The organism is Flavobacterium gossypii (genome assembly GCF_014138495.1).
GTDB classification, from domain to species: domain Bacteria; phylum Bacteroidota; class Bacteroidia; order Flavobacteriales; family Flavobacteriaceae; genus Flavobacterium; species Flavobacterium endophyticum.
The window spans coordinates 2,061,655-2,119,325 of sequence record NZ_JACJIS010000001.1 but is presented as its reverse complement, the minus strand read 5'-3'; the positions used below and the strand labels follow the sequence as shown (position 1 = coordinate 2,119,325).

The 57,671-nt window shown below is 37.1% G+C and carries 48 protein-coding genes and 1 tRNA gene (2 of these 49 only partly in view); 29 read left to right on the top strand and 20 right to left on the bottom strand.

What is annotated here, in order from left to right; genetic code table 11:
* A protein-coding gene (locus tag GGR22_RS09570) for a chondroitinase-B domain-containing protein (RefSeq protein ID WP_182493430.1) crosses the window boundary here: on the top strand, window positions 1–39 show its final stretch. Its footprint begins 1,743 nt before the window's first position; 39 of the gene's 1,782 nt are visible here — the last part of the coding sequence; its start codon lies off the left edge, out of view; it ends in the stop codon at window positions 37–39.
* A 41-nt stretch (window positions 40–80) separates the two neighbouring features.
* Here the strand turns inward: GGR22_RS09570 and GGR22_RS09565 are convergent, their stop codons facing one another.
* The gene (locus GGR22_RS09565) at window positions 81–1,265 is read right to left on the bottom strand and encodes an MFS transporter (protein ID WP_182493429.1); all 1,185 of its coding nucleotides are present in this window, start codon (window positions 1,263–1,265) and stop codon (window positions 81–83) included.
* 208 nt (window positions 1,266–1,473) lie between these two features.
* Here GGR22_RS09565 and GGR22_RS09560 point away from each other — a divergent pair, with 208 nt between their 5' ends.
* The 7 genes from GGR22_RS09560 to GGR22_RS09530 all read left to right on the top strand — a co-directional run bounded on the left by GGR22_RS09560 (window position 1,474) and on the right by GGR22_RS09530 (window position 6,815).
* A complete protein-coding gene (locus GGR22_RS09560) occupies window positions 1,474–2,220 on the top strand; it encodes an electron transfer flavoprotein subunit beta/FixA family protein (protein WP_182493428.1) in 747 nt (248 codons plus the stop codon).
* Window positions 2,221–2,325: 105 nt separating this feature from the next.
* On the top strand, window positions 2,326–3,294 hold the full coding sequence (locus GGR22_RS09555; protein WP_182493427.1) for an electron transfer flavoprotein subunit alpha/FixB family protein: 969 nt from the start codon (window positions 2,326–2,328) through the stop codon (window positions 3,292–3,294).
* Window positions 3,295–3,448: 154 nt separating this feature from the next.
* Window positions 3,449–4,075, top strand: a complete 627-nt coding sequence (locus GGR22_RS09550; RefSeq protein WP_121376097.1) for a bifunctional nuclease family protein — start codon at window positions 3,449–3,451, stop codon at window positions 4,073–4,075.
* A gap of 48 nt (window positions 4,076–4,123) precedes the next feature.
* Complete coding sequence (locus tag GGR22_RS09545) at window positions 4,124–4,948, top strand: thymidylate synthase (protein WP_121376096.1); 825 nt, start codon at window positions 4,124–4,126, stop codon at window positions 4,946–4,948.
* 19 nt (window positions 4,949–4,967) lie between these two features.
* Entirely contained in the window at window positions 4,968–5,906 is a 939-nt protein-coding gene (locus GGR22_RS09540) for an energy transducer TonB (RefSeq protein ID WP_182493426.1), read from the top strand.
* A 73-nt stretch (window positions 5,907–5,979) separates the two neighbouring features.
* Window positions 5,980–6,318 (top strand): 2TM domain-containing protein, encoded by a 339-nt coding sequence (locus GGR22_RS09535; RefSeq protein WP_121376094.1) that lies wholly within the window; start codon window positions 5,980–5,982, stop codon window positions 6,316–6,318.
* Window positions 6,319–6,332: 14 nt separating this feature from the next.
* Window positions 6,333–6,815, top strand: a complete 483-nt coding sequence (locus GGR22_RS09530) for a dihydrofolate reductase (RefSeq protein ID WP_121376093.1) — start codon at window positions 6,333–6,335, stop codon at window positions 6,813–6,815.
* 70 nt (window positions 6,816–6,885) lie between these two features.
* Here the strand turns inward: GGR22_RS09530 and GGR22_RS09525 are convergent, their stop codons facing one another.
* Window positions 6,886–7,203, bottom strand: a complete 318-nt coding sequence (locus GGR22_RS09525) for a hypothetical protein (RefSeq protein WP_220477633.1) — start codon at window positions 7,201–7,203, stop codon at window positions 6,886–6,888.
* 199 nt (window positions 7,204–7,402) lie between these two features.
* Here GGR22_RS09525 and ubiE point away from each other — a divergent pair, with 199 nt between their 5' ends.
* Entirely contained in the window at window positions 7,403–8,134 is a 732-nt protein-coding gene (gene ubiE, locus GGR22_RS09520) for a bifunctional demethylmenaquinone methyltransferase/2-methoxy-6-polyprenyl-1,4-benzoquinol methylase UbiE (RefSeq protein WP_182493425.1), read from the top strand.
* Window positions 8,135–8,136: 2 nt separating this feature from the next.
* Window positions 8,137–8,841 (top strand): type IX secretion/gliding motility protein PorT/SprT, encoded by a 705-nt coding sequence (porT, locus tag GGR22_RS09515; protein ID WP_121376091.1) that lies wholly within the window; start codon window positions 8,137–8,139, stop codon window positions 8,839–8,841.
* 4 nt (window positions 8,842–8,845) lie between these two features.
* Here porT and GGR22_RS09510 read toward each other — a convergent pair whose 3' ends face one another.
* Entirely contained in the window at window positions 8,846–9,571 is a 726-nt protein-coding gene (locus GGR22_RS09510) for a TrmH family RNA methyltransferase (RefSeq protein ID WP_182493424.1), read from the bottom strand.
* 36 nt (window positions 9,572–9,607) lie between these two features.
* Between GGR22_RS09510 and tamL the strand changes: the two genes are divergently transcribed.
* The 3 genes from tamL (at window position 9,608) to accD (ending at window position 14,215) form a co-directional block, all read left to right on the top strand.
* A complete protein-coding gene (gene tamL, locus GGR22_RS09505; RefSeq protein WP_182493423.1) occupies window positions 9,608–12,172 on the top strand; it encodes a translocation and assembly module lipoprotein TamL in 2,565 nt (854 codons plus the stop codon).
* Between the two features lie 49 nt (window positions 12,173–12,221).
* On the top strand, window positions 12,222–13,289 hold the full coding sequence (gene fbaA, locus GGR22_RS09500) for a class II fructose-bisphosphate aldolase (RefSeq protein WP_121376089.1): 1,068 nt from the start codon (window positions 12,222–12,224) through the stop codon (window positions 13,287–13,289).
* 71 nt (window positions 13,290–13,360) lie between these two features.
* Window positions 13,361–14,215, top strand: coding sequence for an acetyl-CoA carboxylase, carboxyltransferase subunit beta (gene accD / locus GGR22_RS09495; protein WP_121376088.1), 855 nt, complete (start codon window positions 13,361–13,363; stop codon window positions 14,213–14,215).
* Window positions 14,216–14,270: 55 nt separating this feature from the next.
* On the opposite strand, the gene GGR22_RS09490 is transcribed toward accD, so the two are convergent.
* Window positions 14,271–15,521, bottom strand: a complete 1,251-nt coding sequence (locus tag GGR22_RS09490) for an ABC transporter permease (protein WP_182493422.1) — start codon at window positions 15,519–15,521, stop codon at window positions 14,271–14,273.
* A 274-nt stretch (window positions 15,522–15,795) separates the two neighbouring features.
* Between GGR22_RS09490 and purH the strand changes: the two genes are divergently transcribed.
* From purH to rodA, 6 genes are read left to right on the top strand one after another with little or no spacing between them, the layout of a single operon-like run.
* On the top strand, window positions 15,796–17,322 hold the full coding sequence (gene purH, locus GGR22_RS09485; RefSeq protein ID WP_182493421.1) for a bifunctional phosphoribosylaminoimidazolecarboxamide formyltransferase/IMP cyclohydrolase: 1,527 nt from the start codon (window positions 15,796–15,798) through the stop codon (window positions 17,320–17,322).
* Window positions 17,323–17,379: 57 nt separating this feature from the next.
* Window positions 17,380–18,408 carry a rod shape-determining protein gene (locus GGR22_RS09480; protein WP_056072239.1) on the top strand — a complete coding sequence of 343 codons (1,029 nt, stop codon included), beginning with the start codon at window positions 17,380–17,382 and terminating at the stop codon, window positions 18,406–18,408.
* A gap of 11 nt (window positions 18,409–18,419) precedes the next feature.
* A complete protein-coding gene (gene mreC, locus GGR22_RS09475) occupies window positions 18,420–19,250 on the top strand; it encodes a rod shape-determining protein MreC (protein WP_121376085.1) in 831 nt (276 codons plus the stop codon).
* Complete coding sequence (locus tag GGR22_RS09470) at window positions 19,243–19,752, top strand: rod shape-determining protein MreD (RefSeq protein WP_182493420.1); 510 nt, start codon at window positions 19,243–19,245, stop codon at window positions 19,750–19,752. Before mreC ends, GGR22_RS09470 begins: the two co-directional genes overlap by 8 nt.
* Window positions 19,749–21,605: a penicillin-binding protein 2 gene (gene mrdA, locus GGR22_RS09465; RefSeq protein ID WP_121376083.1), complete on the top strand. Its 1,857-nt coding sequence runs from the start codon at window positions 19,749–19,751 to the stop codon at window positions 21,603–21,605. The genes GGR22_RS09470 and mrdA overlap by 4 nt, the downstream gene beginning before the upstream one ends.
* 4 nt (window positions 21,606–21,609) lie before the next feature.
* Window positions 21,610–22,863, top strand: coding sequence for a rod shape-determining protein RodA (gene rodA, locus GGR22_RS09460; protein ID WP_121376082.1), 1,254 nt, complete (start codon window positions 21,610–21,612; stop codon window positions 22,861–22,863).
* Window positions 22,864–22,867: 4 nt separating this feature from the next.
* Here rodA and GGR22_RS09455 read toward each other — a convergent pair whose 3' ends face one another.
* The gene (locus tag GGR22_RS09455; RefSeq protein ID WP_182493419.1) at window positions 22,868–23,704 is read right to left on the bottom strand and encodes a DNA/RNA non-specific endonuclease; all 837 of its coding nucleotides are present in this window, start codon (window positions 23,702–23,704) and stop codon (window positions 22,868–22,870) included.
* Between the two features lie 98 nt (window positions 23,705–23,802).
* Between GGR22_RS09455 and GGR22_RS09450 the strand changes: the two genes are divergently transcribed.
* The gene (locus GGR22_RS09450) at window positions 23,803–24,324 is read left to right on the top strand and encodes a hypothetical protein (protein ID WP_182493418.1); all 522 of its coding nucleotides are present in this window, start codon (window positions 23,803–23,805) and stop codon (window positions 24,322–24,324) included.
* Between the two features lie 35 nt (window positions 24,325–24,359).
* On the opposite strand, the gene GGR22_RS09445 is transcribed toward GGR22_RS09450, so the two are convergent.
* The 5 genes from GGR22_RS09445 to GGR22_RS09425 form a co-directional block, all read right to left on the bottom strand.
* A complete protein-coding gene (locus tag GGR22_RS09445; protein WP_182493417.1) occupies window positions 24,360–26,396 on the bottom strand; it encodes an OmpA family protein in 2,037 nt (678 codons plus the stop codon).
* A 10-nt stretch (window positions 26,397–26,406) separates the two neighbouring features.
* Complete coding sequence (locus tag GGR22_RS09440; RefSeq protein ID WP_182493416.1) at window positions 26,407–27,342, bottom strand: PorP/SprF family type IX secretion system membrane protein; 936 nt, start codon at window positions 27,340–27,342, stop codon at window positions 26,407–26,409.
* A 25-nt stretch (window positions 27,343–27,367) separates the two neighbouring features.
* The gene (locus tag GGR22_RS09435) at window positions 27,368–30,007 is read right to left on the bottom strand and encodes a gliding motility-associated C-terminal domain-containing protein (RefSeq protein WP_182493415.1); all 2,640 of its coding nucleotides are present in this window, start codon (window positions 30,005–30,007) and stop codon (window positions 27,368–27,370) included.
* Window positions 30,008–30,097: 90 nt separating this feature from the next.
* Window positions 30,098–31,204 carry an ABC transporter permease gene (locus tag GGR22_RS09430; protein WP_182493414.1) on the bottom strand — a complete coding sequence of 369 codons (1,107 nt, stop codon included), beginning with the start codon at window positions 31,202–31,204 and terminating at the stop codon, window positions 30,098–30,100.
* Window positions 31,205–31,223: 19 nt separating this feature from the next.
* Entirely contained in the window at window positions 31,224–33,464 is a 2,241-nt protein-coding gene (locus GGR22_RS09425) for a carboxy terminal-processing peptidase (RefSeq protein ID WP_121376076.1), read from the bottom strand.
* Between the two features lie 273 nt (window positions 33,465–33,737).
* Here GGR22_RS09425 and surE point away from each other — a divergent pair, with 273 nt between their 5' ends.
* From surE to GGR22_RS09405, 4 genes are all read left to right on the top strand, one after another.
* Window positions 33,738–34,520 carry a 5'/3'-nucleotidase SurE gene (surE, locus tag GGR22_RS09420; RefSeq protein ID WP_182493413.1) on the top strand — a complete coding sequence of 261 codons (783 nt, stop codon included), beginning with the start codon at window positions 33,738–33,740 and terminating at the stop codon, window positions 34,518–34,520.
* A gap of 28 nt (window positions 34,521–34,548) precedes the next feature.
* The gene (gene lpxB, locus GGR22_RS09415) at window positions 34,549–35,664 is read left to right on the top strand and encodes a lipid-A-disaccharide synthase (protein ID WP_121376074.1); all 1,116 of its coding nucleotides are present in this window, start codon (window positions 34,549–34,551) and stop codon (window positions 35,662–35,664) included.
* Between the two features lie 293 nt (window positions 35,665–35,957).
* Window positions 35,958–36,623, top strand: coding sequence for a C40 family peptidase (locus GGR22_RS09410; protein WP_182493412.1), 666 nt, complete (start codon window positions 35,958–35,960; stop codon window positions 36,621–36,623).
* A 36-nt stretch (window positions 36,624–36,659) separates the two neighbouring features.
* Window positions 36,660–38,690 (top strand): ComEC/Rec2 family competence protein, encoded by a 2,031-nt coding sequence (locus tag GGR22_RS09405; RefSeq protein WP_182493411.1) that lies wholly within the window; start codon window positions 36,660–36,662, stop codon window positions 38,688–38,690.
* Between the two features lie 2 nt (window positions 38,691–38,692).
* Here the strand turns inward: GGR22_RS09405 and GGR22_RS09400 are convergent, their stop codons facing one another.
* The 5 genes from GGR22_RS09400 to GGR22_RS09380 are packed head-to-tail and all read right to left on the bottom strand — an operon-like array spanning window position 38,693 to window position 46,783.
* Window positions 38,693–39,154, bottom strand: coding sequence for a thioredoxin family protein (locus tag GGR22_RS09400; RefSeq protein ID WP_121376071.1), 462 nt, complete (start codon window positions 39,152–39,154; stop codon window positions 38,693–38,695).
* Window positions 39,155–39,195: 41 nt separating this feature from the next.
* Window positions 39,196–40,911 carry a peptide MFS transporter gene (locus GGR22_RS09395; protein WP_182493410.1) on the bottom strand — a complete coding sequence of 572 codons (1,716 nt, stop codon included), beginning with the start codon at window positions 40,909–40,911 and terminating at the stop codon, window positions 39,196–39,198.
* 22 nt (window positions 40,912–40,933) lie between these two features.
* Complete coding sequence (locus GGR22_RS09390; RefSeq protein ID WP_182493409.1) at window positions 40,934–43,078, bottom strand: peptide MFS transporter; 2,145 nt, start codon at window positions 43,076–43,078, stop codon at window positions 40,934–40,936.
* A 24-nt stretch (window positions 43,079–43,102) separates the two neighbouring features.
* Window positions 43,103–44,614, bottom strand: coding sequence for a peptide MFS transporter (locus GGR22_RS09385; protein WP_245982503.1), 1,512 nt, complete (start codon window positions 44,612–44,614; stop codon window positions 43,103–43,105).
* A complete protein-coding gene (locus tag GGR22_RS09380; RefSeq protein WP_182493537.1) occupies window positions 44,615–46,783 on the bottom strand; it encodes a S9 family peptidase in 2,169 nt (722 codons plus the stop codon).
* 213 nt (window positions 46,784–46,996) lie between these two features.
* On the opposite strand from GGR22_RS09380, the gene GGR22_RS09375 reads away from it, so the two are divergent.
* The 3 genes from GGR22_RS09375 to GGR22_RS09365 all read left to right on the top strand — a co-directional run bounded on the left by GGR22_RS09375 (window position 46,997) and on the right by GGR22_RS09365 (window position 50,292).
* Window positions 46,997–47,950 carry a YARHG domain-containing protein gene (locus GGR22_RS09375; RefSeq protein WP_182493408.1) on the top strand — a complete coding sequence of 318 codons (954 nt, stop codon included), beginning with the start codon at window positions 46,997–46,999 and terminating at the stop codon, window positions 47,948–47,950.
* A gap of 97 nt (window positions 47,951–48,047) precedes the next feature.
* Window positions 48,048–49,373: a hydroxymethylglutaryl-CoA reductase, degradative gene (locus tag GGR22_RS09370; protein WP_182493407.1), complete on the top strand. Its 1,326-nt coding sequence runs from the start codon at window positions 48,048–48,050 to the stop codon at window positions 49,371–49,373.
* A gap of 4 nt (window positions 49,374–49,377) precedes the next feature.
* Entirely contained in the window at window positions 49,378–50,292 is a 915-nt protein-coding gene (locus GGR22_RS09365) for a GYDIA family GHMP kinase (RefSeq protein WP_182493406.1), read from the top strand.
* 49 nt (window positions 50,293–50,341) lie between these two features.
* On the opposite strand, the gene GGR22_RS09360 is transcribed toward GGR22_RS09365, so the two are convergent.
* The 5 genes from GGR22_RS09360 to GGR22_RS09340 form a co-directional block, all read right to left on the bottom strand.
* Window positions 50,342–52,435 (bottom strand): peptidylprolyl isomerase, encoded by a 2,094-nt coding sequence (locus GGR22_RS09360; protein WP_182493405.1) that lies wholly within the window; start codon window positions 52,433–52,435, stop codon window positions 50,342–50,344.
* A 367-nt stretch (window positions 52,436–52,802) separates the two neighbouring features.
* Window positions 52,803–53,360 carry an LPS export ABC transporter periplasmic protein LptC gene (gene lptC / locus GGR22_RS09355; protein ID WP_121376063.1) on the bottom strand — a complete coding sequence of 186 codons (558 nt, stop codon included), beginning with the start codon at window positions 53,358–53,360 and terminating at the stop codon, window positions 52,803–52,805.
* A 1-nt stretch (window position 53,361) separates the two neighbouring features.
* Window positions 53,362–54,753: a hypothetical protein gene (locus GGR22_RS09350; protein WP_182493404.1), complete on the bottom strand. Its 1,392-nt coding sequence runs from the start codon at window positions 54,751–54,753 to the stop codon at window positions 53,362–53,364.
* Entirely contained in the window at window positions 54,746–55,987 is a 1,242-nt protein-coding gene (locus GGR22_RS09345; RefSeq protein WP_121376061.1) for a hypothetical protein, read from the bottom strand. Before GGR22_RS09345 ends, GGR22_RS09350 begins: the two co-directional genes overlap by 8 nt.
* Window positions 55,980–56,714: a type III pantothenate kinase gene (locus tag GGR22_RS09340; RefSeq protein ID WP_182493403.1), complete on the bottom strand. Its 735-nt coding sequence runs from the start codon at window positions 56,712–56,714 to the stop codon at window positions 55,980–55,982. Before GGR22_RS09340 ends, GGR22_RS09345 begins: the two co-directional genes overlap by 8 nt.
* A gap of 99 nt (window positions 56,715–56,813) precedes the next feature.
* Between GGR22_RS09340 and GGR22_RS09335 the strand changes: the two genes are divergently transcribed.
* Window positions 56,814–56,886: transfer RNA gene (locus tag GGR22_RS09335), tRNA-Phe, on the top strand.
* Window positions 56,887–57,241: 355 nt separating this feature from the next.
* A protein-coding gene (locus GGR22_RS09330; protein WP_182493402.1) for a sensor histidine kinase crosses the window boundary here: on the top strand, window positions 57,242–57,671 show its start. The gene runs 1,202 nt beyond the window's last position; only the first 430 of its 1,632 coding nucleotides appear in the window; its start codon is at window positions 57,242–57,244; its stop codon lies off the right edge, out of view.

Genomic DNA, 57,671 nt, shown 5'->3' with positions numbered 1-57,671 from the left:
GCAAATAAATCAGGAATTTATAAAATCATGAAACAGTAATATTGGTTAACCAAATTATAATATCGAAAGCAAAAGCCACACTACACTGTGGCTTTATTTTTTCTAATGAAAAACCAAACATAAGCCAGAGCCAAGAAAGTCGTTCCGGCACTCAAATACATTATCATCGGAATTTTAGCAATTACATCTTGGTATATCCAGCCTGCAAATAAAGCTCCAAGGCCAATCCCAGCTTCAAGAGCAATATACATCGTAGCCATAGCCTTACCTCGATGCTCAGGATAGCTCATATCGACCGTCCATGCATTTAAAGCAGGCGAAACAATTCCCGTTGCGATTCCATACAAAGCCGCTCCCGTCAGAAGGCCAGCGATAGAATCAGAAAAAGCGACAACAATCAAGGAAATAATTAAGATTCCCAGCCCTATACTCATCGGTTTCAGGCGTCCGTACTTGTCTGAAGCTTTTCCGGCACCAAAACGAATCAGCAACGACGTAATCGTGAAAACCATAAAAAACATCCCTTTGTTGGCAATTCCCAGAAACTGACTCCAATCCGGAATCAGCGTCAAGATTACCCCATAAGCCATATAAGACAGGAAAGTAACGACTGCCGCTGGCAATACTTCTTTAGCAATGATATCTTTTCGTGAAATCTTCAAAACATGAAGGCTAAAACGGTGTTTGTGCTGCAAGGTCTCCTTCATGTTCATTAAAATAATGATAGACAAAAGCGCAAAGGCAGAAGATGCGTAAAACAACATGTCCATTGAAAAGTGCAATTTGATCGTACTTCCGATAGCCGGACCGATAGCCATTCCCGTACTAAAGCAAAGCCCATGGATGCCCAAAGCTTCGCCCCAGCGCTCTCGCGGAATGATATCGGCAACATAAGCCGCAGTTGCCGTGGGTTTAAAACCCGTAGAAAATCCGTGAACCAATCTCAAGAATAAAAATCCTGAAACAGTTCCCAATACCGGATAAAGAATACCACAGACAAAACACACGATAGAACCCACCGCCATTACCGGAACTCTTCCCAAAGTATCTGTCAGCCTTCCGCTGAACGGACGAGAAATTCCTGCAGTTAATGTAAAAAGCGCAATAATCAATCCTTTGTATTCCGCACCGCCCATACTGCTCAAGTATTCTGGCAATTCTGGAATCAGCATATTAAAACTTGCAGAAAACAACAAGGAGCTTAAGCATACTAATCCGAAATGAACATTATATATAGGATTAGGCTTTTGGGCAGAGGTATTCATTGGGAACTTTTAAAAGCGCAAAGATACCAAACTTAAACGCAGTTACTATCGATATAACTTTTCAATTTTCTCACAATATTCTCAAATCCACAACGAAAACGAAAAAGTTCTAAAGATATTATCAAAATATTATGCATGCATAGTTTTTTATTTCAATTATAATGTTTAATTTCGGAGCCTAAATATCAACACTATAATTTTATATAAAATGAAAATATTAGTTTGCATCAGTCACGTTCCTGATACTACTTCAAAAATCAACTTTACGAATGGCGATTCAGAATTTGACACAAACGGAGTACAATTTGTAATCAATCCTAACGATGAATTCGGCTTGACAAGAGCAATCTGGTTCCAAGAGCAGCAAGGCGCTAATGTTACTGTAGTCAACGTTGGAGGCCCAGAAACAGAAGCAACTTTAAGAAAAGCATTAGCAATCGGAGCTAACGAAGCTATCCGTGTGAATGCGAATCCAACTGACGGTTTCTTTGTTGCCAAACAATTAGCAGAAGTAATCAAAAGTGGCAACTATGATTTGGTAATTGCTGGAAAAGAATCTCTAGATTATAACGGAGGAATGGTTCCAGGAATGATTGCGGGATTGACAAACTCAAATTTCGTAAACTCATGCATCAACTTGACTGTTGACGGAAACAACGTAAAAGCAGTTCGTGAAATCGATGGAGGAAAAGAAACTGTTGCTACGACATTGCCATTAATCATTGGTGGACAAAAAGGCTTGGTAGAAGAAAAAGACTTGCGTATTCCAAACATGAGAGGAATCATGACAGCAAGAACAAAAGCCTTGACCATTCTTGAGCCGGTTGCAGCTGATTCTAACACAAAAGCGGTAAAATTTGAAAAACCAGCTCCAAAATCAGCGGTAAAACTAATCAGCCCAGACAACTTAGACGAGCTTATCAACCTATTGCATAACGAAGCAAAAGTTATATAATTTGAGATTTTAGATTTCAGATTTTAGTTGTAAAAACAGTAAAATTAAAAAATAACGATTTAAGATTTGCTTTCATAAATCATAAATCACAAATCATAAAGTATCATGTCAATATTAATATACGCAGAATCTGCAGAAGGAAAATTCAAGAAAGTTGCTTTCGAATTGGCTTCATACGGTAAAAAAGTAGCAGAATCTTTAGGAACAACTGTTACAGCCGTTACAATCAATGCTGGCGATGTTTCTGAACTATCAAAATACGGAGTAGACAAAGTCTTAAAAGTAAATGATGATAAATTATCAAAATTTACTGCTAAAGCTTATGCTGATGTGATCAAGCAAGCTGCCCAAAAAGAAAACACAAAAGTAATCCTGCTTTCTTCAACAACAGACAGCCTTTATTTGGCTCCGCTTGTTGCCGTTTCGCTTAATGCAGGTTATGCTTCAAACGTAGTAGGATTGCCGGTGAGTACTTCTCCTTTCCAAGTAAAAAGAAATGCTTTTTCAAATAAAGCATTCAATATTACAGAAATCAACACAGAAGTAAAAGTCTTAGGATTGGCTAAAAACTCATATGGCGTATTTGAAAGTGCTTCTTCATTGACTCAAGAAGATTTCTCGCCATCAATTGGTGACGCTGACTTCGGAGTAAAAGTAGAAAACGTTGAAAAAGTAACTGGAAAAGTAACTATTGCCGATGCAGAAGTTGTAGTTTCTGGAGGAAGAGGCCTAAAAGGACCTGAAAACTGGGGAATGCTGGAAGATCTTGCTGCTGTTTTAGGAGCTGCTACCGCTTGTTCAAAACCAGTTTCAGATTTAGGATGGAGACCTCATAGCGAGCACGTTGGACAAACAGGAAAACCTGTAGCTACAAACCTTTATATTGCTATTGGTATTTCTGGTGCTATCCAGCATATCGCGGGAATCAACTCTTCAAAAGTAAAAGTTGTTATCAATCAAGATCCAGATGCGCCGTTCTTTAAAGTAGCCGATTATGGCGTTGTTGGAGATGCATTTGAAATCGTTCCAAAACTGACAGAAAAATTAAAAGAATTCAAGGCGAATAATTCGTAAATAATTTTTTAAATTGTGCCCATATTAGGGCTATCTAAATTTAGATAGGAATATCCGAGTTTAGATAGCCCTTTTTCATTTTTTTAAAGCTTTTTACAATCACTAAAAGCCATTCATTTTAGAAAACAACAAAAAACAAACATAGACCTTAATAATGAGTTTAGTAAAACTAACCATAAAAGGAATTTCATACAGCCAAACACAGAATGGCGCCTATGCGCTGATTTTAAATGAAGTGGACGGAGAGCGAAAACTACCGATTGTTATTGGTGCTTTTGAGGCTCAATCAATTGCTATTGCCTTAGAAAAAGAAATAAAACCGCCAAGGCCGCTGACTCATGACTTATTCAAAAATTTCGCTGAAAGATTTGATATTGTCGTCAAGCAGGTAATCATCCACAAGCTCGTCGACGGCGTTTTTTATTCCAGTATTATTTGCGAAAGAGATAAAATTGAGGAAATCATCGATGCCCGAACTTCAGACGCCATAGCTTTGGCACTGCGTTTCAGCGCTCCGATTTTCACTTACAAAAACATTTTGGACAAAGCTGGAATTTTCTTGAAAACGAATCCGCAAGAAACCGAAAACCAAAGCCAAGAATTAGACGATGTGCTTTCAAACCCCGAAACCTTTGGAATGGAAGAATCGAACGAAGCGGGAGAAGCATACACCAAATTCAGCTTATCAGAACTTCACGAACAGCTAGAAACAGCCGTCCAGAATGAAGATTATGAAAAAGCCGCGAAAATTCGAGACGAAATTAGCAAAAGAGAATCTTAAATAATTTCGCAAAGAACCCAGTAAAACTCAAGCCTAAAGTCAGAAAAGATGCAACAATATTTAGACCTAGTAAAACACGTTCTTGAAACAGGAACGCAAAAAGGAGACAGAACCGGAACTGGAACAAAAAGTGTTTTTGGCTACCAGATGCGTTTTGATTTAGCCGAAGGCTTTCCTATGGTTACTACCAAAAAATTGCATCTCAAGTCTATTGTCCACGAATTATTGTGGTTTTTAAAAGGCGAAACCAATATTGCTTACCTAAAAGAAAACGGAGTAAAAATCTGGGATGATTGGGCAAACGAAGATGGAGAGCTAGGACCTGTTTACGGGCACCAATGGCGAAACTGGAACAGCGAAGAAATCGACCAAATTACTGAGTTGATTGAAATCTTAAAAACAAATCCGAATAGCAGGAGAATGCTAGTTTCAGCATGGAACCCTTCTGTTTTGCCAGATACTTCAAAATCTTTCGCAGAAAATGTAGCCAACGGAAAAGTTGCGCTTCCGCCGTGCCATGCTTTTTTCCAATTTTATGTAGCCGACGGAAAATTATCCTGCCAATTATACCAAAGAAGCGCTGATATCTTTTTGGGCGTTCCGTTCAACATTGCTTCTTACGCACTGTTGACCTTGATGATTGCACAAGTGTGTGATTTGAAACCAGGAGACTTCATCCATACTTTTGGTGATGCGCACATTTACAACAATCACATCGAACAATTAGAGTTACAGCTTTCCCGCGACCCGAAACCGCTTCCAAAAATGATTCTAAATCCGGAAGTCAAAAATATTTTCGACTTTAAATTCGAAGATTTTACTTTGGAAGGTTATGAACCGCACCCACACATCAAAGGCGCAGTTGCTGTTTAAAATTAATTCCTATTTTTTCATGAAATCGACTCTACTTTCAGCATTATTTCTAATGATGCCTGTTTTTCTATTGGCCCAAAACGGAAACGATAAAAAGATATTTTTAGATTCTTTGGAACGTTCAACGGACAAAGAAGATTATAAATATTTTAAAATCGTAAAAAATTACAATATCCCGAGCGAGACCTATGATGTAAAAAATTATTACCGCTCCGGAAAATTATACGGCGAAGGAAAAACTGTCGATAGTCTTGGCTTTAACAAAATAGGCAAATTCACCACCTATTATGAAAACGGCAACAAGAAAAGCGAAGGAAGCTATAATAAATCAACTCCAACCGGCCCTCACAAAACTTGGCATGAAAACGGAAAATTGGAAATGGATGGCGAATATTTTGAAACCGAAAAATCAGTCGGCAATTTAAGAATCAACCAATTTTATGATGCCAAGGGAAAACAGACCGTCAAAGATGGAAATGGAACTTATGAAGACGAATCTTACGGAGCAAAATTTAGCGGCGCAATAAAAAATGGCCTGAAAGAAGGCGATTGGAAAGGTAGCAACCCAGAAGCTAAAACTTCATTTGTAGAAATTTATGAAGGTGGAAACTTTGTTTCTGGCGAAACTACTGACGCAGACCATAAAAAATATCCGTACACAAAAATCATAGAAACTCCCCAACCTTATAAAGGAATACAAGATTTCTATAAGTTTGTCTCTAAAAATTATAATCCCGGAAGAATAAACGGTACGCTTAAAGGCAAGATAATGCTAAGTTTTGTAATTGAAAAAGACGGTTCCGTTGCCGACATAAAGGTGGTGAAAAGTCTAGACGAAAAATTAGACCGCGAAGGAATTCGCGTTGTAAAAGCGTATAAAGATTGGAAACCAGGGAAAGTTCGAGGAATATTTGCCCGAGTTTCTTTCGCTCTTCCGATTGCGCTCAGCTTTGAATAATAAAACATTCTTTCCACACCCTATTTTTTAATTTTAAAAATAAATCCTATCTTTAAAATCAAATTTCTATTGTATGGAAAATAACCAACACGAACTCTACGAATATGCCCGCGGCAGGATGAAGCAGAAAAAGCGCTTGTATTTTCACTTTGTCTTATTTTTTGTCGGAAGCATTTTTTTCGTCATCATTCACAGAGTTTTAGACCTTGATATCTATCCTGGCTCGAATTGGGATGTATGGGCCATACTCATTTGGGCATTTATTTTTATTCTTCACTTTATCCGCGTGTTTATTACCGACAGCTTCATGAATAAAAACTGGGAAAGAGCCCAAATTGACAAGCTTGTCGCCAAACAAGAACGAAAAATACAGCAATTGCAGTCTAAAGTGGACAATAATACCCAATCTTAAAATACGCAATCCTAATGATTACTATAATTGCTGCTGCCGCAGAGAATAATGCTTTAGGCAAAGACAACAACCTACTTTGGCATTTGCCAGACGATTTCAAAAGATTTAAAGAAATTACTTCAGGACATTATATCATCATGGGAAGAAAAACGTTTGAAAGCTTCCCGAAACCATTACCCAACCGTACACATGTCATCATAACCCGTCAAAAAGGATACAATCCTGCCGGATGCATTGTGGTCGACAGTATGGAAAACGCCATCGAAGCCTGCCCTAAAGAGGAAGATGTGTTTATCATTGGAGGCGGCGAGATTTACAACTTGGGAATGCCTTTCACAGATATTATCGAACTTACGAGAGTCCACGAATCTTTTGAGGCCGATGCTTTTTTCCCAGAAATAGATAGAAATGAATGGGAACTGATTTCGGAAGAATACCATCCTACCGATGAAAAACATTTAGTTGATTTCAGCTACCAGACTTACGCCAGAAAATAGCAAAAAAAACATCCTGAAAAAAATTTCAGGATGTCTAGTTAAACTTTCAATAGGTTCTCTAGAAAATAGCTTATTCTATAGACAGTATCTGATAACTTAAAATAAATATTAGTGCCGCCATCAAAACTCCAGAGATGAAGATAATGACATTGGCAAATTTTCGAGAATACATCTCAAAAAAGCCTTTAATACCAAATACCACAAAGGTACTAAAAACGAAAAAAACTAAAATTTCCAAAAACAAATTTAACCCTAAGAACGTTTGTGGCACCCCAATTTCAGCGTCATTCCTAAAAACTCCGCCGTTGATACTGTTCACAAGAAAAAATGAGATAGCTAGTGCCAGTAGTATCCATTTCAGTTCCGCTATTAATAGTCTTGAAAACATGCTATTGAATTTAATTGTTTAACATAGTGTAAAATTGCACAATATATAAATGCGGCACAATCGCCTAATTCTGGTAAATTTTTATCTAACCTAATTTAGTGACCTTTTGTTCATTTGTTTTTGCAATACCCTAAACGCATATCGAACGATGTTTTTGTAATCGCATAAGAATAGTTTATCTTTGCGCAAACTATTGAAAATGTCAGAGAATATCACTCCCTATAAAGATTCATCGTTAGGAAAAAAAGAACAGGTTGAACAAATGTTTGACACGATTTCTGGAAAATATGATGGATTGAACCGCGTCATCTCTTTTGGTATTGATATCAAATGGCGTAAAAAAGTATTGAAAATCGTAGCTGCAAAAAAGCCAGATACAATTCTAGATATTGCCACAGGAACTGGAGATTTGGCCATTTTACTTTCTCAGACCAATGCTACAAAAATTATCGGCCTTGATATTTCGGCCGGAATGCTGGAGGTAGGGAGAAAAAAAATCGCAGCAAAAAACCTTTCTGGCAAAATCGAAATGATTCAGGCAGATTCAGAAAACATGCCTTTTGAAGACAATTCCTTCGATGCTATCACCGTTGCTTTCGGAGTGCGAAATTTTGAGCATCTCGAAAAAGGACTTTCAGAAATCCTGCGTGTCTTGAAACCAGACGGAGTTTTTGTTATTTTAGAAACTTCAAATCCGACAAAATCACCTTATAAGCAGTTCTATAATTTCTACACAAAAAACATTCTCCCATTAATAGGAAAGCTATTCTCTAAAGACAATGCCGCCTATGGCTATCTATCAGAATCAGCCTCAGTTTTTCCTTATGGAGAAGCCTTGAACAATATTTTGAGAAAAATTGGGTTTATAGAAGTTGCAGATCAGCCACAAACTTTTGGAGTTGCAACAATTTATTCTGCATCTAAGAAATAAGTATGAAAAAAATATTTGCCATTCTTCTTCTATCCCTATCACTGAATAGCCAAGCGCAGTTCGGCACCAACCTATTCAGCAAGGATCCGATTATCAATTTGGAAAACTGGGATAAGCAGCGCGTCCACTGGGGATATTTCCTTGGATTTAACGCTTATGATTTCAAATTTGACTATAAAGAGCCTGGAAAAGACATCCAAGTAAAAGGAACTACCGGTTTCAATGTAGGGCTTATTGGAAACTTAAGACTGCATGAACATATCGACCTACGATTTGAACCAGGACTATATTATACTCAGAGGGATTTGCTTTTCCCTGGCTTTGCCAATGAAAGCGATGCCTTGAGACAAGTAAAATCAACGTATATCCATTTCCCCTTGCTAGTGAAATTTTCTGCTTTACGAACAGGAAATGTCCGTCCTTTCTTAGTTGGCGGTGTTTCAACTTCTCTAAACTTAGGAAGTAATTCGAAATCTAAAGAGGATAACGTGAACAACCGATTCCGAATGAAGCAATGGACAAATAACTACGAATTAGGATTTGGTGTGGACTTATACTTAGAGTACTTTAAGTTTTCTCCTTCTATTAGAGGTGTTTTCGGACTAAATGACGAGTTAATCCGTGACAACGACCCAAACAGTCCTTGGACAAGCAACATCGAAGCGATGAGAACCAGAGGCGTTTTCGTGAATTTTACTTTCCAATAAAAGTTTAATTCCTTTTAAATTCACTTAAGATAATTGCGGTTGCTGTAGCCACATTCAAGCTTTCTGTCTGCTGTAAATCGCCAAATCTTGGAATCGTAAGTCTATTTTTAACCGCTTTCTCAATCTGAGGCGAAATTCCGTTGGCTTCATTGCCCATGATGATGATCCCTTCTTTTGGAAGTGTGGATTTATAAATATTCTCACCGTCCATAAAAGTACCAAAAACAGGCAGCTGGGTTTCGTTTATGAATTTTTCAAGGTTTACATAATTCACATTCACTCGTGCGATAGAACCCATAGTAGCTTGAACCACTTTAGGATTATAAATATCTGCCGTCTCTTCCGAACAAACCAATTCTGTAATGCCAAACCAATCACACAATCGTATTATCGTCCCTAAATTCCCAGGATCTCGGATGTCATCCAAAGCTACAATCAATCCAGATGGATTTATACTTTTGGATTCCGGTTGCTTGAAAACGGCAAGGCAATCATTCGGAGTGGTCAGGGCGCTTATTTTTTTTAACTCAGTTTCCGAAATAGTGAGTATCTTTTTAGGGCCAATGCCAGGGAAAACAGCAGCAGTAGAAAACAAATATTCCAGAGAAAAATTAGAATGGATCAATTCTTGAATCACTTTTTTCCCTTCGGCAAAAAATAATTTATGTTCCTTCCTGAATTTTTTTTGCTGTAAGCTCGTTATTAGTTTTATTTGGTTTTTACTAACCATAAAAAATGTATTTTTGAATTAAATATGCCGCGACACTTGAAAAAGATAAGTACAAAAATATCACTATTATTTCTAATAGGAATTATATTGACTGCCTGCAACACTGTAAAAAGAGTTCCAGAAGGAAAAAGGCTTTTAAAAAAGAATGAAATCATCGTAAACGATGGGATAACAAAAGATGAGGCCATCGGCAATCTTCTGTATCAAAAGCCCAATAGTACCATCTTGGGATATAATTTGCGATTGAATTTATATAATCTTGCAAAGCAAAATCCAGATTCTTCTTTCAAGGCAAAAATGGCAGCCAATCCAAAAAAATATGAAAGGCTGTCTAAATTACTTTCTAAAAAGCAGGTAGAACGTCTGGGAAAATCTTTTTTCTACTCGGGTATCCACAATTTCCTTAAAAGAACCGGAGAGCCTCCTGTTATCATCGACGAAGCAAGAGCAAAAAAATCGACGGCAAGATTACGTGCCTATTATTTCAACAATGGATTTTTTAACGTAAAAACTTCATATAAGATCGATACGCTTCCTAATAAAAAAGGACAGATACAATATACCGTAATTACAGGAAAGCCTTATATCATCGACTCGTTATCAAGACAGATTGCAACACCAGCATTGGATTCTTTGTATGAAAAAAACAAAAACAAGTCTTTAATCATTCCAGGAGAACAATTCCGATCTGTAAATTTCGAAGCAGAACGTGAGCGAATTACAACCAACTTCAGAAATAACGGAGCCTATTATTTTCAGCCAACAAACATTAATTTTATCTGTGATTCGATTGACACTAACCATAAGACGAATGTCAATTTAAAGATAACAGACAGAAGCGTCAGAGTTGGAGATACGACAGTTGTAAAACCTTTCAAGCTCTATAAAATAAGCGAAGTAAATATTTTTACCGACAGCCCTTCAAGCAGCAACAAGGTGAAAGTAGCAGATAGCGCTACCTATAATAATTTCAACATTTACAGCAAAGACAAACTTCGCTACCGTCCAAAAGCTTTGACCGATGCTATTTTTATTTCTAAAGGAAGCAATTATGCTGATTTCAGGAGAACAGCAACATCAAGATCTTTGAACAACCTTCGAGTTTTCAACTATCCGAATATCCAGTTTGTGGAAGATTCCACAGACGTCAACGAGTCATCCTTGATTGCCAACATCTACTTGACTCCGAGAAAGAAATTTAGCTTTGGCGCTTCTGCCGATGTCACCCACTCTAACATCCAAAATTTTGGTATTTCGGGAAGCATGACAGGAACCTTTCGAAATCTTTTCCGTGGTGCTGAAACCTTGGAACTTTCTCTTAGGGGAAATATTGGTTCTTCAACAGATTTGGGAATCGCCAATCCCAATAACGTATTTTTCAATTTATCAGAATATGGTGCTGATATAAAGCTGAATGTACCTCGCTTTTTTTCGCCATTCAATACCGACAAAATCATTGCTAAGAATATGATTCCGAACACGATTTTCAGCGTCGGATTTGCAAAACAGCAGAATATCGGTCTGGACAAAGAAAATCTGACCGCCTCTATGTATTACACCTGGACTCCGAAAAGAAATACGACTTCACGTTTTGACTTATTCAATATCCAATATGTAAAAAACATCAACAAGGCGAATTATTTCAATGTATACCGTTCGTCCTATGGAAGGTTAAATCAATTGGCAAATGATTATTCAGGCCAGGTTGACCCTGACTATTTCAGCAACGGAAACTTAATTATTGAGTCGGGAACAAATGGCTTCCTCCAAGATGTAATCGGCCCTAATCCTACAATTACAACAACACCAGAAGATTTAAGAGTTATTGAAAGTATTTCTGAAAGAAAAGAAAGGCTGACAGAAAACAACCTGATTTTTGCTTCCAGCTATACTTTTACAAAAAATACAAAAACGGATCTTCTAGACAATAATTTTTGGATTTTCAAGACAAAAATCGAATCTGCTGGTAACTTTTTGGGACTGCTTTCGGATCTCGCAAACCAGCCAAAAAATTCACTTGGCAACAAAACTATTCTCGAAATTGAATATTCCCAATACATTAAAGGAGAACTCGATTTCATAAAACATTGGGATTTATCGAGCAACAGAGTCTTGGCCATGAGAGCTTTTATGGGTATCGCCATACCTTATGGTAATTCAGACAATATTCCTTTTTCGCGAAGTTATTTTGCAGGTGGTTCTAACGACAATAGAGCTTGGCAATCCTACGGATTAGGTCCAGGAAGCAGCGGCAGCATCAATGATTTTAACGAAGCCAACTTAAAACTTTTATACAGCGTCGAGCTTCGATTTAAGATGTTAGGCAAATTAAACGGTGCCATTTTTGGAGATGTAGGCAACATCTGGAACGTCCTAGACAATGTCAAAGATCCTAAATCAACCTTTACGGGAATACGCTCTCTAGAAAACATTGCTGTAGGTTCTGGATTTGGATTCCGATATGATTTTAACTTCTTCGTGATTCGTCTGGACATAGGCTTTAAGACCTATGATCCTGCTAAAGAAGTCGGAGATCGATGGTTCAAAGATTACAATTTAGGACACTCCGTATTAAATATTGGAATTAATTACCCATTCTAATTTCAGAAATTATTATTTTTGTAGTCTTTAACTATAAACAAAAAACACAATGGCTCATAATATAAAACCAGGCGTTGCAACGGGCGATCAAGTTCAGGAAATTTTTAACTATGCAAAAGAAAAAGGATTTGCATTGCCAGCAGTAAACGTAACCGGGTCAAGCACAATCAATGGCGTTCTAGAAACGGCGGCAAAATTAAAAGCTCCAGTTATCATTCAGTTCTCAAACGGCGGTGCTATCTATAACGCTGGAAAAGGTTTATCTAACGAAAATGAGAAAGCGGCAATTGCAGGAGCTATCGCTGGCGCAAAACACATACATACTTTAGCAGAAGCTTATGGAGCGACTGTTATCCTTCATACCGACCATTGTGCAAAAAAATTATTACCTTGGATTGACGGACTTCTAGATGCTTCTGAAAAACATTTCGCAGAAACCGGGAAATCTCTTTTCAGCTCGCACATGATCGACTTATCTGAAGAGCCGATCGAAGAAAACATCGAGATCTGCAAAGAATACTTAAAAAGAATGAGCAAAATTGGAATGACTCTCGAAATCGAGCTTGGAATTACAGGCGGAGAAGAAGACGGGGTAGACAATTCTGATGTTGACAGCTCAAAATTATACACACAGCCAGAAGAAGTCGCTTTTGCGTATGAAGAACTTCTAAAAATCAGCCCGCGTTTTACAATTGCTGCGGCTTTCGGAAACGTACACGGCGTATACAAGCCAGGAAACGTTAAGCTTACGCCGAAAATCCTTAAAAATTCCCAAGACTTTGTACAAAACAAATTCAATACCGGACACAATCCTGTTGATTTCGTTTTCCACGGAGGTTCTGGATCGACGTTAGAAGAAATTAGAGAAGCAATCGGATACGGAGTCATTAAAATGAATATCGATACCGACTTGCAATTTGCTTTCACAGAAGGAATCAGAGATTATATCGTTAAAAACATCGATTACCTTAAAACACAAATCGGAAACCCAGAAGGCCCTGAAGCGCCGAACAAAAAATACTATGATCCAAGAAAATGGATGCGTGAAGGAGAGGTTACTTTCAACACAAGATTAGAGCAGGCTTTCAAAGACCTGAACAACGTAAATACATTATAAATTCAAAATTGCAAATTACGAATTGCGTTACCGCCTAATTCATAATTTATAATTCATAATTAAAAAATATTATGGCTTGGTTTAAAAGAACAGAAAAAGGAATCACAACCGCTACAGAAGACAAAAAAGATGTTCCAAAAGGACTTTGGTATAAGTCTCCGACAGGAAAAATCGTTGATGCAGATGAGCTAGCAAGAAATTTATACGTGAGCCCAGAAGATGGTTTCCACGTTAGAATCGGAAGCAAGGAATACTTTGAAATCTTGTTCGACAATAACGAATTCAAGGAATTGGATGCCAAGATGACTTCAAAAGATCCGCTTCACTTCGTGGATACTAAAAAATATTCTGATCGATTAAAAGATGCAATGGACAAGACCAAATTGAAAGATGCGGTAAGGACAGCTGTAGGAAAATCAAAAGGAAAAGATTTGGTAGTATGCTGTATGGATTTTGCCTTCATTGGAGGTTCTATGGGTGCTGTTGTTGGAGAAAAAATCGCAAGAGGAATCGACCATTCTATCAAAAATAACATTCCTTTCGTCATGATTTCAAAATCAGGAGGAGCAAGGATGATGGAAGCTGCTTATTCATTAATGCAGTTGGCAAAAACTTCGGCTAAATTAGCACAATTGGCTGAAGCTAAAATTCCATATATCTCCTTATGTACCGATCCAACGACAGGTGGAACAACGGCTTCATACGCTATGTTAGGCGACGTGAATATTTCTGAACCAGGAGCATTAATTGGATTCGCAGGACCTCGCGTTGTTAAAGACACCACTGGAAAAGATTTACCAGAAGGTTTCCAAACCGCAGAGTTCGTCTTAGAACATGGATTTTTGGATTTTATCACTCCAAGGAAAGAATTAAAAAACAAAATTAATTTATATCTGGATCTGATCTTAAACAATCCCATCCGATAAAAAATAAAAAATCCCGATGCTTATCGGGATTTTTTTATATCAAAATATTTCATTCTTACATTCCTGTTCGAATCGCTTCAACAGGATCCAATCGAGAAGCAGAAATAGCCGGCAGGATTCCTGATATGAGTCCGATAAAAGCCGCTAAGCTCGTGCCTAACACAATATTCCCAAAGCCCAAGACAAACTCAAATTCGAGCATGCTTGTCAGGGCAGCAGCGATTCCCCACACCAGAAGCAATCCAATCAAGCCGCCGATAAGGCATAAGATTATTGCTTCAAATAAAAATTGCAATAAAATAAATCTATTTTTAGCGCCAAGTGATTTTTGAATTCCGATTAAATTGGTACGTTCTTTTACAGACACAAACATAATGTTGGCAACACCGAATCCTCCAACTAAAAGAGAGAAAAAGCTTATCGCCCAACCTATTAGGTTCATTGTTCCGACAATTCCGTCAATCAAATCTGTAAATCCAGATAAAACGTCTATAAAAAAATTATCGTCTTGTCCTACTTTCAAGCCTCGCTTGTTGCGTAATTTCTGAATGATTTCACCTTTAAATGCATCAATATCAATTCCCGCATCAGGTTTGATGACGATAATTGGCGTCATGGAATCATTATGATCTCCAAATTTATTTCTCAAGAAATTGACCGGAATAAATGCCGAAGTATCATTGCTTTCACCAAACATTCCCTGGCCTTGTTTTTCTAAAACACCAATAACCGTGAAGCGTTGTCCGTACAACCTGAGTTTCTTGCCAATCGGATCTGTATTTCCAAACAAACTGTTGGCAATTTCATACCCTATGATAACAACCGCAGTTCCTGAATTTGACTCCGATTCATTAAAAAAACGTCCTTCTTTAATTTTTTGAGGCTGTATTTCAACAAACTCATAAGTAGCAGGCACGACGTTTACATCGCTGACGACCTTTGTTTCGTATTTGATAATCTCGCGTTTGGTAAATAACTGATACGTAGACTTATCCATTCCATTTACTGAATTTTTCAGGTATTGGAATTCATCGTAAGTAACATCAGGATATTGCTCTCTTTTCCAACGCGGCACTTCTGAAGGTCCAAAAGAAAAACGTTTCAGATACATCGTATTTTTATCAAGCGTACTCATATCGCTCTTAATCTTCCTATCCAAAGAATCAACGGCTGTCAACACAGCAATAATGGAGAAAATTCCAATGGTTACGCCAAGAAGCGAAAGAATGGTACGCAATTTATTATTACGCAAGGCATTCAAGGCAAAGCCAAAACTTTCTCGCAGCAAGCGCAAATAAACAACCATAGAGCAGAATTTGTGTTCCCGTAAAATTCAGTAATTTTAATACAATTTCCTAAAAAACTTCCAGATTTATTTAGAAAGAGGAAAACTTCAAAAAACTAAGCTTATCTCTTGCAAAATATTTTGCTACAATCTTATTTGACAGCAAAATCAGCAGCTAAAAATGCCTAAACTCACACTCTAAATAAATCTTGAAAAAAACCTAAAAAACATGGCTTTATTGTTTTACAGTTAAAGTTACAATAACTACTTTTGCACCTTTAAACACAACTACACAATGAGTACTTCAAAAACTATCAAATCGGCCTTAATTTCAGTCTTTTCAAAAGACGGATTGGAGCCAATCGTGAGAAAATTACACGAGCAAAACGTAACTTTTTATTCTACTGGAGGAACAGAAGATTTCATCAAGGCTTTAGGAATTCCTGTAGTTCCTGTTGAAGACGTAACTTCCTATCCGTCAATCCTTGGAGGAAGAGTAAAAACTTTGCATCCAAAAATTTTCGGTGGCATCTTAAACCGTCAAGATCACGAAGGCGATGTTCAGCAGATGGAAGAATTCGAGATTCCGCAGATTGATTTGGTAATTGTTGACTTGTATCCGTTTGAAAAAACAGTTGCTTCAGGAGCATCCGAAGCTGATATTATCGAAAAAATCGATATTGGCGGTATTTCTTTGATCCGTGCTGCTGCAAAAAATTTCAAAGACACGGTGATTGTGGCTTCTGTAGATCAATATGCCGATTTCTTAGAATTGATTACAAAACAAAATGGCGAATTGACATTAGAAGACCGAAAGCTTTTTGCAACCAAAGCCTTCCATGTTTCGTCTCATTATGACACAGCTATTTTTAATTATTTCAATACCGACGACACTTTTTACAAAGAAAGCGTGCCAAACGGACAGGTTTTACGTTATGGCGAAAACCCACACCAAAAAGGATTCTTCTTTGGAGATTTTGACGCTATGTTTAAAAAACTTCACGGAAAAGAATTGTCATACAACAATCTTTTGGATGTCGACGCAGCAGTTAACTTGATATTAGAATTCAAAAACAATGAGCCTACTTTTGCTATCTTAAAGCACAATAATGCTTGCGGACTGGCTACAAGAAGCACCATGAGAGAGGCATATCTAGATGCTTTGGCTGGTGACCCGACTTCTGCTTTTGGAGGTGTTTTAATTGCTAACGGAAAAATTGATGCAGACACGGCAAGAGAAATCAACCAGCTTTTCTGCGAGGTTGTAATCGCTCCAAGCTACGACGAGTCTGCTATCGAAATACTTTCTGAAAAGAAAAACAGGATTATTTTAGTACAAAATGAAGTGGAGTTACCTCAAAAACAAGTTCGTACTTGTTTGAATGGATTATTGGTTCAAGATAAAAACAATGTGACGGACAATAAAGAACACTTAAAGACCGTTACTACAACTCCCCCATCTTCAGAGGAAATTGAAGATTTGTTATTTGCATCAAAAATCTGCAAGAACACAAAGTCGAATACAATTGTATTTGCAAAAAACAGACAGCTTATCGCATCAGGAACCGGACAGACGTCTCGCGTAGATGCTTTAAAACAAGCTATAGAAAAAGCGAACAGTTTTAATTTTGATTTGAAAGGTGCCGTAATGGCAAGTGATGCTTTTTTCCCATTCCCAGATTGTGTGGAAATCGCTCATCATGCCGGAATTACTGCCGTAATTCAGCCAGGAGGTTCAATAAAAGATGAATTGAGTATCAATTACTGCAACGAAAATAAAGTTGCAATGGTATTTACAGGAACTCGTCATTTCAAACATTAATTTACGTAACTTTGCATGTTAAAATTTTATAAACATTTTTAAACCCTAAAACTACTTATGGGATTTTTTGATTTCATGACTGAGGATATCGCGATAGACCTTGGTACCGCTAACACCCTGATTATTCACAACGACAAAGTTGTGATTGACAGTCCATCAATTGTAGCTCGCGACAGAGTATCCGGCAAGATCATTGCTGTTGGTAAGGAAGCGAGCATGATGCAAGGTAAAACCCATGAAAACATAAAGACGATAAGGCCACTGAAAGACGGGGTAATTGCTGATTTTGACGCATCCGAAAAGATGATCAGCATGTTTATAAAAAGCATTCCTGCTTTAAAGAAAAGATTGTTTACACCAGCTTTGAGAATGGTCATCTGTATTCCGTCTGGAATTACAGAAGTGGAGATGAGAGCGGTAAAAGAATCCGCAGAACGCGTTAACGGGAAAGAAGTCTATTTGATCCATGAACCAATGGCTGCTGCTATCGGTATTGGAGTTGACATCATGCAACCAAAAGGAAATATGATTGTAGATATCGGTGGTGGAACTACCGAAATTGCAGTTATTGCTCTTGGAGGAATTGTCTGCGATAAATCAGTCAAAATTGCAGGTGATGTTTTCACAAATGACATCGTTTATTATATGAGAACGCAGCATAACCTTTTCGTTGGAGAAAGTACTGCTGAAAAAATAAAAATTGAAATCGGTGCCGCGATTGAAGACTTAGAAAGTCCACCAGACGACATGTCGGTTCAAGGTCGAGATTTGTTGACCGGAAAACCGAAACAAGTCGAAGTTTCTTTCAGAGAAATAGCAAAAGCCTTAGACAAGTCCATCCAAAGAATTGAAGATGCTGTAATGGAAACTTTATCTCAAACTCCTCCAGAATTAGCAGCCGATATTTACAATACAGGGATTTATCTAGCAGGAGGAGGTTCGATGCTGAGAGGATTAGACAAACGAATTTCACAAAAAACTGACCTGCCGGTTTATATTGCCGAAGATCCTTTGAGAGCTGTAGTTCGAGGAACGGGAATGGCACTTAAAAACATACCAAAATTCAGAAGCATATTAATAAAATAACAGCATAGTTCATGCAGCAAATATTTAATTTTATATTTAAAAACAGCAACAAGTTGCTGTTTTTGCTGCTTTTGGGCATTTCGTTAGTGCTTACGATTCAGTCCCACTCCTACCACCGAAGCAAAGCTGTGACCTCTGCCAATTTTATTAGTGGTGGTGTCTATGAAAGAATTCATAACGTTCAAGAATATCTGAATTTAAAAACCCAGAACGAACAACTTGCAAAAGAGAATGCTATTCTTAAAAAAATGCTTTTCAATGCAAAAGATTCAACTGGAATTGTAGTCAGAGATAGCTTGAAAGGTTATGGAAAAATCAATATCATCCAAGCAAAGGTTACCAAAAATTCCTATAACGTAAAAGAAAATTACCTGACATTAGATGCTGGAAGCAAAGCCGGTATTAAACCTGATATGGGCGTTGTCAATAGCCTTGGGATTATCGGAATCGTTGAACATACTTCAAAGAACTACGCTACCGTAATCAGCATCCTGAATATCAAATCAGAAATCAATGCCCGCATAAAAAAATCCAACCATTTTGGTACTTTACGCTGGGATGGAAAAAGCACGGGCTTTGTCCAGCTGATTGACGTACCTAGATTAGCAAATGTTCGAAAAGGAGATACGATTGTTACAGGAAACGAATCTGTGACCTTTCCACCAAATATAAATATCGGTGTAATCGACAAAATTTATACCGACAAGGAAACGAATTATTTTACATTGAACGTAAGATTATTCAACGACATGACCAATCTTGGCCACGTATATGTCCTTGAAAACTATGAGCGAAAAGAAATTGAGGAATTAGAGGCTAAAACGGAAGCAGAAAATGAATAGCACCTTATTATTAAATATCGCTCGATTTGTACTTTTGCTTGCCGCACAGGTATTGATTTTTAATGAAATCGATTTCTGGGGCTATGTAAATCCGTATCCTTACATCTTGTTTATCATTCTTTATCCTGTAAATGGTAATAGATCCGGACTGCTTTTAGCCAGCTTTCTTTTAGGAATTATAATGGACATGTTTTGTGATTCTGGAGGGGTACATGCCACGGCCTGTGTTATCTTGGCTCACGTAAGACCAACTTTTTTCAAATTTTCTTTTGGAGTAAGTTATGAATACCAAACCGTAAAAATCAATGATAAGCTGACTCCGGAACGATTTTCATTCCTCTTGATTTCAGTATTCACACATCATATCATATTGTTCTTACTCGAAATATTCAAGTTGAGTTTTATATTCAACATTTTGCTAAGAACACTTTTCAGCTCGATTTTCACCCTCATACTTTGTATCGTAATTATCTATATATTTAAGCCTAACACCAAAAGATGAGAAAAATTCTTCTTCCCTCTTTAATAATTGTGTCTGCAATTTTAATTGTGGCCAGGCTTTTTTATCTTCAAATTATCGACGACTCTTTCATCAAAAAGTCTGACAATAACGCCATCAAGATAAAATACGATTATCCTGAACGCGGTTATATGTTTGACCGAAATGGCGTGCTTTTGGTTGCCAACCAGCCATCGTATGATGTCATGGTTATTCCAAAAGACGTTAAGGAAATCGATGTTCCAGAATTTTGCAAGCTTTTAAAAATTACAGAAGAAGAATATAGAACCAAAATAGAAAAGGCGACAGTCTATAGTCCGAGGCTTCCTTCTGTATTCTTACCTCAACTGAACAAAAAAGAATACGCTGGCTTTCAAGAAAAAATCAGGAAATATCAAGGATTTTATATCCAAAAACGTTCGCTCAGGGACTATCAGGTCAATGCCGCTGCCAATGTTTTCGGGTATATCGCACAAGTAAACGATGCCATTATCAAAAAAAATCCTTACTACAAAAGCGGTGACTTGATTGGAAAACAAGGCGTTGAAGAAGTATACGAAGAATTCCTTCGCGGAACCAAAGGCGTAAAGTATATCCAAAAAGACCGTTTTAACAGGGATATCGGTTCTTACAAAGAAGGCATTTACGACACGATTGCCATTCAAGGTGAAGATGTGACGCTTTCTTTGGATATCGAACTGCAGAAATATGGCGAAGCTTTGATGATCAACAAACGAGGTGGTATTGTTGCGCTGGAGCCAAAAACTGGCGAAATCTTGGCACTAGTATCTGCTCCGTCTTATGATCCGGCTATTTTGGTAGGAAGAGACCGTTCAAAAAATTATACCAAACTAAGTAAAGATACCTTGGCAATGCCCTTGTTTGACAGAGGGCTTTTGGCAGAATACCCTCCTGGTTCGCCATTTAAAATCATGACAGGACTGATTGGCCTTCAGGAAGAAGTTATCGACGAAAACACTACTTTTCATTGCAGTCATGGTTTTTCGTATGGTCGCGGTGCTTTTATGAAATGCCACGATTCTGGAGACAATAATCTTCATACAGGAATCGCGCATTCTTGCAATACCTATTTTGCCAACGTATTCAAGAGAACGATCGATAAATATCCGAAGCCTGGCTACGGAGTTGATGCCTGGAGCAATCACTTGAAAAGTTTCGGATTAGGAAATTTTATGGGCTACGATCTTCCGGCAGGAAGAAAAGGACACATTCCAGATTCAAGGTATTATACAAGATGGTATCCGAATGGTGGCTGGAGAAGCACAACTATTATTTCAAATTCAATCGGCCAAGGCGAAGTTTCGACAACGCCAATCCAATTAGCAAATATGATGGCGGCTGTTGCAAATGAAGGTTATTATTATACGCCTCATATCATCAAAAAAATAAAAAGCCATACAATTGATAAAAAATATACAACGAAACATGTTACTACAGTTGACAAGCAGTATTTTAAGCCTGTAATTGAAGGTCTTTTCGGAGTATATAACGAAGGAACTGCACGATCGCTTAAAGTCGAAGGAATCGATATTTGTGGTAAGACTGGAACGGCAGAAAACTTTACAAAAATTAATGGCGTGCGAACACAATTGCAGGATCACTCCATCTTTGTTGCTTTTGCACCAAAGGACAATCCAAAAATAGCAATTGCCGTTTTTATTGAAAATGGATATTGGGGTGCTCGTTGGGCTGGACCAATTGCCAGCTTAATGATCGAGAAATATCTTCGAGGCAAAATTACCCGAACAGATTTGGAAAAAAGAATGTTAGAAGGAAGCCTACAAAGCGAATACGCGAAAGTAACGAGCGGACAGCCATTCAAAATAAATCAATGATATTATGAAAAACCAAAGCGTAACAAATAATATCGACTGGATTACAATTCTCCTATTTATCATTTTGGTAATAATGGGCTGGCTGAATATTTATTCTGCTTCTCTGCCTCTTGAAGAAACTTCAATTTTTGACATCGATCAGATTTACGGAAAACAGATTCTTTTTATCTGCCTCACGATTCCACTGGTTTTAGTAGTGCTTACGGTTGATGCCAAGATTTATGAAAAGTATGCCTTCGTCTTTTATATTATCGGCCTAGTATCCTTGCTAGGGCTCTTCGTGTTTGGAAAGACCATCAAAGGACAGACCAATTGGTACAGCATTGGTGGCTTTACTTTGCAACCTTCTGAATTCGTCAAAACCTCAACAGCGCTGCTTTTAGCAAAATATCTGAGTGACGTCCAAGTCAACTTAAAGAATTTCAATGACCAACTAAAGGCTTTTGTAATCATGGGGGTCCCATTGTTGCTGATTCTAGTACATGATACAGGAACTGCAATGATTTTTGTGGCCTTGATTTTTGTTCTATATCGCGAAGGATTGCCTTCTTGGTATTTATGGACTGGCTTTTCTGCCATTCTCTTGTTTTTTATGGCATTGCTTATTGAACCACATTTTGTGTTGATTATAGCATTCGCCATTATTTCGATTCAGTTTTTGCTATCGAAAAGAATTAATCGAAACCCTATTGCTTCAGCCGTGATTTTTGTCCTAATCGCTGGATTTACGTATTCTGTAGACTTCGTCTATGACAATGTCCTAGAAGCCCATCAGAAAGATAGGATTAATGTATTATTTGGAGAGAATGTCGATTTAAAAAACGAAGGATATAACTTGAATCAATCCATGATTGCGATTGGTTCGGGCGGTTGGTTCGGAAAAGGCTTTCTCGAAGGCACACAAACCAAAGGAGGCTTCGTTCCTGAACAGCATACCGATTACATCTTTACGACAGTTGGTGAAGAATGGGGCTTTGTAGGAGCCATTGTAGTTATTGCCTTATTCATATCGCTTTTCCTTCGGATTATTTATCTAGCAGAAAACCAAAAGACCAAATTCAGCCGAGTTTATGGCTATTGCGTTGCTACATTCTTGTTTGCCCACTTTATTGTAAATATCTCAATGCTTATCCGACTCTTCCCAACAATAGGGGTACCGCTTCCTTTCTTTTCGTATGGAGGCTCGAGTCTTTTTGCCTTCAGCATACTGTTATTCATCTTTATCAAGATGGATGCCAACAAAGTGAATGAATGGTAGGCTTTTAAAAGCTCCAAGCTTTATAGTCGCCGCTTTTTTCTAATTTGTCTTCTACAGAATCCGGCAAAATAGGAAAGAAGTCAATGCCTGTCTTTTTTTCAATTTCATCAACGGGAACTACAAATTCGTATAACGGCTTCTGGCTGTTTTCGTGTGGCACTAAAAAGCCAATCATTCTGTAATGGCTATTATCAACATCCAACAATACTTTATAAAAATAATTGGGCACGGCTACTTTTTCATTTCCGATTGTTTTTAGTCCACCGGATAAGATACCACCCGTTACGACATAAATACCGTCATATTTGTCTGCCCAATACCGTACCTTTTGTTCCAACCTATTCCATACACCTGCATTGAAATCTTTTTTCTGCGGAGAAATATTCGAAGTATAAAAAGTATCTTCAAAAGCTTGTTTGGAAAATTTCATATCGCCTGCCGGACAGAGATGTCCTTTATCATAACCTGATTTTCTATAATTTTTCCAATCGGCAGAACCCGTTTTTACTTTAGGATCTTTAACAAAATAAGGTCTTTTAAAATCACCACCTCTGCTAGCTGAAACCTTGGCTTCATAAAAAACCCATTCTGCCTGCTCATATTTTTCATTGTAAGATAGGACATAATTTTCATGAGTAACGAGCTGATGAGTTGTAGATGTCGGAAGGTATTTTTCGACCGCATTTTGAACATCCTTATAAATTGAATCTTTTTTAATTTCAGAAACAGCAACATCGGCAGGCTTTTTTTCTATTATTTCTTTAGATTTATTCTTACTGAAGAAATAGGTAATTATAACACCTATTGATAATACAAGATACAGTATGGCTTTTTTACTCATTTCTAATAAAATGTTATAATATTTAAAAAATGGAATGTTATTTGTTATAATTATTTTTATTAACATTAAATTATTCCATAACTAAATTACAATTAATTATGAAAGCCAAAATTATTTTAACCTCAATTTTTTTCGCAGGGATTAATGCAGTATCCGCACAACAAAACAAAGAAGTCTCGACGCTAACAAACGATTCCATATCCATTGTCACTTCCGTACAATCAGTCCAAACACAGAAACTATTGGAAGAAAAAGCTAAAGCCGAAAAAAAAGCTCTTAAAGATGCCGAGAAAAAAGCAGCAGAATTCAAAAAAGAGCAACGCAAGCTCGAAAAGGCTCAAAAAGAAATGGACCGTGAGAAGAAAGCATTTGAAAAAAGACAAAGCAAAATTCTTTCTGCAGAAAAAAGTGTTTCTAAAGCAAAATCAAGGCTAGTGGATGAAAAAAAATCCTTAGAAAAGAATAAAGCAAAACTCAATAAAAAGAAAGCCAAAGGCAAACTCACAGCTATTGAAATTCAAGAAGAAAATATCAAGATTAGCAAACAGGAAGTCAAAATACAGGAACTTGAATTAAAAGTTCAAAACGAGGAAAGCAACTTAATTAAGGTGAGATCCTAAAAAACAAAAACCGCCAATTGGCGGTTTTTGTTATACTATATATTTTTAATGACAAACTCACTTCGGCGGTTCAACTCATGTTGTTCTTCACTGCACGATTCTTCTGGCACACATTTTACAATTTGTACGGTTTCACCATAACCGCGAGAAGATATCCTGCTCGCAGGAATTCCTTGCTCAATAAAATATTCTCTGGTTGACGCCGCTCTTTTATCAGACAAATCGAGATTGTATTTGTTATTGCCACGGACATCTGTATGAGAGCCAATTTCAACCACCATGTCCGGATATTTTTTCATAAGGCCGATTACCTTGTTCAAAATCGGTTTTGATTCTTTACGGATATACCATAAATCGTAATCAAAATAGATAGGCTCTGTTTTGATGAGCAATCTGTCTTTGTCTCTTACCACATCTTTTTCGTCTGCTAAAAGTTTTTCAACTCGTTTCTTTTTTTCGGTTTCAGCTATTTGTTTTTCCTTTACTTTTTTAGCTTCTTCCTCTTTTTTCTGCTGTTGCACTGCCTCTTCTTGTTCTTGTTTGATAACAGCCAATGATTTTAAAGGCATTGAGGCATCATTATTTTTATTTCTTTCTTTTAATAGCTTTAGGCTTCTAAAATTATCGGTGTATTTTTCTTTAGAAGCCAGAATCGTATAGCTGGTTTCACAAGCCGCTTCAAAGACAAATTTTCCGTCTGCAGCAGTACTTCTTCTTTCAACTTCTTTTTTATTTGAATCCTGCATGATGACTAAGACCTCTGCCAATGGAAGCTTTGTAATTTCATCCGTGATAATTCCGGAAATGAGCTGCTTGCAGTCTTCAATTATCAATGGCTTGGTTTCATTAAATTGGTAAATATCGTCGTTACCCTTTCCTTCTAGCCTGTTTGAAGAAAAATAGCCTTCTTTTGTTTCGGGGTCAATGGTAAAGGCAAAATCATCATACCCAGAATTGACTGGAAATCCAATATTTACTGCCTTTGAAAATTCGCCATTTTTGCTTTCCGCTACAAATACGTCTAAAGATCCAAAACCCAAATGTCCGTTAGATGAAAAGTAAAGTTTTCCATCTTTTGCAACGAACGGAAACTGTTCTTTATGTTTCGTGTTTATATTTGGCCCGAGATTTTTCGGCGTGCCAAAACTTCCTTCGTTTATAGCTACAGAAAAAATATCGAAAGAGCCTAAGTTTCCGGGCATATCAGAAGCAAAATAAAGTGTCTTCTCATCGGGGCTCAAGGCAGGGTGCTCTGTAGAAAAATCATCACTGTTGAAAGGCAATGCTTTTATATTTTTCCACTCGCCATTTTCAAAATCAGCACTGAAAATCTGAAGGTGTGAAACTTTTTTCTTGTCCTTGCCTTTTTTTCCGTTGTTGAAGTTATTTCTGGTGAAATACATCTTTTTGCCATCTTTTGTAAAAACAGCATTTGATTCGTGCATTTTCGTATTTACTGAACTGGAAAAATCAATCGCAATGGAATCGCCTTTTTTGACACTCTCAATCGGAATGCTAAATAAATCCAAGTAATTTTCGTTATTCCATTTGTAGACTTTGCTGTCTTTTTTAGGGGAAGCATAAATTAAGTCTGTTCCTCTTTTTATGGCTCCAAAATCAGAATATTGAGTATTAATTGCCAAGTTTTTGATTTCAAATCGATTTCCTAATGCCGCAATATTTTCTAAAACGGCAACTTGCTTATCAAATTCTGCAACCTCAGCATCCCTGCTTCTTAAAAGAGCATTTGCTTCATCATAATTTCCAACCGCTTTTAAGGCATGGACGTATCTAAAATAAAACTCTTCGTCTACCATTTTTTCATGATTCTTAAGCAGAAAACGATACCATTTTTCGGCATTTTTGAGGTCGTTGGTATAATAATAAGAGTCTGCCAGATTCTTGACAATATCATAAGTGCGCTCGTCTTTGATTATATTTTCATATAGCGGAATGGCCTCGCTATAGAAAGTTCTTTCGAAATAAGCGTTTGCTCGTTTCAAATCTTGCGACTGTGCATTGCTATTCTGAATGCAGAGAATGATAGCGAGTATAAGTAATAGTCTTTTCATACGTTGCATTTTAGAAGAATCTTGGGGATTTGTCATAGCCTTTTTTCATAAAGTTGATATCAAACAGCAAAAACACTTCATGGGTTCCTGAATTGAAATCTCCTAAATTGGTTACGGTATAATCATAAGCATAGCCAACCCGTAGGCTTGGCGTGACATTGATATTAAACAAGCCGCTGACAGCATCATCCAGTCGATAGGAAAGTCCGAATTCGAATTTGTCGTACAGTAAAACATTCGCTGAAACATCAACAACTCCCGGAGCACCTTTTACGCCTTTTGCCATAAATGACGGCTTTAATTTCAAATTTGGATTTATCTGAAAAACATAGCCTCCTGTAAAGAAAACATGAACATTTTCGGAACCGAACCTATTGATTCCCTGTTTTTCTTCCAGGTGTTTGGTTGCTAAAAGATTTGGTGCAGACAAGCCTATGTAATATTTATCTGTAAAATAAAAAGCTCCCGCGCCTAGGTTTGGAAAAACACTATTGATATTTTGATCGAAGGCAGGATCTGTGCTATTTGAGCCGCTTTCCAGTACAAAACCATTAAAATTAGTCTCGAAGATAGTTACTCCGGCTTTTAATCCAAACGAAAGTCTGTGCTTGTCATTCAACTGCAGGACATAAGCAAAATCGCCAAAAATGTTGTTTTCTTTTTTAGCGCCATCTCCAATATCGTCAGAAATAAAGGAAAGACCCAATTCTACATTCTTGCTGGCGGGAGCATGGGCAAAAAAGGTAAATGTTTTTGGTGCTCCGACTGCTCCGACCCACTGCGTTCTGTATAGTCCTCCTAGATTTAGGACTTCGGGCGTTGCAGTTGCATACGCGGGATTCACCACGCTCATATTGTACATATAATGAGTATACTGCGGATCTTGCTGTGCTGTTACTTTATTTAAAAAGCTTATAAGAAATATAAGGAGTAGTATTTTTTTCATCTGGTTCAGATTATTGATGAGTATATTATCGATTTAAATAAAGTCGTCCTTGTTGTGGAGGCTTATTATCCTTATTGAAATTAACAATATAGAAATAGACTCCATTTGGAGCAACGCCATCAATTATTGCTGACTGACTACTTCTTCCATCCCAATCGGGGGTATCTCGATTTCCCTTATACATGACATTGCCGTAACGGTTGTAGATTTCTAAGGTAAAATTTGGGAACAAAAATTCGATATTCGGAATATTAAACGTGTCGTTTGTTCCGTCTCCATTAGGCGAAAACCCATCGGGAATCATCAATTCGTATTCTTCTCCATCGCAATCTGATAATGAAACTGTGACAGCCAAGGCATTTTCTGAAACACAGCCTGAAGCTGTTGAGGAATCAAATCCGTAATAAGTCATTCCGTCTTGTAATGCTTGCGAATTTGGAAGCTGGTTGCCGTTCTGCAACGCATCAAACCAAAGTATCGTTCCTGAGCCGTTTACATTGGCGGCCAAATCAGAAAGAGTCGGTGCTGGGGAGTCCAATCCGCAGAAATTTTCTCCTCCCGCATCCAATGTTGGTGCTGGAATATCGTTTATTGTAACTACGGCCAGCGCTTTCTGGGAAACACATCCAAAAGAAGAAATTACAGCAACATAATAATTTCCTGATGTCAAAACAGTCGTACTGCTCAATGGCGATGTTCCGTTTTCTGCATACCAAGCATATTGTGGTCCGTTAGGAAGAAGGCTTGCTACTGTAGCATTTTCATTGATACAGAATTCCCTATTGCTCGTAGTTGGAGTTTCTGGAAGCTTGTAGATGACAAAGCTATCGACAATAGACAAATTTGAAACGCCACAGGTCGTTTCGGTGTTGATTATTTCAGAAACTGTAAAAGTTGTCGTTCCCGTATTCAAAACCAGGTTACTTGGTATGGTAAAGCTTCCTGTTCCGCTTACCACAGAAAAAACCGCAGTTCCTGTAGCAATATTGGCTCCGCTTAAAGAATACGTTATTTGGACGCTGGACAGGTTTACAAATCCAGAAAGAGTAGCAATGACAGGCTGGTTTTCGCAAACATCATTGATGACAACCCTGACATTTGCAACGTCTGGTTTTGGCAATATCAAAAATCCTTGAGATAAAGAAGCTGTATTTTCACAAAGCGTCTGAAGATTTATAATATGAGTTATGATAATTGTAGTGTTGCCTTGGGCTGGAAGCAGGTTAGACGGAATAATAAAAGTGCCTATTCCTCCAACGACGGTCATGATGACTTGCTGTGCTGTAGCCGAATTGCTTCCGTTTAGGTTATATGTAATGCGATAAGTTCCATCTGCTAAGTTTGTATTTCCTGAAAGCTGTACTTCGACATCGGAATCTTCGCAGGCATTGTCTATCGTCAAAGTACCTGCATTAATTTTAGGCAATGGATATACATTCAAAATATCTGAAATGTCCCCTATGATATGGTCACAGGCATTATAACCTGTAGTTTCATGGATATTTACGATACTGACAGTATAGGCGCCTACAAGCGGAAAGGAGATAGCCGGAATTGGAAATGTCACAACACCATCAATAAATCGTACCAATATCGTATTTCCTGAAGGAATCGGACCGGTAATTTGGTACTGCAGATTGTAACTTCCGTCAGGTATGTCTTCTGCCCCTTGTGTTAGCGTTGCCACAAAAGTTGCTCTTCCTATCTCATCCTCGCAGATATCTGATGCTACTACTAATGTCGAGCCTGTGAAATCTAGCTGTTCTTCTATGATTATTCTTACCGTTGAAGATTTAGGATTGCAGACCGGATGCGAAGGCTGTACTGTGTAAGTAAATCCGTATTCTCCCGGGCCAAAGGTATTATAGATATTTTGGACATTGATAAAAGTATCTTGCGGGCCAGATAGTTCTGATGTTCCTGATTCAGACCATTTCCCACCTGGATCTTGTCCGAAAATATAGTCTAGCAGATTGAGATTGGTATAAGGAGACATATCATCAGAATCACACAGAATCAAATCTGATGTTTCACCGGGCTCTGGAGCTGGATGTACCGTTACGTCAACTGTTGCTGAAACGGCAGGGCAGGATCCGATAGCTGGCATCGTATAGGTAAAAGAAAAAGTTCCTAATCCGGAAACCGTTGCATCTAGAAGATGATTTCTTAAGGCACCGCTTCCGCTGTTATCGGTCCAAAAGCCATTTAATTGCGGATTGGGAAAATTTCCTAAGAATTGAAATAAGTTTACGCTGCTGTTATCATCACAAGCAGAAGCATTTGGATTGTCAACTCCCGCATAGCCTCCGATAGTCACTGTAACTGTAGCGACATTATCAGCGCAAGAAGCGTCGTTTACAGTATATATAAAAACATAGGTGTCACTTTCATTAACGCCCCAAACGTTAAGAATTCCTGTCGAAGTATTTAGCCCTCCTGATTGCTGGATATCAGTCCAAGTACCGCCTGCTGTAGGAGTACCGCCAAGAAGATTAAAAAGATTAATGCTTTGAGTGGACGTATCTGGAATATTGCAAATCGTTATAGAAGCATCTTCTCCGGCACATTGAGCATTAATAGAATTATAGGAAAAAAAGAAAAAAAGAAAAAGCAGGAGTCGAAAAAATCTAGCCTTTAGGGGAAGGCAACTATTTTTCAGGTTCATATTGTTAAGTTTAGGTGTAGTAAAAATATATTATTTTTTTTCACTAGACCCAAATAACATTAAAAAAACGTTAAAATGCAGGCATGGTAATCAATTCTTAACATCCAGCGCATCTCGAAGTGCATTTCCCATCATCATAAAAGCTAATGTAAGCAGCATTATAGCGGTTCCTGGAACCATGGCTAAATAAGGCTTATCTAAAATGATATCGCCATAATAATCTTTTATCATTCCTCCCCAGCTTGGAACAGGGGGTTGCGCCCCAAGTCCTAAAAAGCTGAGTCCGCTTTCTACTAGGATCGCCGAAGCAAAATTAGCCGCAGAAATAACAATAACCGGCGCTATGATATTTGGAAGAATATGATGGACTATTATTCTCAAATTATTATATCCTAGTGCTTTTGCAGCAGTAACATATTGCATTTCTTTTACAGAAATAATCTGGCCTCGAACAACTCTGGCTACTTCTACCCACATCGTAAGGCCAACGGCTACAAAAACCTGCCAGAAGCCTTTCCCAAGACTTAAAGTGATTGCTATAACAAGCAACAATGTGGGAATTGACCATATAATATTGACCAACCACATGACAAACGCGTCTACTTTTCCTCCATAATAGCCGCCAATGGCGCCAAAAAATAGGCCGACAACAAGTGAGATGAATACGGCTACGAATCCGATAGAAATTGAAACTCTTGATCCTACAAGCATACGGCTTAGGTAATCCCTTCCGGCTTTGTCGGTTCCTAAATAAAATTTTTGAGTTTTTATATATTCCTTTGAGACGTCTTCTAGATTAGTATATCCTGGAAAATCTTTTAGAGTTGTTTCTTTTTGTATGATGACTTTTGGATCGTCATTATATAGCGTATAAACAATCTTATCCTTTTCTATGATAAAGCTAGAAATTGGTTCTTTTGAAAATTTTTGTTCGTGTCCGAAAAAATAATCCCAAAAACCAGACTGTATCTTTTCTTTTAGGGGAATGGAAAGCATCTTGACTTCAAAGCCAGGTTTTTTTGAGCGGATTGTCAGGTCGCCCCAATTGGCATTTTCGGAATTATCTGGCGCCAAGACATAAGCAAATATCGAAAAGAGCATCAGCAGTAGAATAAATCCAAAACTGAAAACGCCCCAGAAATTCTTTTTGAACTTCTGGAGCGCTATTCTTGATAATGATTGTGTGGATCTACTCATTAAAATATCCTTGAGCCAATTACGACTTCACTAATTTATCTTTCTTTTTAACATTTACAGTTCCTTTAATCGCTGTTTTCGGTTGCAAGTCGTCAAGAACATTTAACGCTTCTTCTACATAAACATCTTTGGAAAGGCTTTCGTGCCAACGATCTCTTTTTTCCTTTAGCAGATTATCATTCTTGATCATTTCATTTTCGTAAGGCAATGAAGTGAATTTCAAGCTGTTTTTATAATCTGTGATGGCTTTGTATTTTTTAGCTTTTTCTTCAAGAGAGGCTTGTTCTTGCTTGAATTTATCAATATTTAAACTGAAATTTTTCTCTTCTTGTCTTTCTTTGATCCATCTTGCGTTTTCTTCAATCAACTTGAATTGGTCGCTTTGTTCCATTCTTCTCTTACTGTTTTCTACAGCTAGATCAAAATTGCTTTGTTTGTTCCAAACTTTATAGTCAGCCGCATCGATTTTATCCCAAGGCATCGCATTGTCAATATCGCGTTCGCCCATTTTGATATATGAATAACGGTCTGGCAAAGCAACATCACTTGAAACACCATTCAATTGGGTGGAACCTCCGTTGATTCTATAGAATTTTTGTGTTGTAGTTTTTAAAGCTCCTAAGTCGCCCATAGAATTGCTTCGCACAAACTGATTCAAATCGATAACATTCTGTACCGTTCCTTTACCATAGGTCTGCGTGCTTCCTATAATTACGCCTCTTTTGTAATCTTGGATTGCTGCTGCTAATATTTCTGAAGCCGAAGCCGAGAAGCTATTTACCATCACTACCAATGGACCATCCCATTGAATTTTAGGATCTTTATCGTATAGGATTTCTTTTTTCTTGCCTGCAGATTTGATTTGCACAATCGGTCCTTGATCGATAAACAATCCTGCAATATCAACAACTGTTTTTAAAGAACCTCCACCATTATCGCGGACATCCATCACAATTCCTTGTACTCCAGCTTGTTTTAGTCTTTCGACTTCAAGGGCAATATCTTTTCCTGCATCGCGGCTATCTTCGTTTTCAAAATCGATATAGAATTTTGGCAGATAGATAATTCCGTATTTCTTTCCGTCTTTTTCTACAACGCTTGATTTTGCATACGTTTCTTCAATCTCAACTTCATCTCTAATGATAGAAATCACTTTGATCGTTCCGTCTGTTTTCTTTATCGTAAGCCTAACTTCAGTCCCTTTTGGTCCTTTGATTTTTTTAACGACATCGTCAATTCTCATTCCTACCACATCTACAGGCTCTTTGTCGCCTTGTCCCACTTTCAAGACTACGTCTCCAGGCTCTAGTTGTTTTCCTCTCCAAGCCGGTCCGCCAGAAATCAATTCTGTAATTTCAGTAAAATCATTTTTCTTTTGAAGACGCGCTCCAATACCTTCTAATTTTCCGCTCATGCTAACGTCAAAACGCTCTTTGTCGTCTGGGGCGAAATAGGAAGTATGTGGGTCAAATCGTGTAGCAATCGAATTGATATAAACCGAAAACCAATCGTCTCTATCCAAGTCTTTGATGAATCCAAAATATTCATCTAATGATTTCAGCTGGCTTTCTCTGGTTTCTTTTTCAAGAACATCAAAAGGTTTTTTCTCGATTTCCTTCTTCTCTTCTTTTTGTTTTTTCTCTTTATCCGCTTTTTCTTTTTCTGTCAAATCTGAAAATTCGTCAGTGTCAGAAGCTTTTTTACCTTCTTGAATTTCTAGCTTATTTGTAAGAGAAGACAAAGTAGAAAGCTTGATCTGCTTGTACCATCTTTCTCTCAACTCACTAGAATTCTTTGCATAAGAATGTTCTTCGTAATCGGTATTGAAAGTCTCATCCTTTTTATAATCAAAAGGTTTTGATAAAATATCTTTATAATATTTTTTGCTTTCGTCGATTCTTTGAAGCAGACGATTATACGTCAAGTCAAAAAACGACAAATCTCGGCCTAAAATCTGGTCGTCAAGTTTTGTCTCATATTTTGAGAACTCGTCAATATCCGACTGAAGGAAAAATCTTTTTGAAGGATCAATTGCTTCCAAATAATCTTTGTAAACTCCTTTTGAAAAAGTATCATCAATTTTTGCCGGATCATAATGGCCACGCTCAATAACAAATGTCAAAAGCTCCAGAAGCAGCTTGTCTTTTTCAGGGTCATTTTTTACTTCTCTTGGAACGAAACTCCATAAGGCTGCAGAAAGTGCAACTACAACCAATAATATCTTATAATTTCTTTTCATAAACTCCATTATAGCATTCATCAAATTTTGTTCTAAATTACTGAAAAAATTATGCCACGATTTTTTAAACCGCATAATTTTTTGTTAAAGATGATTTGGATGGGTCAAAAGTCTAAATCATTGCAGAAGGGCTATTTCTACAAGTTTCAAAGTTATATAATTTTGTAACATTGAGAAACTTTAAAAAAGGTTATTTTTGTAATCGACGAAGGTCATTTTCATGTCCGAATTTTACATCATAAAAAACAACAAAGTCTTTATTTTCAAGACAAACAATCAGGCAAAAACTTTAAAATGGGAAAGAAACCTTTAATTTTAGTTACCAATGACGATGGAATTTCTGCTCCAGGAATCCGTACCTTGATCAGCGTAATGAAAGAAATTGGCGAAGTGGTTGTGGTTGCTCCTGATAGCCCGCAATCTGCTACAGGCCATGCCATCACAATCAACAATACTTTATATCTCAATAAGATAACAGTCGGAAATGATGTCGATATTGAATATTCGTGTTCCGGAACTCCAGTAGACTGCGTAAAGTTTGCCGTAAATGAAGTCTTGAAAAGAAAGCCAGACCTTTGCGTTTCGGGTATCAACCACGGCTCTAATTCTTCTATCAACGTAATTTATTCTGGAACCATGAGCGCCGCTGTTGAAGCTGGAATTGAAGGAATCCCTGCTATTGGTTTTTCGCTACTTGATTATGACTGGAATGCTGATTTTGAGCCTACCAAAAAGTTCATCAAGAAGATTGCCTTAGAAGTTTTAGAAAACGGTCTTCCAGAAGGTGTCATCCTAAATGTAAATTTCCCAAAATTGCAGGAAAAAGAAATAAAAGGAATAAAAGTCTGCAGACAAGCAAAAGCGATGTGGGCGGAAAAATTCGACAAAAGAACTTCTCCGATGGGACGTGATTACTACTGGCTAACTGGAAAATTTATCAATCAAGACAATGGCGAAGATACCGACGAATGGGCCTTAAAACACGGCTATATTTCTTTAGTACCTGTACAATTTGACCTGACAGCCCACCATGCCATACAGACATTAAACACATGGAAATTAAACGACAAAAATTGATTCAGTTCAGTTTTAAATTGTTCAAGATATGAAATACTACATTATTGCAGGAGAAGCATCGGGCGACCTTCACGGTTCTAATTTGATGAAAGCCATTTTTAAAAAAGACCCACAAGCTGAAATTCGTTTTTGGGGAGGCGATCTCATGCAGCAAGCGGGCGGAACCTTAGTAAAACACTATCGTGATTTGGCCTTTATGGGATTTGCAGAAGTTGTCATGAATCTAAAAACGATTCTGAACAACATAAAACGATGCAAAGCCGACATTTCCGAATTTAAGCCCGACGCTATCATTTTTATTGATTACCCCGGATTCAATATGCGAATTGCCAAATGGGCAAAAGAAATCGGAATCCCGACTCACTATTATATCTCTCCTCAAATCTGGGCCTGGAAAGAAAATCGTATCAAAGCAATAAAGCGAGATGTTGATTTCATGTATGTCATTCTTCCTTTTGAAAAAGATTTTTACGAGAAGAAACATAATTTCCCTGTAGCATTTGTCGGCCATCCCTTGATTGATGCCATACACAACAGAAAACATGTGGATGAAGAATCATTCAGAAAAGAGTTTAGCCTAGATGAAAAACCGATAATTGCACTTTTGCCGGGCAGCCGAAAACAAGAAATTGCTAAAATGCTATCGGAAATGCTTGCTGTAGCTAAAGATTTTCCAGCATATCAGTTTGTAATTGCGGGTGCTCCAAGCCAAGAATATTCTTTTTATGAGCAATTTTTGAAGAACAAGAACGTACATTTTATTTCGAACAGGACTTACGATCTGCTGAGCATTTCTTCTGCAGCTCTTGTGACTTCTGGAACTGCTACTTTAGAAACAGCTTTGTTTAAAGTTCCTGAAGTAGTTTGTTATAAAGGAAATTGGATTTCTTACCAGATAGCCAAACGAATCATCACATTAAAATACATATCGCTTGTCAATTTGATAATGGACAAAGAAGTTGTTACCGAATTAATTCAGAACGACTGCAATCCAAAAAGGATTAAAAAGGAACTGCATAAAATCTTAGAAACCAGCCAAAGAGAGAAGCTTCTCCAAGACTATGAAATTTTAGAAAAAAAGCTGGGAGGCATTGGAGCCAGCGAGAAAACAGCTCAATTGATTGTTGATAAGCTTAAAAAATAACACTTACTTAACACACGAAAATAATAAGCTAAAAATCAGATTATTGAAACTTAATTTTGAGTCATAAATCCTTTCAACAAAATAGTTACTAACAATTTCTTGATAAGATTTTTGCCCATTTAAGAGAATTTACATTATATTTGGAATCTGTTATATAATAATCATGTCATCTGTTCGTTTATATTTAAAACTATAGCATTTGAAAAACAAGTAATTCTACGGAATTTTATTAATAAATCTAAAGCAAATACGCCCCTAAGTCTTTGTTTTTGCTGAAAAATAAAAAATAAAATATGTCTGCAAAAAAAATCTTATTTCTGTTCTTACCGCTGCTTTTATTAGTATCGACATTAGGCCACTCACAAATTATTACCACTAAAAAGGAAGCTCTTAAAAAAGGAGTTTACGAAAAGCCTGCAGAAAAGAAAAACACTATCGTTGCCGAAAAACCAGCACCGGTAATTGCCGAAAAGGCAAAAGTTTCAAAAAACACAAAACCTCTTAAAAATAAAAAATCTGTAATTGTTGAACAAGAAGATCCGGATCTTGTTGTTTCGACACCTACTGAAAGTTATATCTCCTTACAATTAATTAACAATGCCATGAATTTCCTAGGCGTGAGATATCGCGGAGGCGGTACTACAACTGCTGGAATGGATTGTTCAGGAATGGTTACTGCCGTTTTTAATCTTTTTGACATAAAACTACCTAGAAGCTCACATGACATGGCTTTGGTTGGTGAAAAAGTTGATACCAACGACATCAAAAAGGGTGATCTAATTTTCTTCCGAACTAATGGAAGAAGAGTAATCAATCATGTTGGAGTTGTCATTGAAAAAATAGGCGATGAGATAAAGTTCATCCATTCTTCTACCAGCAAAGGCGTTGTTGTTTCTTCAACAAATGAGCCGTACTACAAAAGAACATTTGCTCAGGTTAACAGAATTATCCAACAATAATTACATTTTTTGTTAATTTTTCGTATTTTCGTTTTTATGAAAATACTGAAATTCCCGTTAGCTAGAATTGCCATTTGGTTTATTCTAGGAGTACTCGCCGCATTTTATATTGAACCAAGCCCAAAATTTTCTTTACTATTTTGTGGCACTTCCTTGATTATTTTTGGAATAGCCTATTATTTCTCCAAGAAAGATTTCCTGCAAAAAATCTATTTTGGAATAGCGGCTTATGTGGTATTTTTCAGCATAGGCATCTCAACACAAGCTATTCACAACGAACGATTTTCCAAAAATCACTATAGCCACAAAATTGACGAGTACAACCATCATGTAGAAGTTGTCCTTCATGAGAAATTAAGAAGCAATGCTTCTAATAAACGTTATGTTGCTATGGTTTGTTCTATAGATACTTCTAATGCCAAAGGAAAAATCTTGTTGAGTATAAGTAAAAAAGGGCTAAAACAAGATTTTACTATTGGTTCCAGACTTTATGTGTACGGCACGATATCGGAACCCCGAGCGCCAAGCAATCCCAACCAATTTGATTATAGGAAATATCTAGCCAACAAATCAATTTATGGGCAGCTATATGCGAATGTTTCAGAGATCAAAGTAAGCCAAAAGATTGATAAAAACATTTGGTATTACGCCTCTGAATTTCGAAACACTATCATCAAAAACCTTAAAAGTTCTGGATTTAAAAATGAAGAACTCAATGTTGTCATAGCCTTGATCTTAGGACAGCAACAGGACATTTCTCCTGAATTGCTGAAAGATTACCAGCTTGCAGGTGCTGTGCACATTTTATCCGTTTCCGGACTCCATGTAGGCTGCATCATGATTTTCATCGGATTTCTTTTGGGCGGATTGCCAAAAAACAGATGGGGTAATTTTATAAAAATTGCAATACTTCTATCCTTTTTGTGGGCTTTCGCGATAATCGCTGGGTTTTCTCCTTCTGTTACGCGTTCCGTAGTAATGTTCAGTTTTGTCGCTGTCGGAAAATATGCTCGTAGAAAAACAAACATCTTCCATACACTAATTGTGTCGATGCTGTTTATTCTGCTCTTTGAGCCTTCCTTTATTTTCGACATTGGCTTCCAGCTTAGCTATTGCGCCTTATTTTTTATCGTATGGATGCAGCCTTTGTTCGCTTCTGTGTGGCAACCTAAAACTTGGATCTTAAAATATTTCTGGGACATCCTGACGGTTTCATTCGCCGCGCAGATCGGAACTTTCCCATTAAGTACTTATTATTTCCATCAATTTCCGGGATTGTTCTTTATAACGAATTTATTGGTGCTTCCGTTGCTCGGCTTTATTCTGGCTTTGGGCGTTTTTGTACTAGTATGGGCCTTTTTTGATATTGTTCCGACTTTTCTTGCTAAGAGTTTAGAATGGAGCATCTCACTACTAAACAAAATCATCAATTGGGTAGCCTCTTTTGAATCTTTTATATTCCAAGATATTTCTTTTAGCTGGCAAATGTTAGTGGCTTGTTATGTGCTTATATTGGCCTTTGTGCTTTGGGTAAAACAACCTAATTTTCAGAGATTATCTTTTGCTCTAAGCAGTTTAATTTTATTACAGCTGGCTTATTTTGGAAATAAGTACTTCAACCAAAGTCAAGAAGAATTAATTGTGTTTAATTCAAAAAGGAATACAATTCTTGCAGAAAGAAATGGAGAAAATATAGTTGTTTATACGAATGGCAATTTATCTGAAGCGAATCTAAATTTTATTATCAGACCTTATCTAGTTGGGAATTTCAGTCATATCAGCAAGACAGAAAGAATACAAAATCTAGCCTATTTTAATAAAAACAGGATTTTAATTGTTGACAGTCTTGGAGTTTTTCCAAAAGGCTTAGATCCTGATATCGTAATCATGACACAGTCACCCAAAATAAACCTTGAAAGAATCCTTCAGGAATCTAGGCCAAAAATGATTATTGCAGATGCCTCAAATTACAGAACGGATACTCAGAGATGGAAAGCAACTTGTGAAAAAGAAAAAATCCCTTTTCACGCAACTGTTGAAAAGGGATTCTATAGCTTATCTAAATAGATTTAGACTTTGATTAGTGGCATTAACTGCTCAGGAGTATGATAGCCTACAATTGGGCTTTTTACCTCTCCTTTGCTGTCAAAAATATACATTGACGGATATCCTTGCACTTTCAGGAACATTGTAAAATCATGTACCGCATTACGGCCTTTACGTGCCGCATCGTATTTTGGATTTGTATATTTTTTCCCTTTGTAGGTCACTTCAGAATCGCCTTCAGCATTAAATTTCACAGCATAATAATTAGCATTGATGTATTCTGCTACTTCTTTAGACTGAAAAGTATTCTTGTCTAACATCTTACATGGTCCACACCAATCCGTGTACACGTCCATAAAAATTGGTTTTGGCTTTTTCTTTTGTGCAGCAAGGGCTTGATCTAATGTAAGCCATTTTACTTCCTGAGCTTGAACTGCAGCTATTGAGCCTACAGCTAAAAATAGTACTAAAAGTAGTTTTTTCATTTTTTTATAGTTTTGAATATTGGTTTCAAAAATAATGCCGTTTAGGCTACATTATTCTCTTTCATTACTCGATTTAACCATTTTAACATCAATAGCAATACTATTGCAGCAGCTAAAACTAAACCGAAGTTAAGGAAAAAGAAGTTTTCTTTTTGAGGTATTTTTTCCCAAAGTGATGATAGCATTCCTGAAAGTTTATTTCCAACAGAAATTGCCAAAAAGAAACCACCCATCATCAACGCTGTTATCCTTGGAGGAGAAAGTTTTGAAACAAGTGACAGTCCCATTGGAGAAAGGCATAATTCACCGATGGTAATTACACCATACGAAGCAATCAGCCACCAAGAACTTGCTTTTAAAGTCATATCGTTTGTTGCAAAAACAGCACCTACCATTACTAAAGCCGAAAGAGCTGTAATTACCAAACCGATAAAGATTTTTGTTGGCGTGCTAGGTTCTTTTTTTCTTCTTCTCATAAAACCAAATACACCTACCACCAATGGCGTCAAGACTACTACCCAGAATGGGTTAATAGATTGGTACAATTCTGTTGAATACAATTTTAAGTTTGTTCCTTTGGCTGGAACTTGATCTCCAGGCAAGGTTGCAAAATATTTTCTTGATTTTTCTAGCTGTCCGATTTCGCTTGAATAATCTGCTTTTGCTTTTAATTCTTCTTTAGAAACAGCTGGCATTGCTTCTTCTTTAGCTCTCATTTCGGAAATTGTTTTATCAAATGTAGCTTGGTCAGCCGAAACGATATCATTGTTTACAACAACTTGTGCCATTCCTAATTCATCTGCTACATTAGAAACTGCAGTCGGCATGCTTCTGTCTGTATGATCTTCTGCCCAAACGGTCAAGGCGTCTCCATTTTGGTGGAAAATTGCAAAGAACAAAATCACACAGGTAAACACAGCCAAAAGCGCTTTAATCGCTCGACTTTCTTTCGCCTCAGCTTTAAATGCCAAGTAAATGAAGAATCCGATTACAGGAAGACATCCGATAATAAAAGCATCGTTAGTATCAGAACCTAAGAAATTTCCAGGAATCAAATACCCGATTATTCCGAAAATAAACATTGGAAGAACTGTCAAACCAAGAATTTTTCCAGTTGACATATCCCCTTTTTCGACTGGCTTAATAACATCCACATGTTTTATGTGTTTTGTTCCGATTAAGAATACAACTACACCAATCAACATCCCGACTCCAGCAGCAGCAAACGCGTGCCCCCATCCGTAGTTGATTCTCATGTATGCGGCAACGAAATTACAGATAAAAGCTCCTACGTTGATTCCCATATAAAAGATGTTGTAACCTGCATCTTTTTTATCTTTCATTTCATCGCTACTGTATAAATTTCCAACCAGCGTCGAGATATTTGGCTTAAAGAAACCGTTTCCTAAGATAATACAGAATAATGCTATATAGAAAGTCATCTCGCTATGAATAGAAAGCAAGAAATAACCTGCTGCCATCATCAAACCTCCCATGACGATCGATCTTCTATAGCCTAAAACTCTATCAGCAAGCAATCCTCCTATAAAAGGAGTCAGATACACAAGACCTAGATACGTCCCGTAGATATCGGATTTTTTAGCAGGATCAAAGCCCATACCGCCATTATTCCATCCGTCGAGCATGTAAAGGGAGAATATCCCTAACATCAAATAATATCCAAATCTTTCCCACATTTCTGTTCCGAATAGGTACCAAAGGCCTTTCGGGTGTGATTGCTTTACTGTTGTTTCCATTTATTATAGTTTAGTTTAGTTATTATCGTACTCCGTGCATTAATTTTTTCAATACTGGATTTAATGCTGTGACAATCAATCCGGCTACAATAGGGACTATTGTAAAAATCAGGAAGAAGGTACTCATATCGTATTCTTTAGTAATGCCTTCAATCATTCCACCTAGCGAACCTGCCAATTTATTTCCGATTGCAATCGCAAGATACCACATCCCGAACATAAATGCAATCATTCTTCCAGGCACCAATTTGCTGACATATGACAAACCAACTGGTGATAGGCATAATTCCCCTAGTGTATGGAATAGATATGCGAATATAAGCCAAATCATGCTAACTCTTACTGCTCCAGCTTCAGCGCCAGAAGGGATAACTTTTGCTCCGTACGCCAATATGGCAAATCCTAAGCCCATAATAATCAGTCCTAGGCCGTATTTAACTGCTGCGCTTGGATTGTATTTGCTATCCCACCATTTAGAAAACATGGAAGCAAAAGCAATAATAAAGAATGAATTTAGGATACTAAACCAAGAAGTCGTGACTTCAACTTGATTCTCTTTAAGCTGGGTTATTTCGGCCTTTATAATCTGAGATTCTTTGGTTGCTTTTTTATAATCGTTTCTGATTTTTGCTTCCAAATCTTTTGTCAGGTAAACAAAATTCCCGATTTCATTATGAAGCGCTACTTTGTCATTTACTTTCAGCAAATCTCTACTAGAAATTGTGAATGTTTGATCTACAACTTCATCTGTCGGTTTCAAGACCGTAGTTTCTGTCACTGGATTAAAATCAAAAACAAAATCTCCGTTTTCATCGACATTTTGCTTTTTGGTCTTTTCATCAATCTGAGCCGTCTTAATCGCCTGGTATTTTAGTTCGTAGGCTTTTGAATTGTAATCGTTATTCAACATCCAGATGACAATTCCCCAAACGCCTAGAAAACTTATGGCTAGAATAATATTTGAAGTTGATATTCTTTTATACGTCTGCTTGAATAGCAGGAACAATACCCAAGAAATCAGAATCAATGGAATTATAGTCAGAAGTGTATTTACGATATTAAAAATAATCGCTTGATTCCCCATCAAAGTCCGGTCTGTAAAATCTCTTGCAAAAAGAACCAATGAAGTAGCTCCTTGTTCAAACGACAGCCAAAAGAAAACGGTAAAGAAAGCAAAGATAATAACCGCAATCATTCTGTCACGGACTACTCTTGTATAACGCGCAATCCTAGAAATTACCAAGAACAAGAATAATAGCAATCCAATTATTGTTATGACTAAAGAACCTGGCAAAACATCTTTTGAAATTAAAAATTCCTGAGGCAGGAGATGAATATTTGCAATTTTAGAGGCAGGATCATCAATCAGATACAACAATCCGATTATGGAGGTGATTACGATTAAGACCTTATCCAACATGGTAAAAGGATTCCTTTTGTCTTCTGGCTTTACTTCAGCTTGTGGTTTTGTAATGTCAATCTGTCCGTCAGGTGAAATCGCTTCAATAGCTTTAGATTTTTTAGGAACATCGCCAATAGTTCCGAACAAAGGTTTTGCCAACCAGAATTGCAAAGAACCCAAAAGCATAAAAATCCCAGCTAATCCAAAGCCCCAGCTCCAACCAACTTTTTCGGCAAGATAACCGCACAGCATCATTCCGAAGAAAGCTCCTGCATTTACTCCCATGTAAAAGATAGTATAAGCACCGTCTTTTTTCTCAGGCAGGTCTTTGTACATTTCAGAAATAATAGAAGTCATATTCGGCTTAAAGAAACCCGTACCGATAACCAGCAAAACTAGTCCAAAATAAAGTGAAAATTCGGTTTCAAGCGCCATAGAAGCATGGCCTAAAGTCATGATTATTGCCCCGATAACAACTGCCCAGCGATAGCCTGTGAATTTATCGGCAATGATACCACCCGCAATTGGAGTCAAGTATAAAAGTCCGGCATAGGTTCCGAATAAAGCTCCGGCATTTTCTGAAGACCATTCCCAGCCCGGATTGGTTCCGATGGCGGCCATGGTCAAAAAATTAATCAATAATACCCTCATTCCGTAGAAAGAGAATCGTTCCCACATTTCAGTAAAAAACAAAACGAATAATCCTGATGGATGGCCTAAAACTTTTGATTTGAAAAAATCGTTATTGGATGAGATTTCTGACATTCTAAATTTATTTATTCTATTTTGTTATTTGACTTCTTGCATCAATTTTTTAATCAATGGAGTTGCTACGATTAGGAACACTCCTGCAATTAGAGAATATATTGCTAAAGTATAATATCCATCTGTGTATGATTGTAATTTTGACACCAAATCATCGCCTGTATTTGATTTCGACATTGCCGCACCTAATTTTCCTGCAGCTAACTGGCCGAAAGCACTTGCCAAGAACCACAATCCCATCATCATTCCGAAAAGTCTTTTTGGCGATAGTTTAGTAATGATTGACATTCCAATCGGACCAAGGCAAAGCTCTCCGATTGTAGTGATTAAATAGGCAAAAGTGAACAAATTCAAAGAAGTTATACCTTCAGAATTCGCGAAAAATCTTGTGTAATAAAAAAGGTAGAATGACGCTGAAAGGAACAAGAAACCAATTCCAAATTTGATAATCGTATTCGGCTCAATTTTCTTTTTCGCCAGCCAAAGCCATAAAAGACCAATAATCGGGCTTAAAATAATTACAAATAAAGTATTGGAACTGTTGTTTACGATATTAGGGTCAATGTTGAAGAACAATAAACTGTGGCTCAAGTTATCTTTTGCAAAAAGAGACAGTGATCCTCCGCTTTGCTCATAAATTGCATTAAATAAGAAGTAAAAGAAAATAAACAGGAATGCTGCAAATAATTTCTTCTGTAGGCTGGCATTTTTCAGGTTAAACAGTTCATATGTAAAATACAATACCGCAATTGCGCCAATCGTATACATGAAATAATCTGTATAGTCTGTATTTTTTACCATTATAAAAATAAAGGGGATGCTAAGCAACGAGCATACATATACCGCAATCTCTCTGAATTTTCTTTTGCTTACGGATAAATTCAAGAGTGGAGAATCTCCAATAGGACCTAAGTGTTTTTTTGTAACAAGGAAAGTGATCAGCCCTAAAGCCATTACGATTGCCGCTGAAAGGAAGCACAATGTCCACGAATGGTATTTTCCTAAATAAATACACAATGCTCCACCAAAAAGTCCACCGATATTGATTCCCGCATAAAACATTCCGTAACCTGCATCTCTTCTTGGATCTTTTTCATGGTACAATTCTCCAACCATCGAGGAAATATTCGGCTTAAAGAAACCGGTACCGATTATAGAAAAGGCTATTCCATAATAAAACATAGTTTGAGGAGAAAATGCTATCAGCAAATTCCCTAAGATCATTACGATTCCGCCAAAGAAAAGCGATTTTCTAAATCCTAATATTTTGTCGGCAAAAATACCGCCGATAAAAGTAAAGGCATATACGAATGCTTGAATCGCGCCATATTGCAAATTGGCAGCATCATCTTTTAATAAAAGTTGGTCGACCATAAAAAAAGTCAAGACACCACGCATTCCATAAAAACAGAAACGTTCCCACATTTCTACTAAAAACAGATACCATAGCTGTCTTGGATATTTTCCTTCAAAGTTTTGGATATCTTCAATTGTTGGTACTTGGACTGCGGGGGTATTCGGGTCGGTCATTTCCATTTATAGGTTCTCTTTAATAAAGTTTGTCATTTTTGTATAGAGTTGCAATCTGGTTTTTCCACCATAAATTCCGTGGTTTTTGTCAGGGTAGATTGCCCAATCAAATTGTTTGTTAGCCTGTACCAATGCTTCGATCATCAGCATTGTGTTTTGCACATGTACGTTGTCATCGGCACTTCCATGTACCAAAAGATATTTCCCTTTTAGCTTGCTGACATGATTGATCGGTGAGTTTTGGTCATATCCGGAAGCATTTTCTTGTGGCGTCTGCATGTATCTTTCTGTATAAACTGAATCATAGAATCTCCAGTTTGTTACCGGCGCAACGGCGATAGCCATTTTGAAAACGTCGTTTCCTTTTAAGATGCAGTTAGAAGACATAAAACCGCCATAACTCCATCCCCAGATTCCAATTCTGCTGTTGTCAACATAATTGTATTTTCCGAGTACTTTTGCGGCATCAATTTGGTCTTCAACTTCAAATTTTCCTAACTCTTTATAAGTTACTTTTTTAAAATCAGCACCTTTGAAACCTGTACCTCTTCCGTCAACGCAAGCTACGATATAACCTTGCTGCGAAAGCATCATATACCACAAGTCGTTCGTATCGATCCAATTATTTGCTACTTCTTGCGAACCTGGACCTGAATATTGGAACATCAAAACTGGGTATTTTTTAGAGGCATCAAAATTCTTCGGCTTGATTATCCAAGCATTCAGCTTATGTCCTTTTTCTGTAGTAAGTTCAAAAAATTCTTTTGAAGGCAAATCGTAGGCTTTCAACTTTGATTGCAAGGCCTCGTTCTTTTTGATAGATTGTACTTCCTTGCCTGTTTTTGCATCATTCAAAGAATATTGCGCCGGAGTCGTGGCATTAGAGAATGTATTGATATAGAACTGAAAGTTCGGGCTGAAGGTTGCCGAATTAGTTCCGGTTGCAGAAGAAAGCCTTTTCTTGTCTTTTCCGCTTACTTTTATAGAATATACATCTCTGTTGATGGAACCGTTTTCAACTGATTGGTAGAAAATAGTTCCTGATTTTTCATCCAAACCATAATAAGCAGTAACTTCCCAGTTTCCTTTTGTGATTTGATTTTTCAGCTTTCCTGTTTTGTCGTAGTGGTAAATATGGTTGAAACCGTCTTTCTCGCTTGTCCAAATAAAACTGTTATCTTTTAGGAAAGTAAGGTTGTCCGTGATATCGACATACGCTTTGTCTTTTTCATTCAAGATAACATTTGCTACGCCTGATGTTCCATCTACAAAAAGCAGGTCTAAATTATTCTGGTGCCTGTTGATGACTTGAGCACTCAAGACATTAGCTTCATTCGTCCATTTTATTCTTGGAATGTAAAAATCAGTATAACTTCCTAAGTTGATTTGTTTTGCAGCATTGGCCTTAACATCATAAATATGCAAAGAAACCAGCGCGTTCTTTTCTCCTGCTTTTGGATATTTGAAAACCTGCTGTACTGGATAAAGACCCTGGTTAAAAAGATCCATTGAAAACTCAGGCACTTCGGTTTCATTAAATCGGATAAAAGCTATTTTGTCGCTTGAGGCATTCCAGTCAAAAGCTTTTACGAAAGAGAATTCTTCTTCATAAACCCAGTCCGTAATACCATTGATGACTGCGTTTTTCTTCCCATCAGTCGTAATCTGTTTTGAAGTCTTAGATTGAAGATTATAGACAAACAAGTTATTGTCTTTTGCGTACGCAATCTGAGTTCCGTCTGGAGAAAAAGTAGGCTCCTGAATCTTAAAATCAAACAATTTTGTCAATTGCTTGGTTTGGATATCATACAAATAATAGTCGGCCACAAAAGAATGGCGGAAAATCTGGTCTGATTCGCAAGCAATCAAAATCATATTTTCTTTTGAATTGAAAGTATAACTGTCAATCATCGGAAGATCTTTGTGATTTTTCGTATCAATTAAGGTCGAGACTTTCTTCAAAGTCGCATAGTCGTACAAGTCAATCTGCATGCTTCTTGACGGTCGATCAAAATTTAAAACAGTATATTGATTGGTGTTTTTTAAGGATTGTAATTCTTCCATTCCTTCGGCCCTAAATGCTCCTCCCCAGATTTCCTCAAGAGTTAATTTCTGCTGGCCAAAAACCGACATGCACAAGAATAATAGCAATGCGGTAATCTTTCGTGAATTCATCATATTTTGTTAAGGTAAAAAAACTGTCAATTTTAGTGAAAAATTTGCAATAAACCTTGATTTTTTGTGTTAAATGCAATTTCCGGAATTTCAATTTGCATTTATATTTGAAATGCTCCTTATTTTGAATGAAGAAAGAAATTTCTTTTCAATCGAAACAAACGCCTTTCTTGTTATTATTTTAGTGTTATATTTGAGTAAACCCAACCCAAAATGAAAAATTATCTGCTGTGCTTACTAGTTGCCTCTGTTTCAGTTACCGCGCAAAATCGTAAGGATTGTTCTAAATGTTCTTCAGAAACAATCAGCGAGAATAGCATTGAAAACTTAGATATTTATGCCTTAAAGCTTTTAAAAAATGAAATCTACGCTCGTAAAGGTTATGTTTTTTCTAATCCTGAATATGCCGCGTATTTTAAGAACAAATCTTGGTATAAACCGCTAAACAATAACGATGCTATTGAATTTTCTGACATCGAACAGAAGAATATCAGTCTGCTTGCGCAAAAGATCAGCGAGATTTCTCAATATGTCGCAAACGAGCAAAACAGCAAATACAAGACTCTTTCCGAAGAAAAAACCAAAGAACTATTTACAGTTAAAAAGAAAAAAGAACTGGGAATCAATTTCTCTATCTGGAAAGTTTACGATTATCAAGATAAAACTGGAAACTACTATTTGGTCTTGACAGAAGAAAAATTCAAAGAACCAAAAGATGGGAATTACTTCAACAATTCGATCAAGGCTTTTAATTTTAAGGTTGAAAATGATACTTGGACCAAAACATTTGAGACTAATGATTTTAAGCAACCAGAAGAGGAAAGCATCTGGTTTTGGACAAAATATATTTATGTAGAAGATTTTGACAACGACGGAATCATCGAACCCATAGTTATTTATGGCACAAACGGATATAATGGTTATGATGATGGAAGAATAAAAATACTGCTCTATTACAAAGGAAAAAAAATCGGACTCAGAATCCAAAATGGAATATTAGACGACCAACGGAATTTCAATGTTGATGCTGACTTTTACAACCTGCCTAAAAACCTTCAAGACAAAATCGTTTCGCAAATGAACTTGATGGTTGAAAACAATCATTCTATCTTGCCGTACGGCTGGCAGAAAAAGATGGCAAAAAAGATGACTTTCATTGAAGAATAGTCGAAAAATTACAAATAAAAACGCTTTTTAAATTCGTAAAAAGAATAGCCTGAAACTGTATCTTTGCAGGACTATTGTAAGACATAATTGCTAGATAATGAATAAAGCCATTTCGGGATTTTCAAAATTATCCAAAGAAGAAAAAATAAGCTGGATTGCTAAAGAATATTTTTCGAATCCAGATGAAGCCATTGCTATCTTAAAGAATTATTGGAATTCTGATGCCAAGATCCAAAAACTGCACGATGATTTTATCGAAAATACCATAACTAACTTTTACCTTCCGTTAGGAATTGCTCCCAACTTTTTAATCAACGGAAAATTCTACACGGTCCCGATGGCTATCGAAGAAAGCTCGGTAGTTGCAGCAGCAGCAAAAGCAGCAAAGTTTTGGTCTGAAAGAGGCGGCTTCAAAGCAACAGTCTTGAATACTGAAAAAATCGGCCAAGTCCATTTTATCTATACGGGAGAAACTTCAAAACTAGAACGATTCTTTGAAGAAAAGAAAAACAAGTTTTTTGAAGAAACAGAAAGCATCACCAAAAATATGCAAAAACGCGGTGGAGGAATTTTAGACATTATTCTAAAAGACAAAACCGATTTGCTTCCGAATTATTTTCAACTTCATGCCTCTTTTGAGACAAAAGATTCCATGGGTGCGAATTTTATAAATTCTTGCTTGGAACAGTTTGCAAAAACATTACAGAAAGAAGCCCAATCCTTCGAATTATTTTCTTCAGAAGAAAAAAACATTCAAGTCGTGATGAGCATTTTGTCGAATTATGTTCCTAATTGCATCGTCAGAGCTGAAGTTTCTTGTAAGGTGGAGGAATTAAATGAAAATAAAAACATTGATCCACAAAATTTTGCTGAAAAATTTGTCAGGGCGGTCCAAATTGCAGAAGTCGAGCCCTACAGAGCGGTAACCCACAACAAGGGAATCATGAACGGAATTGACGCTGTTGTTTTGGCGACCGGAAATGATTTTCGTGCTGTAGAAGCTGGAATTCATGCCTATGCTTCTAAATCTGGACGCTATCAAAGTCTTTCGCATGCTAAAATCGAAAATGGTATGTTTTATTTCTGGATGGAAATTCCATTGGCTTTAGGAACAGTTGGCGGCTTGACATCATTGCATCCTTTAGTAAAACTAGCCTTAGAGATGCTTGAGAAACCTTCTGCTCAAGAATTAATGCAGATTGTAGCTGTTGCCGGTCTGGCGCAGAACTTTGCTGCATTGCGCTCCTTGACAACGACAGGGATACAAGAAGGCCATATGAAAATGCACTTGGGGAATATCATCAACCAACTTGAAGCAACAGATGAAGAAAGAGTCTTAATCGTAGATTATTTCCAGCATAATCCAGTTTCTCATGCTGCGGTCGTAGAATATTTTAGCGATTTGAGAAAAGTTAAATCTTGATTACTTGAAAAAAACATTTTACAGCAACGGAAAACTACTTATCACAGGCGAATATGTCGTTTTAGATGGCGCAAAGGCATGGGCATTGCCGACAAAGTTCGGGCAAAATCTTATTATTGAAAGCGGCAAGAACAATCAGATTGAATGGAAAAGCTTTGACAAGGATGGAAGCATTTGGTTTGAAGATTCTATCTCTTTTGAAAGTATTCTAAAAAAAGAATCCTTTCTTTCAGACAAGATCAAAAATACATTAGTCGAAATCTTGCATGAAGCCTATCTTCTAAACCCTAAATTTATTAAAGAATCCGAAGGCTATAATATTACGACTGAACTGACTTTCCCTAAATTTTGGGGTCTCGGCACCTCCTCGACTTTAATAAACAATATAGCACAGTGGCTCAACATTGATGCTTTTGAACTGTTACGCACGAGTTTTGGAGGAAGCGGCTATGATATTGCATGCGCCCAAAAAGATGTCCCTATCTTGTATCAACTAGAAAATGGCAAGCCTACAATCCACAAGGTAGCTTTTAATCCTGAATTTACTGGCAACCTCTATTTTGTATATCTGAATAAAAAACAGAGCAGCAAGGCCGCAATCGCGTCGTATTATAGTAAGCAGAATAACATATCGGAAGTCGTCAAAAAAATCGACCTGATTACTGAAGCTGTTTTAGTCGCCGATAACCTAAAAGCTTTCGCCTACCAAATCGAAAAACATGAAATGATCATGAGCGATGTTTTGGAAATGCAAACCATACAAGAAGCTTATTTTAGCGATTTCAAAGGCGTCGTAAAAAGCCTCGGAGCATGGGGAGGCGATTTTGTCATGGCCATTTCGAAAGAAAATCCCGCGGCTTATTTCAAAGAAAAAGGATTTCCGACTCTTCTTACCTTTGATGAAATGATCTTAAAATAAAAAATCCCGACTATCTAGTCGGGATTTTTTATTTCTATATGTTTGATTCTTAGAATCCGAAATCAAGTCTGTTGTCTTCGATATCTGCTTTCTCTTTTAAAGCAGGAACGATTCTTCCAGCTGCAGCAGCGCTTTGTGCTTTAAGTCTTGCTGTATAAGTATCGAAGTTTTTAATAGCTGGTGCTTTTGCAACACTTTTGGTTTTCAATTTGAAAACTCCAGATCTACCTTCGATCAATTCAGATACTTTGTTAGGAGCCGTTGCGAATGCAGTACCTACAACTCTTGGCTCAGATCCGAATCCCATAAGGTTTGGACTTTGCAAAGTAAGGTCTGTTGCAGAAGCTACAGCAACTTTAGCAGCTTTAGCAGCTTCTTCTAACGTAGCGCCTTTCATGATTGCTTTTATCTTTTCAGTCTTTTTCTCATTTTTCAAGATTGGCTCAACCATTGGTTTCGCATCAGAGATTGGCATCAATCCTTCTTTATTGACTTTCTTAAGTTTTACGATCAAGTTTCCGTTTGGAATGTTGAATCTTTTCACATCACCTTCAGAAGTTTTTTTCTCGTAAGCCCATCTTACTACTTGTCTTTGGTTTGTAAAGCTTCCAAAGTTTTCATCAAGTGCTTTTACGTTTGCTGATGGCATTACAGTCAATCCAAGAGATTTAGCTACTGTAGCGAAATCTTTTTCAGAAGCTTCCATTTCAAACTTGGTTGCTTTTCTGAATATATCATCGCTAGTTGTTTCAGATGGTTCGATTCTTTGCGCAATAGTTGCCAAACGAATAGCATCTTGCTTATCGATTACTTTAATAATGTGGTAACCGAATTCTGTTTCAACAAGACCCACTTTTCCAATAGGGCTGTTGAATACGAAATCGTTGAAAGGTTTTACCATTTGTCCAGGAGTCATATCATATTCTCCTCTAGTTTGAGCAGATCCTGGATCATCAGAGTTTCCAGCAACTAAAGATTCTAAAACAGCTGGATTCGCTTGAACTTGTTTGAAAAGGTCATCGGCTTTCGCTTTAGCTTCTTCTTTAGTTCTAGTGATAGCAGGATTTGGAGCTTTGCTTCCAGCATAGCTAATCAAGATATGGCTTGCTTTTGCGCTTGCTCCAGCTTTTTTACCTAATGACTTGCTTATAGCATAATATCCGTTAAAGATATAAGGTCCGAAAACCTCGCCTGTCTGCAAGTTGTATAGTTGCTCTGCATATTGAGCTGGAAGATTTTTCTTAGTTACATAAGTAGAGTCAAACTTAACATCCGAATTTGCATCCACAAACTCTTGGTTGTTCGTTACTTCTCTGAAACCTTTAACGGTATCATTTTTTCCAGTCGCTTCATTGAAGACTACTCTAGGAGATAATAACTCAGTAATATTTTTCTTTACTTCTTCTTCATCTTCTTTAGAAGGCTTGTCTTCAATTACGACAAATTGCAATTCGCGTGTTTCATCAGCTTTGAATTTCTTCTCGTTTTTTCTCATGTAAGCTACAATCTCGTCATCAGAAACTGGAACTTCACTGTCTTTTATGTTTGAAAAAGGAAAAGCAACATAGTCAAAAGTAACTTTGTCAGATTCCATTTCATATTGCAATTTTCCTTCAGCCTCAGTAGCTACCAAACCAGCTCTTAGCATTGTGCTGTAGATTTGATATTTTGCAGAAAGAGCCGCTTGCGTTTCTCTTTGCTGTAATTGAGGAGCTAGTTCTGGATTGGCTTGGAAAAATTCTTTGAACTTTTGATAATCAAATTGGCCAGCAGCATTTTGGAATTGAGGATTCTGACCAATATCTTGGCTTTGTTTAAGAATATCAAGGATTTGGTTCTCACCTACTCTGATTCCTAATTTCTCAAATTGCTCTGTAAGCAAAGCTATAGAAACTTCTTGTTCCCATACGTTGTTTGCTGCTTGAGAAGCCGTGATTCCTTGACCGCCTTTTTCAACTGCATCGACTTTACTTCTAAAATCTTCAAATGAAATATCTTCTCCGTTGATACTTCCAACGTATTTTGAAGTTTGCTTGAAACCACCGCTATTGATAAGGTCGCCTACAACAAATGCTAATAAGCAAAAACCAATAACAAATATAAGAAGCAATGATCGTTGTCTAATTTTTGATAAAACTGCCATTTTTTTATTGTTAATTTTTAAATTCAGAGGGCGAAAATACAATTATCTATTTAATAATAAAAGGAGTAAACCTATATTTTCTGATAAAGATGAAGTTTTTTTTGAATGTGATGTGGAAGATTCGCAAAAAGCCTAGAAAATAAGGAAACTACTGTTGCCTGTTTTTATTTTGGTCTTCATATTTCTTTGCAAATCTTCTGCGAAAGAAAAACATGAAAAGCGCGATTGCGGCAAAGAAAAAACTAAGCCAAGGACTTCTTTCTGTAGAATTTAACTGCATAAAGCCATCTACTGCGAAAAGAACAGCAGCAACTAGATAGAAATACTGTATGTATTTAAGATATAACATTATAATGTAATTTGAAATTTAGAATTCATCTGCTTGTCCTTCTCCAAAGAAGACCTGCCCATTTATATCTTTAAAATCACGGCTGGCATCGAATCCTTTGGTATAAAATTCATTTCCAGGACCTAAAGTAAGCTTGCATTTTTTTTCTGTAAAAAACCACTCCCTTTTCTGATCATAATAGAGCTGGGTGGTTTCGAGTATTTTGCCGTCTTCGGAAGTAATTTTCACATTTCCTTGCAGGTCGATAATATCGGTACCCTTATAAGTAATGGCATAATCAGAAGATACGAAGCTCTTTTTTTGATTGTTGTCGTAAAGCGTGACGTCAATTCCTTTAGGAAATTCTGTATACGGAAAAGAGGCATTGGAGAAATCAAGCATTTTAGGGCTAACCAAAATAGCTTTTATTTTTCCAGAATCTGTATATTTCAGGTTTACGGTATCTGCTTCTCCTATAGGTGCAAAAGTGGAAACATTGATTTTCTGGACATCCTTGAAATTGCTTTCGCATGAAAACAGGATCCCAAAAACTGCAATAAAAATAGCATTGAGCAATATCTTTTTCGTAGAAATCATATTATAATTTTGGGATGCTCACTGTTTCGCCAATCCAGCATTTAAAGGATATCTGTTCTCCCGATTTTCTTTTTGCTTGGGAAATTTCCTCTTTTGACGGTGCTTTTTTAGTGTAGTTTGCAGCAAGATCGTCGGCAGATTTTTTCAAGATCGGCTCTACTGCCCCTGCTTTTTTAGCTGTTTCGGCAGCAAGCCAGTAAAGCGCCTTGCTTTCGAATGCATTATCGCCTACGCATTCTTTCATGCTATTGGCATATAACTGAGAAATAAAAATATACGATTTCCCGAATGCAGGTTTTACTTCTAAAGCTTTTTTGGCAAATTCTCTTGCTTTTACTTTATCGCCATAACCATACGTCGTGGCTACCAGATAATACAACTCCGCTTTTTTATTGATGTCGGTCTGCAATTCTGCCGATTTAGTAAAATGTTCGATGGTCTGAGGCTTATTTTTTGCGTTTCTGGAAATGATTCCCATGTTGTAAGCTGCTTTAGCCGACGGGCTCAACGCGTATAGTTTTTCAGAAACCTTAATATAGAAATCCGACTTGCATTTTTTAGCATCCAGTCTATCGGAAACTCTTTCGAGCCACAAAGCATTTTCAGCATTTTTGTCGAAATTCTTTTGGTAAAAAGACACTAGGATTTCGCAGTTTGCTAGCTTATCAGTTCTTGCACTCAAGTTTTCCATAACTAGAGTCAATTCATTGGCGCTTACTTTGGCATTCTGCAAGTTGCTTTGTTCTTGAGAGGTCAATTTTTCCGTCTGTGCTTTTAACGACAGATTCTCTTTTACCAAACTTGATTTTTTCAATTCGGATTGTGCCTTTTCTGAAATCTCGTCTAATTTCTCCAAAACCTGCTCTAAGGTAAGCTCTATTTCTTTTTTCTGGTATTGCGAAACAAGCAATTCAGAATAGATATTCAGTACGTTTGGATTGGTAAATTCAGAATTATCCATCTTGAAAGCCTTATCCAAAAAGGCGAAAATCTCTTTTGAGCTTCCCGTCTTATTATCGTAAAGCAGAAGGGCTTTACTGATTCTATTTCCTTTTTTATTGTTTGGAAAAGCCTTGTCGTGTTCATCATAAACACTCATAAGGTCCGAAATCATCGGATTTTTCTCTTCAGCAGTATTTGCCTGATCGATTTTCTGGTTAAGAATCTTTTCTCCTATCAGATAAACCGATTCGCTTTCGGTTGGGCATTGCTGCTTTAATTCCTTCCAGCGGCTGTATAGTGTCTGGTCATGACTGTTTGACTGAACAAATTCTTCAAATGCAACAATCTTGTTTTTGCATTCTGAATTCTGTGCTATTGCCGCAAAACTGAAACCCAGTAGTGCAAAAACAAAGGCAAAAGACCTATTACTGCTTGAGATTTTTTTATTCATACTTTCTTTTTACAAACCATCTATCATTCAGAGATAAGCTTACAAATATGTTGGCATATGTTTCTTTAATAAGGCCTGCATGAGTTGTTCCTCTTCTGCCGTATTCAAATCCAACATTAAGGTTTGAGATTGATCCGCCAACTGGCAGCCCAAGTCCCATTGTCATTCCGTAATCTTTGATCGAAGTATCGCCTACGACCAATCCTGTATTTTCATATCGAAGACCTGCTCTATAAGTAACTCTTTTCCAATAGCTGGTAAAAGAATCATAGTCTGGGATGAAATAACCACCGATGCTGAATTTCTTAGCATCTTCATAACTAACGTTCGTTATGTCGTTATAGCGGTTTCCGAATTTACTGCTTTCTTGAAGCGTAACTTCTGCTCCAACAAACCAGTTCGTCTTTTTCCCAAAACCAGCGCCAAAGGCAAGCTTGCTTGGTAATTTCAGATCCGAATCCGCAACAACAATATCTTTTTCTTCTACTACAATTTCTGAGCCTCCAGTACCGGCCAACGTAGCAATTTTTCTTTCATTCTCTGACTTAAGATTGCCTTGCGGGCTATATGTCACACTAGAAACAAAATCGTATTTCTTGATTTTTGTCGCAAATACCAATCCGGCATTCATACTAAAGCCACTTAAATCAGACGTATTCATTTCACGAGTTCCGTATTGAACATTCTGAGAAAGAAGGCTTTTGGTTTCTATATTTCCGAAATTATAGCTAAAATCAACTCCAAGGCTAAATTTAGATGTCAATTGATATCCGGCTCCTAAAAAAACTTTATTCAATCCTCCTTTTCCGCTGTATGCCCTGTTCGGACCGTCTTCTTGATCTGAAAATGAGTTTATTTTATATCCAACAGAAGTATAAGGCATCAATCCGAATCCGAAACCTAATTTCCCTGTAGGAAATGCCACTGCCAAATAATCAATCGTTGTTCTTTGAGTATCTCCTTTTGCACTGCTCGTTCTAAGATTCGTCATATTATGACTTCCACCCACCGTAAAACTAGTCAATTTTAAGGAAGCAAACGTGGCAGGATTCTGAAGATTCATGTGAATACTGTCAGGCAAAATCCCTAAGCCTCCCATCGACCTATTTTCGGTTGTACCTTTAAACCTTGCATCTCCAATTCCATAAAATGAATACGGCGATGCTGATCCTTCTTGTGCTACAGAGGCTAACGAAAAAAGTAAACTAAGGCTTACTATAATTTTTTTAATCATTTTTGATTTTGTATTGAAATAAATGGCTCAAGCTCTCTAAAAGAAAATTTGAATTGGCAAATATGGTATTTTTTAATCGTTTAGCCAAAAAAACTGCGTCACCGCCCGTTAAAATTATCGTAAATTTTGAATAATACTGTTTATAGTCATTTATAAAGCCGTCAATTTCATTAACCGCCCCATTTACAACTCCAGAGTGGATAGATTCGCTAGTCGAATTCCCTATAATATTTTTAGGGCTTCCTAGCTCTAATAACGGCAGTTTTGCCGTAAAATTATGTAATGCCTCATACCTTAAGCGCAGTCCTGGCGAAATTGCTCCTCCAAGATAATTATCTTCTTGATCAACGAAATCATAGGTTATGCAAGTACCCGCATCGATGATCAGTCGATGCTGTTTGGGAAACTGCAATACAGCTCCTGATGCCAAAACCATCCTATCGATTCCAAGAGTTTTAGGCGTTTCGTACAAATTTGTGAAAGGAAAATGATTCTCATGAGAAATAAAATGAATTTTTACTCTTTCGTCAAAGCTAGAAAAATCGTTTTTTTCGAGATCTCCGACAGAAGCAACAGCCAAATCGGCCACTTTTGGAAATTCTTTTAAAATATTTTCAATATTTTTTTTAAAATCTTTTTTGAGAAAAACGAAATGTCCCAAAAGAGTATTGTTCTCAAAGACAGCACCTTTAATTCGAGTATTCCCAACATCAATTGCTAAAAGCATATCTATTTATTTGTTTTGGCGAAGTTACGAATTGATTTTTTTTAAAATTTGTTTTGGATAAATTAAAAATCGTTCTATATTTGCACCCGCATTAGCAAAGGTACCTTAGCTCAGTTGGTAGAGCAATGGACTGAAAATCCATGTGTCCCTGGTTCGATTCCTGGAGGTACCACAACAACCCTTGATTCATACGATTCAAGGGTTTTTTGTTTTTAAAAGTTTGCGCAATAACTTCTTTTCGACAGCAGTCCCTAGAAAAACTTTATAAATTCTTCCTATTAAAATGCACAGTTTAGGTCGATTCTGAATCAAGCAAATCAAAATTCAGAACACAGAAAGAATGTTTCAGAACATTTTTAGCTAAAGGCTTCTTGAAACTCCTACATTTGATCTTACACAAAACAACCCCATTCTTATGAAAATAAGAATTATATTGTATCTTATTTTAGTAAAAGGTGAGAATTTATTTTAGTTTTTTTCTGTTTTTTCTACATTTTTTTTGTTTTGGTCAAGATTCCTTTCAAGCTTTGAAAAAGGATCTCGAGCAAAGAATGTTGTATTCAGATTTCAAAACTGCTTTGGACCTCATCAACAAAAACAGGGGGCGCTATACTGATAGTGAAAAAGCTGATTTAGATGTAATGAAGACCAAGATTCTTACTGAGTTTGGACTTTATGATGAAGCTTTCAAGCTATCTCAAAATCTTATTTCTAATCCTAAACTTACGGCGGAACAAAAACTGAAAATCCATGTGGAAAGGGCACTTATTTTTGAGATTAATGATGATGCCAAATCCTGCCTGCAAGAATTGGAAAAAGCGGCGAACATTTTTCTGGCCCAGCCTGAACTTAAGCTAAAAAACTACACTAATTTCTTGATTCGGAAATCTTCGTATTACAGAGTCAACGGTTTTTCTAAAAAAGCTTACGATTTGGCAAATGAAGCAAAAGAATATG

Bases quoted from the DNA above. Each gene is read 5' to 3' on its own strand.
- GGR22_RS09565 (WP_182493429.1), bottom strand. From the start codon at position 1,265: ATGAATACCTCTGCCCAAAAGCCTAATCCTATATATAATGTTCATTTC.
- GGR22_RS09560 (WP_182493428.1), top strand. From the start codon at position 1,474: ATGAAAATATTAGTTTGCATCAGTCACGTTCCTGATACTACTTCAAAA.
- GGR22_RS09555 (WP_182493427.1), top strand. From the start codon at position 2,326: ATGTCAATATTAATATACGCAGAATCTGCAGAAGGAAAATTCAAGAAA.
- GGR22_RS09550 (WP_121376097.1), top strand. From the start codon at position 3,449: ATGAGTTTAGTAAAACTAACCATAAAAGGAATTTCATACAGCCAAACA.
- GGR22_RS09545 (WP_121376096.1), top strand. From the start codon at position 4,124: ATGCAACAATATTTAGACCTAGTAAAACACGTTCTTGAAACAGGAACG.
- GGR22_RS09540 (WP_182493426.1), top strand. From the start codon at position 4,968: ATGAAATCGACTCTACTTTCAGCATTATTTCTAATGATGCCTGTTTTT.
- GGR22_RS09535 (WP_121376094.1), top strand. From the start codon at position 5,980: ATGGAAAATAACCAACACGAACTCTACGAATATGCCCGCGGCAGGATG.
- GGR22_RS09530 (WP_121376093.1), top strand. From the start codon at position 6,333: ATGATTACTATAATTGCTGCTGCCGCAGAGAATAATGCTTTAGGCAAA.
- GGR22_RS09525 (WP_220477633.1), bottom strand. From the start codon at position 7,203: ATGTTTTCAAGACTATTAATAGCGGAACTGAAATGGATACTACTGGCA.
- ubiE (WP_182493425.1), top strand. From the start codon at position 7,403: ATGTCAGAGAATATCACTCCCTATAAAGATTCATCGTTAGGAAAAAAA.
- porT (WP_121376091.1), top strand. From the start codon at position 8,137: ATGAAAAAAATATTTGCCATTCTTCTTCTATCCCTATCACTGAATAGC.
- GGR22_RS09510 (WP_182493424.1), bottom strand. From the start codon at position 9,571: ATGGTTAGTAAAAACCAAATAAAACTAATAACGAGCTTACAGCAAAAA.
- fbaA (WP_121376089.1), top strand. From the start codon at position 12,222: ATGGCTCATAATATAAAACCAGGCGTTGCAACGGGCGATCAAGTTCAG.
- accD (WP_121376088.1), top strand. From the start codon at position 13,361: ATGGCTTGGTTTAAAAGAACAGAAAAAGGAATCACAACCGCTACAGAA.
- GGR22_RS09490 (WP_182493422.1), bottom strand. From the start codon at position 15,521: ATGGTTGTTTATTTGCGCTTGCTGCGAGAAAGTTTTGGCTTTGCCTTG.
- purH (WP_182493421.1), top strand. From the start codon at position 15,796: ATGAGTACTTCAAAAACTATCAAATCGGCCTTAATTTCAGTCTTTTCA.
- GGR22_RS09480 (WP_056072239.1), top strand. From the start codon at position 17,380: ATGGGATTTTTTGATTTCATGACTGAGGATATCGCGATAGACCTTGGT.
- mreC (WP_121376085.1), top strand. From the start codon at position 18,420: ATGCAGCAAATATTTAATTTTATATTTAAAAACAGCAACAAGTTGCTG.
- GGR22_RS09470 (WP_182493420.1), top strand. From the start codon at position 19,243: ATGAATAGCACCTTATTATTAAATATCGCTCGATTTGTACTTTTGCTT.
- mrdA (WP_121376083.1), top strand. From the start codon at position 19,749: ATGAGAAAAATTCTTCTTCCCTCTTTAATAATTGTGTCTGCAATTTTA.
- rodA (WP_121376082.1), top strand. From the start codon at position 21,610: ATGAAAAACCAAAGCGTAACAAATAATATCGACTGGATTACAATTCTC.
- GGR22_RS09455 (WP_182493419.1), bottom strand. From the start codon at position 23,704: ATGAGTAAAAAAGCCATACTGTATCTTGTATTATCAATAGGTGTTATA.
- GGR22_RS09450 (WP_182493418.1), top strand. From the start codon at position 23,803: ATGAAAGCCAAAATTATTTTAACCTCAATTTTTTTCGCAGGGATTAAT.
- GGR22_RS09445 (WP_182493417.1), bottom strand. From the start codon at position 26,396: ATGAAAAGACTATTACTTATACTCGCTATCATTCTCTGCATTCAGAAT.
- GGR22_RS09440 (WP_182493416.1), bottom strand. From the start codon at position 27,342: ATGAAAAAAATACTACTCCTTATATTTCTTATAAGCTTTTTAAATAAA.
- GGR22_RS09435 (WP_182493415.1), bottom strand. From the start codon at position 30,007: ATGAACCTGAAAAATAGTTGCCTTCCCCTAAAGGCTAGATTTTTTCGA.
- GGR22_RS09430 (WP_182493414.1), bottom strand. From the start codon at position 31,204: ATGAGTAGATCCACACAATCATTATCAAGAATAGCGCTCCAGAAGTTC.
- GGR22_RS09425 (WP_121376076.1), bottom strand. From the start codon at position 33,464: ATGAATGCTATAATGGAGTTTATGAAAAGAAATTATAAGATATTATTG.
- surE (WP_182493413.1), top strand. From the start codon at position 33,738: ATGGGAAAGAAACCTTTAATTTTAGTTACCAATGACGATGGAATTTCT.
- lpxB (WP_121376074.1), top strand. From the start codon at position 34,549: ATGAAATACTACATTATTGCAGGAGAAGCATCGGGCGACCTTCACGGT.
- GGR22_RS09410 (WP_182493412.1), top strand. From the start codon at position 35,958: ATGTCTGCAAAAAAAATCTTATTTCTGTTCTTACCGCTGCTTTTATTA.
- GGR22_RS09405 (WP_182493411.1), top strand. From the start codon at position 36,660: ATGAAAATACTGAAATTCCCGTTAGCTAGAATTGCCATTTGGTTTATT.
- GGR22_RS09400 (WP_121376071.1), bottom strand. From the start codon at position 39,154: ATGAAAAAACTACTTTTAGTACTATTTTTAGCTGTAGGCTCAATAGCT.
- GGR22_RS09395 (WP_182493410.1), bottom strand. From the start codon at position 40,911: ATGGAAACAACAGTAAAGCAATCACACCCGAAAGGCCTTTGGTACCTA.
- GGR22_RS09390 (WP_182493409.1), bottom strand. From the start codon at position 43,078: ATGTCAGAAATCTCATCCAATAACGATTTTTTCAAATCAAAAGTTTTA.
- GGR22_RS09385 (WP_245982503.1), bottom strand. From the start codon at position 44,614: ATGGAAATGACCGACCCGAATACCCCCGCAGTCCAAGTACCAACAATT.
- GGR22_RS09380 (WP_182493537.1), bottom strand. From the start codon at position 46,783: ATGAATTCACGAAAGATTACCGCATTGCTATTATTCTTGTGCATGTCG.
- GGR22_RS09375 (WP_182493408.1), top strand. From the start codon at position 46,997: ATGAAAAATTATCTGCTGTGCTTACTAGTTGCCTCTGTTTCAGTTACC.
- GGR22_RS09370 (WP_182493407.1), top strand. From the start codon at position 48,048: ATGAATAAAGCCATTTCGGGATTTTCAAAATTATCCAAAGAAGAAAAA.
- GGR22_RS09360 (WP_182493405.1), bottom strand. From the start codon at position 52,435: ATGGCAGTTTTATCAAAAATTAGACAACGATCATTGCTTCTTATATTT.
- lptC (WP_121376063.1), bottom strand. From the start codon at position 53,360: ATGATTTCTACGAAAAAGATATTGCTCAATGCTATTTTTATTGCAGTT.
- GGR22_RS09350 (WP_182493404.1), bottom strand. From the start codon at position 54,753: ATGAATAAAAAAATCTCAAGCAGTAATAGGTCTTTTGCCTTTGTTTTT.
- GGR22_RS09345 (WP_121376061.1), bottom strand. From the start codon at position 55,987: ATGATTAAAAAAATTATAGTAAGCCTTAGTTTACTTTTTTCGTTAGCC.
- GGR22_RS09340 (WP_182493403.1), bottom strand. From the start codon at position 56,714: ATGCTTTTAGCAATTGATGTTGGGAATACTCGAATTAAAGGTGCTGTC.